Origin of the sequence: Promicromonospora sp. NFX87 (assembly GCF_048564965.1) — a bacterium.
In the GTDB taxonomy this organism is placed as follows: Bacteria; Actinomycetota; Actinomycetes; order Actinomycetales; family Cellulomonadaceae; genus Promicromonospora.
The window spans coordinates 56,977-111,521 of the sequence record NZ_CP183413.1 but is presented as its reverse complement, the minus strand read 5'-3'; the positions used below and the strand labels follow the sequence as shown (position 1 = coordinate 111,521).

Below are 54,545 nucleotides of genomic sequence, written 5' to 3'. Positions count from 1 at the left end.
CGTGATCAGCAGGAAGGCGATGGTGCCGATCGCCGAGAAGAACAGCGTGGTCGCGGGGTCGAACGTCGTGATGGTCGGCACCAGGAACGTGGCGCCGAACATCGCAACGATGTGCTGCAGACCGATCCCGATGGTGCGCGGCCAGCTCAGCCGCTCGTCCGGGGCGACCACCTCACCAGGGGTGATGCGGGCGCCGTCGCCGTGCAGCTTCCAGCGGAGTCGCATGTCTTCGTCCTTGATCTCGCAACGGGGGTGTCGCGCGGATCCTAGCGGCAGGTACTGCGGTACTCACCGATCAGCGTGTCCGGGACAGGGGGCGGGCAGAGGAACCGCGTGTACCGCTCGTCGTCGTCCACGTAGCGCTTGAGCCAGGACAGGCTGTACCTGGCGATGGTCGTGCTGTCGGCCGTGGGCACGGAGTGCGAGGCGTCACGGAGCTCCAGGTACGCCTTGTCGCCGTCCGCCGGCAGCGACTCGTAGAACCGTTCGGAGTGCGACCGCACCGGCGCGATGCTGTCGTCCTCGGCGCCGATGATGAGGGTCGGCGTGGTGACCTCGGGGAAGGACTTGTCGGTGTTCCACGGCGTCAGCGGGATCGCCGCCTGCATCGCCGGGTGGTCCTTGGCGGCCTCCAGGCTGCCGCCGCCGCCCATCGAGTGGCCCATCACGGCGAGCCGGCCGGGGTCGATCCGGTCCGCGAGCTCGGTGCGCTGCAGGTGGTCCAGCGCGGCGAGCAGCTGGTCGCCACGCCGGTCGGGCGAGTCGGACAGGCGGAGCGTGTCGATGGTGATCACCACGAAACCCTGCGACGCGAGCCGCGGCCCCAGCCAGGCGATGGCGGCCTGCGAGGACCGGTAGCCCGGCGACACCGCCACCGCTCCGAAGGTGCCCTCGGAGGTGTCGACGGGGAAGTACACCGTGCCGCCGCCGAAGCCCTCGGCGGCGGCACGGGTGACGACCGCTGTCCCGATCTCGAACGTGCCCCGGGCCGCCTCGATGCTCTCCACGGTCGGGTCGGGCCCGCGCTGATAGCTGTCGTCGGCGACCGCGGAGGGCAGTGCCACGAGGGTTCCTGCGACGAGCGTGGTCGCCGCGAGAGCGGCTCGGACGGCACGAGAAAAGCTCTGCATGGAGTTCTCCGATGTGTGTCGCGGCAAGCACGGCCGACACGACCATAAGAAGAATCTCTCCGCCCGGCCCGCGCTAGCCGTAATTTCGCGCCAGGAACGGGACGGCGCGCGTCAGCCGAGCTGCGGGCGCACCTCGCGCGCGATCAGGTCGAGGTGGTCCAGGTCGGCCAGGTCCAGGATCTGGAGGTACACCCGCTGGACCCCCGCTGCCTCCAGGGCCTTGAGCCGGTCCACGACCTCGGTGACCGTCCCGGCGATGCCGTGCTCGCGCAGCTCCGCGGGCTCTCGGCCGATCGCCGCCGCACGCCTGGTGAACTCGGCCTCGTCCTGGCCGACGGCAGCGACCAGCGCGACGGACTGGACCAGCGACCCGGGCGCGCGCCCGGCGTCGGCCAGCGCCTTGTTGATGACCTCGATGCGCGGGCCGATCGCGTCGATCTCCGGGAAGGACTGGTTGTACTCGTCGCCGTACCGCGCCGCGAGGGCCGGTGTCCGGCGCGGGCCGCCGCCACCGATGAGCACGGGGATCCTGGACTGCAGGGGCTTCGGCAGGGCCGGCGAGTCGACGATCTCGTAGTGCTCGCCAGAGAACGAGAACTTCTCCCCCACCGGGGTGCCCCACAGGCCGGTGATGACGGCGAGCTGCTCCTCGAGGATGCCGAACCGCTTGTCGGGGAACGGGATGCCGTACGCCTTGTGCTCGGCCCCGAACCAGCCGGTGCCGAGGCCGAGCTCCACGCGGCCGCCGGACATCTGGTCCACCTGCGCCACCTGGATGGCGAGGACGCCGGGGTGGCGGAACGTCGCCGAGGACACCAGCGTGCCGAGCCGCACGGTGGACGTGTCGCGGGCGAGGCCCGCGAGCGTGATCCAGGAGTCGGTGGGGCCGGGCAGGCCGTCGCCGTCGCCCATGGCGAGGTAGTGGTCGGACCGGAAGAACGCGCTGAACCCGAGGCGCTCGGTCGCCTGGGCGACAGCGAGCTGGTCGTCGTACGTCGCGCCCTGCTGGGGCTCGGTGAAGATACGCAGGTCAAGATTCATGGCCTCAACCTTGCCACGCTCTACCGACGTCGGCTGCGAGCGACCGACGCGTTCAGTCGAAGGCGGGGTCCGTCGTGCGGGAGCGCTTGATCTCGTAGAAGTACGGGTACCGCGCGAGCGTCACGGAGGCGTCGAACAGGGCTGCCGCCTCCTCGCCGCGCGGGACGCGCGTGAGCACCGGGCCGAAGAACGCGACGCCGTCGACGTGGATCGTGGGCGTGCCGACGTCGTCGCCGACGGGCTTCATGCCGGACTCGTGGGAGGCGGCGAGCGCCGCGTCGTGGTCGGTGGACGTCGCGGCCCCGGCGAGGTCGGCGGGCAGGCCGGCCTCGGCGAGCGCCTCGACCGCCACGGCGTCGAAGTCCTTGTTCTGCTGGTTGTGGATCCGGGTGCCCGCCGCGGTGTAGAACGCGGAGAACGCCTCGGGTCCGTGGTCGGCCTGGACCGCCGCGGCGATGCGGCCGATGCCGCGCGACCGCTCGATGCGCGCCCGGTACCCGTCGTCGATGTCCCTGTCCTTGTTCAGCAGGTAGAGGCTCATCAGCTTGAAGGTCAGGTCGACGTCGCGGAGCTGCGCCACCTCGAGCGCCCAGCGCGACGTGATCCAGGCGAAGGGGCACATGGGGTCGACGTAGACGTCCACGACGGGCTTGGCAGCGTTCTCGGTCACGCCCGCAGACTACGCTCACTGCGTGACCGGGATCCGTTGGGCGAGTCTCGCCACCGTCGTCGGCGGTGGGGTGATCTTTCTGGTGTGCCTTGTCGGAGTTGTACTGGGTCATCCGTGGTCGGCGGTACCCGGTGGCCTCGGCCTCCTGATGGCCGTGCGCGAGGTGCGCTACCTGCACAGACTGCGGTCCGGCAAGATCTCGAGCCCGGAAAACTAGCGCCTTGACCACCATGTATCGCTCAAGGATCTTTCCCGCGTCCCGAAAGGTACGCGGTAGCCTGCCTGGCATGACCGCCGTCCGTACCCATACGCATGCGCAGGCAGTAGACGTCGCGGTGGACCTGTTCACCCGGCAGGGGTACGAGGGGACCACCGTCGAGGAGATCGCCGACGCCGCTAAGGTCAGCCGGGCCACGTTCTTCCGCCGGTACCGCTCGAAGGAGGACGTGGTCTTCGCCGACCACGAGCTCCTGCTCGAGGAGGTGGTGGTGATGCTCGCCGCCACCCGCCCCGACGCCCGTACCAGTGAGGAGTCCGGGCACGACCTCGGCCGTGCCTGGGACCCCGAGATCGACCCGTACCTCGAGGTGTGCCGCGCGGCACGCATGGTGTTCGACCACCACGTGGGCCAGCGCGAGACGTCGCTCGCCCGGTACGCCCTGCTGCAGCAGGTCCCTGCCCTGCGCGACCGTGAGCTCATCACCACGCACCGCTACGAGCGGGCGTTCACGCACTACCTGCGCGACACGCTGCCGCCGGAGCGGTCGACGTCCACGGCGTCGATCGCGTTCGCCGCGTCCGTCGTCGCCGTGCACAACGCGATCCTGCGGCGCTGGCTGCGCACGCCCTCGCTCGAGCTGCGGCCCGAGCTCGAGGAGGCGTTCGCCGACCTGCGGCGGGCCGCCGTCCTCGGCGCAGGCGGCCACGCTCCGGCGGCGGGCGGGGCGCCGTCCGGCCGCCGGGTGGTCGTGACCGTCGTCTCGGGCGGGGCCGGGCCGGACGAGGTGGCTCGCGCGGTCCGGGAAGCGCTCGCCTAGCACGCGCCAGGCACTTCCGGGCGGGAATGGGGTCGTGGCATCCTGTGTTCCGCTAGCAAGCAGTTCAGTAGTTCAAGTGCAGCAGATGCACACGTGCTCCGGGGTCGGTGAAATTCCGAGCCGGCGGTGACAGTCCGCGACCCGTGTCGCTCCCTCGGGAGAGGCTCGGTTGACCTGGTGGAACTCCAGGACCGACGGTTAAAGTCCGGATGGGAGGAAGCACGTGCGGCGCGCGCCGTCACCCCTCGGGGTGCCCTCTCGCGTCGTCGTCGGTGTCCTTGTGGCGCGCCGACCCTCACCCCGGAGTCCCCGTGTGCGGACCTTCGGAGAGGGAAGAGACATGGACTGGTTCCGCGCCGCCTATGACGCGACGTTCCTGGTTGCCGACCAGCAGATCTACTGGCGCGAGGTCATCGGCAACCTGTTCGGGCTGGCGTCGGCGCTCGGCGGCCTGCGCCGCAAGGTGTGGGCCTGGCCCGTCGGCATCGTGGGCAACATCCTGCTCTTCACGGTGTTCATGGGCTCCTGGTTCGGCGACGCGACGCGAGCGGACATGCTGGGCCAGGCGGGCCGGCAGATCATGTTCATCGCCGTGTCGATCTACGGCTGGTACCGCTGGCGCCAGACCCAGCGGATGGGCGGCGTCGGCACGGTGGCCGTGCACCCCCGCTGGGCGTCCTGGCAGGCCCGCGTGGGCCTGGTGACCGGCATGTTCGCCGGCACGCTGCTCCTGACCCCGCTCTTCCGGGCCCTCGGCTCGTACGAGCCGGTCTGGGCCGACGCCTGGATCTTCATGGGCTCCGTGCTCGCGACCTACGGCATGGCCAAGGGCTGGGTCGAGTTCTGGCTGATCTGGGTGGCCGTCGACCTGGTCGGCGTCCCGCTGCTGTTCTCGGCCGGGTACTGGGCGACCGCGCTGATGTACGTGATCTACGGCCTGTTCACCCTCTTCGGGTTCTTCGCGTGGTGGCGCATCAGCCGCCGCGAGAGCGCGGATCCGGACGAGGCAGCGGTCACCGCCTCGTGAGGGCGTAGCGTCGGGCTCCGTGACCTCACGGGACCGCACGGCCAGGATCGGGATCGTCGGCTCGGGCTTCCGGGCCCGGACCATGCTGCGGGTGCTGAACGCGCTGCCCGACCGCTTCGAGGTCGTCGGCGTGGCCACCCGCAACGCGGCGGACCGCGCGGAGCTGGCGTCCCGCGGCCTCCCCGCCGCGGGCCTGCCCGGGCTCCCGGCGCCCGCCTACGCCTCGGTGCCCGAGCTGCTCGCCGGCGGCCGGCCCGACGTCGTCCTGCTGACCCTGCCCGCCGGCGCGGCCCAGCCGGTGATCCGCGACCTCGCCGCGGCGGGCGTCCCCGTCCTGACGGAGACGCCCGCCGCCGGCACCGTCGAGGAGCTGACGGCCCTGCAGCGGCTCGTGGACGACGGCGCGTGCGTGCACGTCGCCGAGCAGTACCACCTGGAACCGCTGGTCGGGGCGCAGCTCGCGGTCGCCGGCTCGGGACTGCTGGGCGCCGTGACGGACGCGCACGTCGCCGTGGCGCACGACTACCACGGCCTCAGCGTGCTGCGCCGGGCCCTGGGCATCACGTTCGAGGACGCGGTGATCACGGCCCGGCGCGATGCGCGCCGGGTGCTGCCGAGCCCCAGCCGCGCGGGTGATCCCGAGGACCTGGACCTCGTCGACACGGTGCACGCGACCGCGTGGCTGGACTTCGGCGGCCGGCTCGGCACCTACGAGTTCGACGACATCCAGTACCGCTCCTGGGTCCGCTCCCCCGCGCTGCTGGTCCGCGGTGAGCGCGGCGAGCTGCGCGACGACGTCGTGCGGCACGTCGGCGCCGACGGGCTCCCCCGGCGTTCCACGCTGGAGCGGGTGGCCGCGGGCGGGGCCGGCAGCCACGAGGGCCTGTACCTCCGGGGCTACACGCTCGACGGCGGCTGGCTGTACCGCAATGAGTTCCGGCCGGCCCGCCTGCCCGACGACGAGCTGTCGATCGCGCGCATCGTCGCCGACATGGCCGACCACGTGCTGCACGGGACGCCGTCGCCCTACTCCGTGGCCGAGGCCGCGCAGGACCAGTACCTCCAGCTCCAGGTGCGGTTAGCCGCGGCGTCGAGCGAACGCGTGCGGACCACACCGCAGCCGTGGGCCCACGGGCGGGCCTGCCGCCATGCCGGGCCTGCTCAAAGTGAGACCTAGTATCGTTTGACCTGAGATCCAGTACCGGAGCACCATGGAACCATGACTCAGACCCCAGGTGTGACGGCGCCCGACTACGACGTCTCACAACCGCTCGACATCGACTTCGCCGGTGCCTTCGCGGACGTGACGGAGGAGGAGCGGGCACACCAGCTCGCCGTCCGCCGGTTCGTGCAGGACGAGGTCCTGCCGGTCATCGACGGCTACTGGGAGCGGTACGAGGTCCCGCTGGACCTGGTCAAGCGCATGGCCGAGCTGGACTTCCTGCGCGACGGCGTGGACGTGCCCGGCTACCCGAAGATCTCCAAGATGGCCGAGGGCCTGGCCGCGATGGAGATGTCGCGCGGCGACGGCTCGGTCTCCACCATCTGCGGTGTGCAGGGCGGCCTCGCGCTGCGCTCGATAGTGATGCTCGGCTCCGACGAGCAGATCGAGAAGTACGCCGGCCCCATGGCCCGCGGCGAGATCCTCGGTGCCTTCGCGCTGACCGAGCCCACGCACGGCTCGGACTCGGTGGGTCTGGAGACCTCCGCCGTGCCGGAGACCCGGGACGGCGTCGAGGGCTACGTCATCAACGGCGAGAAGAAGTGGATCGGCCTGGGCTCGATCGGCGACATCTCCGTCGTGTGGGCACGTGGCGAGGACGGCCAGGTGCACGGCTACATCGTGCCGCAGGACGCCCCCGGCTACGCGGCGACGACCATCGAGGGCAAGGTCTCGCTGCGCGCCATCCACCAGGCGCACATCGTCCTGACGGACGTGTTCGTCCCGGCCGGGAACCTCCTGCCCAAGTCCCGCACCTTCAAGGACACGGGCCGGGTCCTGTTCGCGACCCGGCTCGGCGTCGCCTGGCAGGCCGTCGGCCAGGCCGTCGCGTGCTACGAGTCGGCAGTGGCCTACTCGAAGCAGCGGACGCAGTTCGGCCGCCCGCTGGCCGCGAGCCAGATGGTGCAGGAGCGTCTCACCACGATGCTGTCGGTCCTCACGCAGATCCAGCTGCTCGTGAAGCAGATGACGCGGCTCGACGAGGCCGGGCAGCTCACGGGCCCGCAGGCCTCGCTCGCCAAGTACACCTGCACGCGGGGAGCCCGCGAGATCGCGGCGATCGCCCGCGACCTGCTCGGGGGCAACGGCATCCTGCTGGAGAACCGCGTGGCCCGGCACTTCACCGACATCGAGGCCCTGCACACCTACGAGGGCACCGAGAGCGTGCAGGCGCTGATCATCGGTCGCGACATCACGGGCACCAGCGCGTTCGCCTGATCGCTCCGCCGTTGGTCGAGCTCGTCGAGACCGGTCTCGACGAGCTCGACCAGCGAGGCAGGGGTAGGGGAAACCCCACCCTCGTGCCGTGGGACGGCAGCATGTCGCGGGGCCGCGCGTCGGCCTAGTGTCATGCACATGACCAGCGATGACGGCCCGATGCCGCCCCAGCCCCGCACCCTCGAGGACCGCGTCGCGCCCGCTCTCGTCTCGGCCCCCGCGTTCTTCCGGGCGCCGTACGACGCCGCCACCTGGCGCGCCTTCGCCGCCCTCGCCGTCGGCTGGACCTGGCACCTGACGGGCGGGGTGGTCCTGTGGGTCCTCGTCGTGGTGTCCGCGGGCCTCGTCCCGGCGCTCGGCGTCGGGGTGCCGCTCCTCGCCGTAGCCCTGATCGGCGCGCGGTGGTTCGGCAAGGTCGAGCGCGCCCGCCTCGCCGCCCAGACCGGGATCACGATCCCCGCCCCGCCTCCGCTCCACGTCCCCGCCCGGCGCAGACTCGGGTCCACGCTGTGGGCGCCGGTCCGCGACAACCGCGCGTGGGCCGCCACCCTCTACGCCTTCCTCGCGACGCTGGTCAGCACCGTGTTCTTCGCGGCCGCCGCGGCGCTGTTCGGCGGGGCCGCCGCCGCGCTCGTGTTCGCGCTGCTCGGCAGGGACAGCGCCCTCGCGAGCTGGTCAGGCCTGCCGTGGCCCGCCGTCGTCGTCGGTGCGCTCGCCGGCGTCGTCCTGCTCGTGTGGGCCGCTGCCGCCCTCGCGCAGTACGGGTCGTTCCTCGTCCTGCGCCTCGCGAGGTTCCTGCTCGGACCGTCCGCCGCGGACATCGCCCACGCCCGAGCCGCCGTCGCCGAGCAGGAGACGCGCCTCGCCGAGGCGTCCGCGCACACCGCCCGCGAGCGGGCTGCGGTCCTCACCGAGTCGCGCACCGCGGTCGTCTCGGCGGCCGACACCGAACGCCGTCGCATCGAACGCGACCTGCACGACGGCGCCCAGCAGCGCCTCGTCGCCCTCGGCGTCGAGCTCGGTGTCGCCCGCCGGCTGGCCGACAAGAATCCTGAGCACGCGGTCGCGGCCCTGGAGCTCGCGCACCGCGAGATCAAGGAGACGCTCGCCGAGCTGCGCGACCTGGTGCGCGGCATCCACCCCGCGGTCCTCTCCGACCGCGGGCTCGACGCCGCGCTCTCCGCCCTCGCGGGGCGCAGCCCGGTGCCCGTCCGCGTCGAGGTCACCGGTGACCTGTCGCCCGCGAGCGCCGCCGCGCAGGCCGCCGCCTACTTCGTGGTCGCCGAGGCCCTGACCAACGTCGCCAAGCACGCCGGGGCGGACTCCGTCCGGGTAGTGGCGACCCTCGTACCCGACGACGACCCGGTGCGCCTGCGCATCACCGTGCACGACGACGGCCGGGGCGGCGCCGAGCTGTCCCACGGCAGCGGCCTCGAAGGCCTGCGCGGCCGGGTCATGGCCCTCGACGGCACGTTCGAGCTCGACAGCCCGCCCGGTGCGGGCACCCGCCTGACCGTGGAGGTCCCGTGCGCATCGTGATCGCTGAGGACTCCGTCCTCCTCCTGGACGGCCTCACGCGGCTGCTCGCCGCCGAGGGGCACACCGTGACGGGGCACGGCACGGCGGACGAGCTCGTCCGCGCGCTCTCCACCCCCGACGTCGAGCTGCCGGACCTGATCGTCACGGACGTCCGGATGCCGCCGTCGCACACCGACGAAGGGCTGCGCGCCGCCGTCCACCTGCGCAGCCTGCACCCGCGGCTGCCGGTCCTCGTGCTGTCGCAGTACGTGGAGCAGAGCTACGCGACCGAGCTGTTCGCGCGCGGCGCCCGCGGCCTGGGCTACGTGCTCAAGGACCGCGTCGCCGACGTCGACGAGTTCCTCGACGCGGTGGCCCGGGTGTCGGGCGGCGGCACCGTCGTCGACCCCGAGGTGGTCACCCAGATCATCGCGCGGCACCCCGGCTCCGACCTCGACGTCCTGACCCGGCGGGAGCGCGAGGTGCTCGCACTCATGGCCGAGGGCCGCTCCAACGCCGCCATCGCGGACCGCCTCGTCGTGGGGCTGGCCGCGGTGGAGAAGCACGTCACCAACATCCTGAACAAGCTCGGCCTCCCGCCGGCCGCCGACGACCACCGCCGTGTGCTCGCCGTGCTGCGCTGGCTCGACCAGAACGGATCCCGCTCATGAACCAGCCCTATCCCCAGGACGCCCCGGTCCTCGTCGACGCACCGGAGCCGCCGCAGCGCGGCGCCACCGGCCGCGTCCTGGCGGCCGCGGGTATCGCTCTCGCCGCCGTGGCGATCGTCCTCGGCGCACTGTTCCTGACCGACCTGACGATGTCGGAGACCCGCACCACCCACCGGTCCTACGACGCCGTGGACAGCGTCGAGCTCGTGGCCGACGGCGACGTCACGGTCACCGCCGCCGAGGGCGACATCGAGGTCGACGTCATAGCCCACAGCGGCCTGCGGGAGCCGACGTACTCGGCCGACGAGTCCGCGAGCCGGCTCGAGCTGACGCACCGGTGCGGGTGGTTCATCCCCCTCCCGCGCTGCTCGGGTGAGCTCGACGTCGCGCTGCCGGCCGGCACCGAGGTCGTGATCCGCACGGAGAACGGCGACATCGTGGCGACCGGCCTGGCCGGCGACCTGTCCCTGGACACGAGCAACGGCGACGTCGAGACCGCCGGGCTCACCGGCCCGCTGGACGCCCGCTCCAGCAACGGCGACATCGACGTCAGCGACTCCCGGGCCGACGTGGACGCCTCGACGTCGAACGGCGAGATCTCGGTCGCCGATGTGGACGGCACGGTCACCGCCGACAGCAGCAACGGCGAGATCACGATCGACTCGGTGACCGGCGACGCCTCCGCGGACACCAGCAACGGCTCGGTGGAGATCTCCGGGGTCGACGGCGACGTCCGCGGCGTGTCCAGCAACGGCGAGGTCACGGTCATCGGCGGCGACGAGCCCGTTGCCCTGACGATCGACACGTCGAACGGCGACCAGATCATCGAGGGAGCCACCGACCCGAACGCCGAGCGCACTGTCGAGATCCGCAGCTCGAACGGCGACGTGGCCTACCTCGAGAGGTAGCCGCGGACGGGTCCCTCATCCAGCACGTGCAAGGATGTGGCCGTGCCGAGCGCGTCAGACATTTCGCCAACGCCCCAGCCAGCCCCCAAGGCCGTGGGCAAGGACATCCTGCGGTCCGCCAACCATGTGCTCACCTCGTGGCCGGCCCTGTGGATCGGGTTCGTGCTGGCCCACGCCTGGATCATCCTGCAGGCGTGGGTCTTCGAGCCGCAGATCCTCGGCGACGTGGGCCTGTACGAGTGGTGGGTCCGCAACGGCATGAACACCGGGTCGTGGCCGGTCTTCGACTACGACTGGGTCTACCCGCTCGGCGCTCTCGCGCCCATGGTGATCCCCGCGCTGTTCACCGACTCCACGCACGACTACGACTGGGTGTGGATGAGCCTCGTCACCGTCGCGAACGCCGGCGCGGTGCTGGTGCTCGGCCGGGCCCGCCCGCGCGGACGGGTCGCCGTCTGGTTCTGGCTGGCCTTCCTCGTGGCGCTCGGGCCGATCTGGATCGGCCGGCTCGACGGCCTGCTCGCGCCGATCATCCTCGTGGCGCTGCTCGTCGCAGCCCGGCGTCCGGCGCTGGCGATGGCGCTGGCCACCATCGGCGCCTGGATCAAGATCGCCCCGGGTGCGGTGGCCCTCGCGCTGGCCGCGACGGCGACGAGCGCCAAGAGGTTCGTCCGGAACGTGGTGCTGCCGGGCGCCGCGGTGTGCGCGGTGGTCGTCGGCGTCGCCGTCGCGGGCGGCGCGCAGGACAACGTCCTCGACGTGTTCGGGGAGCAGGGCGACCGCCAGCTGCAGGTCGAGGCGGTCGGCGCGACGCCGTTCACGGTGGCACGGCTCTGGGACCCGTCGATCCGGGTCGAGTACGACAACGTCATCTACACGTACGAGGTGCAGGGCGCGCAGGCCGACGCCGTCGCGCAGGCGCTCGACGTCGCGCTCCCCGTCGCCGCGCTGCTGATCGCGGCGCTCGTCTGGTGGGCGGCGCGACGCCGGCCCGACCGCGTCGGCGACGTGCTGCTGATCGGCGCCACGGCGGAGCTGCTGGCCCTCATCGTCTTCAACAAGGTCGGCTCCCCGCAGTTCATCGCGTGGATCGGGCCGCCCATCGCCGCGGCGATCGCGCTCGGTACCCGCAGCCAGGGCACCCGCCGCACCTGGTTCCTGCCCGCTCTCGGTACCATCCTGGTCGCCAGGCTCACCATGGAGATCTACCCGCTCCAGTACGGCGAGTTCCTGGGCGGGTTCCCGCTGGCCACGACCATCGGGGCCCTGCGCAACGTGCTTCTCGTGGCGCTGATGCTCGGGGCGATCGTCCGGCTGGTTCAGGTCGCCTGGTCGCGCCGGGCGGTCTCCAGAACGAGCTGAGGTGCCTTCGAGGGAGTTCGTCGTGCCAGTTGCGTGATGGCTCGGTTACGGTCGGGAACGTGACATCGTCTGTAGCGGTTACCGTCTCGACGCCACCCGTTCCTCGACTCGCCGCACTAAAGACTCCGTCCGGACATCGACGACCGGCAGGTTCGTAACGTGCGAGTAGCCATCGTTGCGGAGAGTTTTCTCCCGCAGGTCAACGGGGTCACGAATTCCGTCCTGCGGGTTCTCGAGCACCTGCATGAGCGGGGGGACCAGGCAATGGTCCTCGCGCCCGATGCCGACGCCTCGATCGGTCATGTCCCTCCCTTCGTCAGCGGCGCCCCGGTCGTCGAGCTCGGTTCCATCGGCTTTCCCGGGTACCCGGACGTGCGGGTCGTCGTCGGCAAGAAGTGGCGCACCGAGCGCACGCTGGCGACGTTCGCGCCCGACGTCGTCCACCTCGCGTCGCCGTTCATCCTCGGGTGGCGCGGCATCCTGGCCGCCGAGCGCCTGCGGCTGCCGAGCGTCGCCGTCTACCAGACCGAGGTGCCCGGCTATGCGGCGCGCTACGGTCTGGGCGGTTTCGAGCCGCTGCTGTGGAAGCGGGTGAAGGACATCCACGACCGCGCGACGATGACGCTCGCGCCGTCCACCGCGACCATGCGGCAGCTCGAGGACCACGGCATCCCCAACCTGCGGCTCTGGGGCCGCGGGGTCGACACCGAGGTGTTCCACCCGCGGTTCCGCGACGAGGCGTGGCGCCGCAAGGTCGGCGCCGGCCGCGAGATCCTCGTGGGCTACGTGGGCAGGCTCGCCGCCGAGAAGCAGGTCGAGGCGCTGCGGGTGGTGCAGAACCTGCCGGGCGTACGGCTGGTGATCGTCGGGGACGGGCCCGAGCGGGAGCACCTGCAGCAGGTTCTCCCCGAGGCCCACTTCACGGGCCTGCTGCGCGGGGCAGAGCTGTCGCGGGCGATGGCCGGCCTCGACGTGTTCGTGCACCCGGGCGAGCTCGAGACGTTCGGCCAGACGCTGCAGGAGGCGCACGCCAGCGGGGTCCCGGTCGTGGCGCCCGCCGCGGGCGGTCCGCTGGACATCGTGCGGCACTCCCACGACGGCTGGCTGTACCCTCCAGGTGACCACGAGGCGCTCCGCGCCCGCGTCGTCGACCTGGTGGGCGACGAACGCAAGCGGCGCGCCTTCGGCACGTCGGCTCGCGAACGTGCCGAGGGCCGGACGTGGCACGACATCTGCTCCGAGCTCATGGGCCACTACGAGGATGCGGTCCGGGTGCACGCGAGAGCCGGCTCAGCGGAGGTCTGACTTGCGAATCGTCCACGTCGCGAACTTCTACAGCCCCCGTTCCGGGGGTATCCGAACCGCTATGCACGCCATGGCCGGGCAGTACCTGTCCCGGGGGCACGAACCCGTGCTCGTCGTGCCGGGCAAGCGGGACGGCGTATCGCTCGTGGACGGCGTCCGGGTGGTCACCCTCGCCGCGCCGCGCGTGCCGTTCTCCGGCGGCTACCGGGCGGTGGTGCAGCCGGGCAAGATGCGGGGCCTGCTCGAGACCCTCGCGCCCGACCGGCTCGAGGTGAGCGACCGCACCACTCTCGCGGGGCTGGGCGACTGGGCCCGCGAGGCCGGTGTCCCGTCGCTGATGATGCTGCACGAGCGGGTCGACGGGGTGCTGCGCTCCTGGATCCCCGGTGCCGCGGCGGGCGGCCGGGCGGCCACGTTCGGGGCGGCCGCGGCGCCGGCCCTGGCCGACCGGTACAACCTCGCCACGCTCACCCGGTTCGACCGGCTGGTGGCCACCACCCACTTCGCGGCCGGCGAGGTGGAACGCCTGGCCGACCGCAACCGGTCCGTGGTGCTCCCGCCGCTCTACCGCGTGCCCCTCGGCGTCGACCTCGAACGGTTCCGGCCCGACCGGTACTCCGACGAGGCCCGCGCGCTGTACGCACCGCCCGGCACCGCGCTCGTCGTCCTCGCGAGCCGCCAGTCCACGGAGAAGCGCCCGGACCTCGCGATCGACGCCGCCGCGCAGCTCGTGCGGGACGGCCGGCCCGTGCGGCTCGTCGTCGCGGGTGCCGGACCGCTCCTGCCGAAGATGCGACGCCGGGCGGAGGCCGCCGGGCTCCCGCACCGGTTCCTGTCGTTCGTCCCGGACCGCGACCGGCTCGCGACCCTACTGACCTGCGCCGACGTCGTCATCGCGCCCGGGCCGATCGAGACGTTCGGGCTCGCGGCGCTCGAGGCGCTGGCGTCCGGGACTCCCGTCGTCTGCAGCTCGTCGAGCGCCCTGCCCGAGGTGGTCGGTTCCGCCGGTGCCGCCGCACCGCCGGACGCCGCCGCGCTCGCCCTCGCGCTGCACGAGGTGCTGGACCGCGACGTGGACGAACGGCGCAAGGCCGCCCGGGCGCGCGCGGAGCTGTTCCCGTGGAGCGCCACCGGCGACGCGATGCTCCAGCTCCACTCCCGCAGGGCGTTCGACCTGACACCGGACCCGATCAGCACGGACCCCGTGGGGCAGCGGTGAGATGACGCCGCCGGCGGGACGTGAGCGCGGCTTCCGACTCGTCGCCCTCGGCGACTCGATCACCGTGGGCGTCGGCGACACGGTCGGTGCCGACGCCGTCCACGGCCCCGGCTGGGCAGCACATCTCGCCACCGTGCTCGGCGCGGAGACGTTCACCAACCTCGCCACCGAGGGCGCCCGCTCCCGCGACGTCGTCGGCACGCAGCTCGACGCCGCCCTGGCGCTCCGGCCGCACCTCGCCACCGTCCTGGTGGGCGGGAACGACGTGCTCCGCAGCGACTTCGACGCCCGCCACACGCTGGCTGACCTGCACCGGTCCGTCGGCGAGCTGTGCCAGGCCGGTACCGACGTCGTGCTCGTGCTGCTGCCGGCCATCGGCCTGTTCGAGCTCGGCCCGCGGATCGTGCGGCGTGTGATGCGGCGCCGGGTGGCGTCGATCAACGCGGCGGTGGAGGAGGTGGCTCGGGCGGTGCACTCCGGCGGGCTGACGGTGGGCGGACCTGCCGACGCTCCGACTTCGGTCGGTTGCACTCCGGACACTTTGACTTCGGTCGGTTGCACTGAGATCGGTCAATCAAACGACCGATCTCAGTGCAAGGGACCGATCTCGAATCCGAGACCGAGCAAGGGACCGAACTCAGCACGCGGGCGGCTCGTCGTCGTGGACGCCGTGCAGGCGATCGCGCCCGCCGGGCACCGGGCCTGGCACGTCGACCGGGTGCACCCCTCAGCAGCCGGGCACCGACGCCTCGCGCTGAGCGCCGCGATGGTGCTGGCTGATCTCGACGCCCGATACGCGGTCACGACGAGGATCCCGGTCGACACCAGCGCTTCGGCCACGGCGCCCGCCGTCGGACAGGCGATAGCCAGGGCGAGGATCGACGCCCTCGCTGCACGCCTGCCCGAGGCGCCCGACCCGCCGTCCGTATGGCAGCGCCTGGCCTGGCTCGTCAAGGCCGGGCTGCCCTGGTGCCTGCGCCGGGGCCGGGACTTCCTGCCCGGACTGCTCCGCGCCGTCGTGCACGACCTGCGGGCGGAACGGGCATTCACACCCGGCGGCATGGTGACGAGCCTCGCCGACTCGGGCCTGGACCCCCGCCGCCGGATCGGCAGGAGCTGACCAGGCCCAACTCTGTCCCGCGGCCGCGGAAGAACTCAGCCCGGAGCCGCGCTGCCCACCTCAGGCATGCGGTGCGGCCTCACTCCCCGAGCCACCCCGCGGCCGCATGGCGTCGATGATCCGGGTCCAGTTGTCGCCCCCGTGACCGTTGTCGCGGACCCAGGTGTAGTACGCCTGGACCGCCGCGGGCAGGGCCGTGTCGACGCCGACGGCCGCGCTCGCGGCGACCACGTGGTCCGCCGTCGCGCCCATCATGGTGGCCGTGCTCAGGTCCCCGGGGTGCTCGCCGGCGTCGATCTGCGCGCCCGGGCTGCCGCCGACCGCCAGCATCTCCCCCACGCCGACCAGCGTGAGCATCAGCTCCTCCAGCGCTGCCGTCGCGGTGACCCCGCTGGACTCCAGCAGCGCCGTGGCGTGCATGAGCGACGCGAGCGAGGTCAGGAACACGTCGAGGTTGGCCAGGTACATGAGCTGCGCCAGCCCCAGGTCCTCCCCGAGGTAGCGCGGCCTGCCGATCGCCGCGAGCGTCTCCCGGTGGGCCTCCATCAGGTCGCTCGGTCCGCTGTAGTAGACGTACGCCGCCTCGGTGCCGACCATCGGTGCCGGCGTCATGACGCCGCCGGTCAGGAAGCGGGCGCCGTGCTCCTCGGCCCAGGCGGCACTCTCGCGGGTGCGGTCCGGCGAGTCCGAGCTGAGGTTCACGATCGTCCGGCCCGCGAGCGCCTCCGCCGCGGGGCCCAGGATGTCGTGCATCGCCTGGTAGTCGGTGAGGCTCAGGATGACGAGCTTGCTCGCCGCGAGGGCGTCTGCGGGGGTGGCGGCAAGGGTGGCGCCGGCCGCGACGACGTCGGCGGCCCGGCTCGGGGTCCGGTTCCAGACGGTGACCGGGTGCCCCGCGCGCAGCAGGGCGTGGACCATCGCCTGACCCATCGGGCCGAGGCCGATCAGGGTGACTGGTGCGTTCATCGGTGGGCCTCCGTGAGCTCGGCGCTGCTGTGGGCGTGTTCTGTGCGGTCGGCGCGGTCGGCCCGGAGGCTCTCGTAGATCCTGGCGAAGGCCTCGGCGCCGTGGCCCTGGGCGATCTGCTTGCTGATCAGCTCCTGTACCGCCGCGACGGGTGCTGGGTCGACGCCCTGCTCCTCGCTCGCGCGCACGATGTGGCTGAGGTCGGAGAAGTCCAGGCTCTGCTGACCGGCGACGGTGTAGTCGCCGCCGTCGATCACGCGGGCGTCGGAGGCGAAGCCGAACGTCATCGCGCTGAGGAACGGCGTAGCGCGTGCCGCGAAGTCGGTGGCGCTCATACCCGCGGAACCGGCCATCGCTGCGCCGTGGAGGAACCCGGCGAACATCGTGTACATGCCCGAGAGCAGCGCCAGGTCGAACAGCGAGGCCAGGCCCGCGTCCTCGCCGTCGTAGGTGCTCGTCGCCCACCGGTCGACCACCGGCCGGACGGCGTCGAAGACCTCCCGGGTGCCGCTGTACAGGATGGACGCCTCCGGGGCACCGATCATGTGCGGGGTCGCCATGATCGCGCCGTCGAGGTAGTCGACGCCGTGCCCGGCCGCCCATGCGGCCAGCTCACGCGCCTCGTTCGGCGTCGTGGTCGTCAGGTTCACCAGCGTGCGCCCCCGCAGCTCGGCGACGACCGGGTCGAGGGTCTCGTGCACCGACGCGTGGTCGAACAGGCAGGCGATGATCAGCTCGTTGGCCGTGACGGCCACGCCGATGGCCGACGCCGCGTCCGCGCCCCGCTCGCTCAGGCCGGCAGCGCGGGCGGGGGTGCGGTTCCAGACGGTCACTGCGTGGCCGGCGTCGAGCAGGGTGGTGGCAAGAGCGCTGCCCATCGCGCCCAGGCCCAGCACCGTGACGCCGGTGGCTCGGGGTTCGGTCATCGAAGATCTCCTCGCTAGGTCGGTACGTGACCATGCTCGGCGAGGGACGTACGATCGTGGAAGTACCCACTATTTACTGGGGTACTTACCAATTGGTGCGTACCCCGTCCCACACCCTCACGAGGAGTGCCCGATGGCGATGTCACCGCGTAACGGCCCCTACATCTGCGGCATCGACGCGGCGCTCGACGTCGTCAGCGGCAAGTGGAAGGGCCTGATCCTCTGGGAGCTCGACGAGCACGGCGTGCGCCGGTTCGCCGAGCTGCGGCGCGGCCTGCCCGGCGTCAGCGAGAAGATGCTCACGCAGCACCTGCGCGAGATGGAGGCGGACGGGCTGGTCCGCCGTCAGGTCTACGCGGAGGTGCCGCCGCGCGTCGAGTACTCCCTCACCGAGCACGGCCGGGCGCTCAATGCCGCCCTCGCCCCGCTCGGGGACTGGGGCGTGGAGCGGATCCGGCGGGAGCGGTCGGACCTGGTCGAGCACGCCGACGCCGCGGCGCTGCCGCGGCCGTGACCTGCGGGGTTCAGGCCAACGGCAGCAGCCCGCGCTCGGCGAACACCTTCCGCGCGACGCCGACGGCGTTCAGCGCCCGCGGGAACCCGCAGTAGACGGAGCTGTGCAGGAAGACCTCGATGATCTGCTCCGGGGTGAGCCCGACGTTGAGCGAAGCGCCGACGTGCACCTCGAGCTGCGCCTCGCTGCCGCCGAGGGCGGTGAGGATCCCGAGGGTCACGAGCTGCCGCTGCTTGGGCTTCAGCCCGGGCCGGGCGTAGATGTCCCCGTAACCCCACGCGACGATCTGGTGCCCGAGCTCGGGGGCGATGTCTGCCAGAGAGTCGATGACGTTGTGGCCGGGATCGTCATGGACGGAGTCGAGGACCTTCTTGCCGGACGCGAATCGTTCCGCACGCACCGCATCGTTCTTGGTCATCGTCCTTCTCTCTCTGAGCTGCCGGCACGGGTGACGTGGGCTCGGTTGTTGATGCAGGAGCATGCGCTGGTGGGCGCGGCCCCAGTCCAGCCCATGACCAGGCCCTAGCGCAAGATGTCTGTGCAGGTCAACGGGGCTTTCTTTCACCCGCTCACGCGCAGGCGACGTCGGGCCAGAGCTGTTGCTGTCCCGAGGTGTGGCAGTCGACCTAGGCTTGCTGTGTGACCGCATACGTACCCTTTGCCCCCCTGCCTCTCGATCAGGAGGACGTCCGGTACGAGTACGGTCCTGACTCGGCGCGCAGGCCAGGCGTGCCGCACGGCTTCACCGTCGAGCTGCCCTGGGAGAGCGCCGCATACCCCGGGACCACGCGGAAGGTCTGGATCCACGTGCCCGCCGCGTACAACCCGGCCGAGCCCGCCGGGATCGCCGTCTTCCAGGACGGCTGGTGGTACCTCGACCCCGACGGCGAGGTCCGGGGCGGGATAGTCCTGGACAACCTCGTCCACAGCGGCGACATCCCCGTCACGATCGGCGTGTTCGTCGACCCGGGGGTCTTCGCGGACATCGAGGATCCCGACCGGCGCAAGAACCGCAACGCCGAGTACGACGCCTTCAACGGCTGGTACGGCGCCTTCCTCCTCGAGGAGATCGTCCCGGAGGTCCGACGGCGGTTCGCGATCACCGACGACCCGGAGCGCTGGAGCATCGTGGGCGGGAGCAGCGGCGGGAACTGCGCCCTGACCGTGGCCTGGCACTACCCGGACCGGTTTCGCCGGGTCGCGGGCTTCCTGTCCAGCTTCACGCAGCTGCCGGGCGGCAACAACTATCCGGCGCTGATCCACATGATGCCCCGCAAGCCCCTCCGGATCTTCATGCAGGCCGGGCACCGGGACCTGCGCTGGAACCAGCCCGACAACAACTGGCTCGCGGAGAACCTGCGGGTCGCCGCGGCCCTGGCCGAGGCCGATTACGACTTCCGGCTCGTGCTCGGCGACGGCGGGCACAACCCCAACCACACCGGGGTCCTGCTGCCGGACGCGCTGCGGTGGCTGGGGCGTCCGGCTGCGGCCGGTTGACCACAGCCTGTGGATAACGTTCCGAGTCGACGCCGTCGCCGGGGAACAGGAGTCCGGGCCTGTCGCCGCGGTGTCGGACGGCGAGAGTCGGACGGCGGGGTTACCTGGCGGCCGACTCAGCCCAGCGCGGCAACGAGGTAGCCCTGGACGACTGGCGCGAAGCCGCGGGGCACGTAGCTGCCGAGGTCTGTTGGCGCGACCCACGCGATCTCCTGGACCTCGTCGGGTTCAGCGACGTGGGCTGTTCCGCTCTGCACGCGGCAGGCCACGTAGCCGATGAGCCGGCTGGTATCCGGGTGCACGCGCTCCCCCAGTGTCGCGACGGCCGCGACCACGAGGCCCGTCTCCTCCGCCGTCTCGCGCACCGCGGCCTCTGCGAAGGTCTCACCAGGTTCGACGGCGCCAGCGGGGAGCTGCCACGACAGCGAGCCTTCAGAGACCCGCCGCTGGATCAGGAGGAGACGACCGTCCTGGACGATGACTGCTGCGGCGATCGCGGGTTTCCCGGCTGCGGTGACCTCGGGCATCTGCGAACTATCGGGGTCTACGGCACGATCGGCGTTCCCTGGGATCGCCTTCTCCGACATGTCCGCAACCCTACGAGGGGTCCGGTCGAGCAGCAGGGAGTATTGACCGCGTGACCCTGACGATCCGATCCCGCCGCGAGGAAGACCTGCCGAGTCTCGCCAGCACTCTCGTCAGCGTGCATGCCGTCGACGGATACCCGGTGGAAGGCGTCGCCGACCCCAAGGCCTGGCTACGCCACCCTCGCGAGATACAGAGCTGGACCGCCGCGCAGGACGGCGAGCCCATCGGGCAGGTCACGCTCGCTCGGGCCCAACCCGAGGACGACGCCGCCGTGGCCTGGCACGAGTACACCGGCGGGGACGTCGATCGACTGGCCGTCCTCGCGAGACTCTTCGTCGCTCCTGGCCACCGAGGCAGCAGTGCCGGACGGCTCCTCATGGAGACCGCGCGGGACTTCGCACGGTCGCGCCGGCTCGCGGTCGCGCTCGACGTCATGCTCAAGGATCGCGGCGCGATCAGGCTCTACGAACGGCTCGGGGCCGAGCGGATCAGCGACATCGATCATCGGTACGGCGACGGCCTGACAGAGGCCGGCGTCGTCTACGTGATCTGAAGTCAGGCGGTCGGCCGCTAACCTGCCTCCGTGCCCGGACCCGACGCGTCGTCCACAGGCCCTGTGGATCTCATAACCCTCCGCGAAGCGCTGGAGGCGTCGTGGAGTGCGAGGACCTCGTACGGCGGTGTGTGGGAGGAAGGCAATCCTGCTCTCGGCCAGTGCTACCCGACGGCGCGCGTGGTGCAGCACTTCCTGCCCCGGAGCGAGATCGTCAAGGGAAACGTGTGGACCGGCGTCCGGCACGAGATCCATTTCTGGTGCGAGCTCGAGGCCGGGGACGCAACGGTCGCGATCGACCTGACCTGGCAGCAGTTCCCGCCCGGATCCGTCGTGACGGCGCGGGAGACCCTGGACCGGAACGACTTCGGAGACAGCCCGGCCACCGTAGCCAGGTGCGACCTCTTGCTGGCGGACGTCGTGGCGCGCCTCCATCGGGCCGTCCGGTAGCGCCGGTCACCCGCCGAGCGGGACCTCGCGGATCACGTCCCACTCGTACATCCGCTGGTCCCGGTGCATGCGGATCAGCGAGACCTTCGTGTACGTCGCGGTCGACGGCGCTGCCGGCTCCGCTCGGTCAAGGGCCTCGCGGATCGGTGCGGCGTCGGCGTCGGCATTGCCGTACGCAACTGAGACGTGAGCGCGGAACCCGTCCTCGGACTCCGGGCACTCGCCGAGTGCGTCGGTGATACCCGCCCGGATGGCCCGGCGAACCCCGACGAACGCCTCGGGATCGTCTGGCGTCAGGACCACGGCTTCGCTCGTGATGTCGGCGCGCTGGTACGACGTCGTGATCGGGGCGAGCGCGCGCAACCGGTCGGCCACTCGAAGGGTCACGAAGTCGAGGGCCGCGATGTTGATGTCCTCGACGTGGCCGACACCCTGCATGGTCATGTGCAGCCACTCGTCCGGGATCGGGTCGAGGGTCTCGATCGTGCTCAGGGCGGTGCGGTACCGCTGCGCGAGGTCGTGCACCTCTGGCTGGTCGTCCTGCGTGATGTGCCAGGCGTAGAACCTGGTCCCGACCCGCCAGCCTGGACGCCACCACCAGTGGTCGGTCATGGCTTGGTGGTCGGCGTTGTGCGCGCTGTCGTCAGTCATCAGATATCGGACTCCCGTGCGATGAAATCAGGCCCGACCAGCATGCCGTAAGTAGACGCACATATCGTCTGACGTCGCGGGTGATCCTGGCCCTACGCTGGCGCCCATGACCGAGAGCTCAGGCACCGGCGTCGAGGCGCTGCTTCATGAAGACATCGTCCCGCTCGCCGCCAGCACGTTCGTGGCGGTGTTCACCGGTGTCGGGCTGGGCCGCGATCAAGCTCGGAACCGGATCGACAAGGAGCTCGCCCGTCGGTTCGGGAAGCCCCGCGGATCCGACAACTACTACGCCTTCCAGGCCGTCGTTCATCAGATGGTCCTGGTCTGGGAGCAGGCACGGATTGCTTCGCGGACACCGCCGGGACCCCTCCGCCTGCTGCCCGACGGCGCCCGGCTGCTCGCCGCCTCGAACCCCGTCGACGAGTTGCGGGCACTGCTCGCGCGATGAAGACCTGGCCAGAGGTACCCGCCCGGGCCGACGTCGAAGCGGTGGTCCGCGCCTACTTCGAACTGCTCCGGGTGGGGCAGGTCGACGACGCCGCACAGCTGGTCGACCACACGCCCGTCCCGCACGTGGTCAGGTCGCTCTGGAAGGGGTCGGTGGGGACGACCCTCAGCGAGGAACTCGGCGACGGTCTTCCCGCCGACGCATGGACCACCGACCGGTCCTGGCTCGGCGAGCTCGAACTCGGGGACGTCAGCTGGGGCGACAGCAACCATTTCTATGTCGAGATCGTCTACCGCGGTCAGGTGAGCGAGCTGTTGCTGGGCTTCTGGGTCAAGCCTGTGGATGACGGCTGGGCAGTCTCGGGGCCGTCGACGCTCTGGTAGGGAAGGCCTGCGTGGTCCGTCCAGTCACGTGGCGTCTCTGCTCGTCACGGTGTTCCTCGCCGACGGGTTGGACACCATGAACGCGCTCCAGGCCGGCCTGGTGCGTGCGAACCGGCACGGGGCTCGCCCGTGGAGCGCCTTCGACCCGCCGCCGGCGCGCTCGGTGGCGGCCACGGTGACTATCGAGGACACCTCGCTCGACGGCACCCTTCCCGCAGCCGGGTACGAGCAGCGGATGCTCGGCTGGGCGCGCTCGGTCGAGACTGCGTACGCCCTCACCTGACGGACGGCGGTGTCAGGGAAGCGCCGTCGCCTCAAGGGCACGGAGAATGCCGATCAGGTGGTTCAGCTCGTGCCATAGGGCGGGGGCAGGTCCACTACTACCGAGGTATTCGCGCATGGTCTGGATGTCGTCGTCGAGGTCACCGGCCGTGAGCACGACAGTGTCGGGGTCCATGTTGTGAAGCTGTTGGGCTGGCACCTGCCAGTAGAGCCCGCCGTCGACTTCGACCCGATCACCTAGCGACGCTGCGGTTTCATCGAGGGCTCGATTGATCGCTCGGCGTAGGTCGTCGATGACGAGTGTCGTGGGACGGTACACAGCAGCCAGAGTGGCACAGCTGGTTACCCGTGCCGAAGAACGTGACGGTGCATCCGGAGCGGTCATCCCCCAGCCATTCCCCTCAGGATCACGACGATCCCGGCGAAGAGCACGCTGAGCACTCCGAGAATGAACAAGCCGGGCACCACCCATGCGGCAATGATGAAGAATGCCCGCCCCTTCCGTGGCTGCGGGCTCAGCCCCATCGAACCGTCATCAATGAACTGGTGGTAGGGCGGCGCATAAAAGACCTCAAGGGTCTGGCCTGGTACGACGTCGATGTCGATGGTGGCGTGCCCATATCTGCGCATCCACTGGGAGTGCGCCCGGAGGTGATGACGTCCCGACATGATCGGGATCTGTCGAGTGCCAGCTATTGGCACCGGTGCGAGATAGCCATCGATGGTGAGCGTCGGCGCGATCAGGTTCGAGGTCATGATGTTGCCCTGGACCGTGAAGCTCAGCACAGCATCAGGAGCGAACACGGGCAACGGGGGCGAAGTCGGCTGGCTCACCCGGCGAGCGTAGTAACGCCGCTTCGCCTACGACAGGCTCGGTCTGCGATCTCACCCGTTCTGATCCGGGCGGGCCCCGCTTAGCCGTTGTGCCCGGCATGACGAAGGCCCCCAGATCCGCATGATTCTGCGGTTGGGGGCCTTCAGGTGCGGTAGCGGTGGGATTTGAACCCACGGTGGACTTTCACCCACACACGCTTTCGAGGCGTGCTCCTTAGGCCGCTCGGACACGCTACCTTTGCCCGCCGCTACAGGAGCGGGCCGTAGCAGGATACCTGGTCGAGGCCGGGTTCCACGAATCGACTCCGGCGCCCCGAGCACACAGTGAGGAGCGTCTCCCCCAGCCCACGACTGTCCGACGACCAGAACCGCCAGATCCTCCGGACGCGTCGCATCATCCGGCGACCCGGACCCGACCGTAGAGTAGCCTCATGGCGACGACCGCTGACGCAGAACCCCTTTCCGACACTGCGGCAGACGCTGCGGCAGACGCCACGGGCGACCCCTCAGACGCCAAGGCGGGCGACCTCGTCGAGCGCACGGCAGCCTCGATCCGCACCTGGATCATCACGGGCAAGGCCCGCCCGGGTGAGCGCCTCTCGGAGAAGGCAGTCGCCGAGACCCTCGCCGTCTCGCGCAACACGCTCCGCGAGGCCTTCCGGGTGCTCACCCACGAGAACCTGCTCGTCCGACGCCCGCATGCCGGCGTCATGGTCGCCGTCCCTACGCTGGCATCGATCCTCGACATCTATCGCGTGCGCCGCATGATCGAGGGCCAGGCGCTGCGCGGCGCACTGCCCGGGCACCCGGCGACCGAGATCATGCGCAAGGCCGTCGAGAGCGCGGAACGGGCCCGCGACGAGAAGGACTGGCGCACGGCCGGCACGGCCAACATGGAGTTCCACCGAGGGATCGTCGCGCTCTGTGACAGCGAGCACCTCGACCGGCTCTACGCCACCGTCTCCGCCGAGCTGCGCCTCGCGTTCGGCCTGCTCGCCAACCCGGAGTACCTGCACGCCCCCTACGTGGCCCGCAACGCGCGCATCCTGGAGATGACCCTCGCCGGGGAGAGCGCGGCAGCCGCCGCAGAGCTCGACGAGTACCTCGTCCAGTCGGAGCGGACGGTCGCTGCCGCGTACTCCCGGCGCACCCCGGGCGACCCTGCCTGACGAGGCGACCAGCAAGCACCGCTCACCGCACCGGCAGCACCGCCAGCAGCTCCTCGAGCTGCGCTCTCGTGTTGGCGACATAACCGCCCCGCAGCCGCATCGCCGCGTCCCACACCTCACGCTCCCCCGACGTCTGCCGCTCCAGCACGCTCATGTTCTCGGTGAGGTCCAGCCGCCGGTTGAAGCCCTGGACCGTGTCGCGCCAGCGGTGCAGTGCGGTCACCAGCACGGTGTCCCGACGCCGGTCGAGCGCCCCCGAGACGAGCGCGGCGTCGACGGCGGAGACCGCGAGCCGCGCGAAGACGGCTCGCGGCCGGTCGTCCGTCGTCCGCGCGAACTCGTTGTCGGCGAGCACCGCCCGGTTGCGCTCCAGCTCGCGCCGGACCGCCGCGAGCACCTGGGCGTGCCGTTCCGCCTCGCTGCTCAGCCGCTCCACGATCAGCCCCGTCATACCCGCGATGAGGGTCAGCGAGTTGACCGCCGGCTCCCAGCGCGGCTCTCCGGGAAGCGCGAACCACAGCACGCCCAGCACGAAGGCGGTGGCCAGCAGCATGTAGGTGACCGTCGCGACGGTGGCGCGCGCGACGGTCACGTGCCGCTCGACCAGCCAGCCCGGGCCGGGCACGGTCAGGCCCAGATCGTGAACGGCCGGTCGTCCACCCGCGGCTCCGCCACGTCAGGCGGGCCGACGACGTAGACCCGGTCCCCCGGACCCAGGACGCCGAGGATGCGCTCGAGAGCAGCCGCCGCGTCGTCGTCGTCCGTGACGGCAAGGTCCAGGTGCAGGTGCAGGACGCCCGCACCCACCCGCGCCCTGCGCCGGAGCAGAGGCACCGCGCGGACCAGCAGGCCGAGCCGATGCCCCACGGGCTGCTGCACTGTCGGTTCGGCCATGTCGGTGATCCTCCGGCGTGAGCGGGCAGATATCGCTGCACAGCCAGGCTAGCGGTGTCCGACATAAGTATCTAGGTTGTTCAACAACTTTCCGCCGACCGGCCGCACCGCAACGACGTCCGCCAAGCATGCCCAGGCGACTCCCAGCCGGTTCCAGGCTTAGCCCAGCCCCGCCACAGGGCACCCCCGGGTCCATGCGTTTACCTGCAGTTCATCACCACGCAAACCCCGGAGAACCGATGAACCAGTTCGTGCTCTACGCGGTCGACCTCGTCGCCGTCACCATCCTCACCTTCGCCCTGTACTTTCCACGGCACCGGCGGCGCGACCTCGTCGTCGCCTATCTCGGCGTCAACGTGGGCGTGCTCGCGGTCGCCGCGACGCTCTCCGCGAGCGCCGTCGCAGCAGGCCTGGGGCTGGGACTCTTCGGCGTGCTGTCGATCATCCGGCTGCGTTCGACCGAGCTGTCGCAGCACGAGGTCGCCTACTACTTCGCATCGCTCGCGCTGGGTCTGCTCGGCGGGCTCGGGACGAGCACGGGCTGGCTCGGGATCGCGGGCAGCACGCTGATCCTGCTGGTCATGGCCCTTGCCGATCACCCGCGGCTGTTCGCGCGGCACCACAGCCAGCTGGTCGTGCTGGATCGCGCGATCGCGGACCAGGAGGAGCTGGTGGCGCACCTGGAGCAGCTCCTGGGCGCGCGGGTCAATGCCCTCTCCGTGCAGCGCCTGGATCTCGTGAACGACTCCACGTGGGTGGACGTCCGCTACTCGGAGGCGCGTCGCCTGCCCATCGTGACGGACGACGGCACGGGCGCCCCCACCACCGTGCACGAGGGGACGGCGGGCGCCGGCCGCTCGGAGCTGGTGACAGCCCGATGATCGACACGCTCGATCCCATCGGCCTCGACGAGCTCAACGACACCGCCGCGCTGCAGACGCGCCGCGACCGCAAGTACGTCCTGACCCCGGACGAGCTGGCCGGCCTGCTGTCCGCACTCCCGTCGGCGCGGGTCCTCGAGATCGACGGCGCCCGCTCGTTCGCCTACGACTCGACCTACTTCGACACTCCGGAGCTCGACGCCTATCGCCTGGCGGCGACGCGCCGTCGTCGTCGGTTCAAGGTCCGCACACGGACGTACGTCGACTCCGGGACGTGCTTCGTCGAGGTGAAGACCCGCGCGGGCCGCGGCACCACGGTCAAGGAGCGGCAGCCGCACGACGACGCCGGCCACCTCGGCGGGGCGCGCACCTTTGTCTCGGCCCGTCTGGCCGACGCCGGTGCCCCGTCCGCGCCGGTGCTCACCCCGGCCCTGCGGTCGAGGTACCACCGCACCACGCTCCTGCTCGACGACGCCCGGGTCACCCTCGACACCGGCCTGGTCTGGGAGCTGCTCGCCACCAACGGCGTCGGCCCCGATGAACCACGCGGGGCCGCGATCGGGGACCGCGTCGTGGTCGAGACCAAGACCGCCGCCGGCTCCGGGCCGTCGTCGGTGGACCGCCTGCTCTGGCGGGCGGGGCACCGCCCCGACCGCATCTCGAAGTACGCGACCGGGCTGGCCGTGCTCGTGCCGGACCTGCCCGACGCACCCTGGCGGCGCCTCGTCCGGCGTCGTCTCGACATCTGCCCCGCCCCCTGCACAACCCAGCTAACCAGCGAGAGGACCCCCTCATGACAATCCGCCGACCCAACCGCTTCCTGACCGCCACGCTGACCGGAGCCCTCGTGATCGGCGCGCTCGCCGGCTGCGGCACGGCCGCGGCCACGCCCACCGACGCCGCCTCACCGGTCACGATCTCGGACGTCGCCACCTCTGTCGACGACGCCCTCGCCGACAACGAGGACTACACGGAGCTCGCCGCCCTCGCGGACGAGAGCTGGGACACCACGAGCGAGACCACCATCGCGCTCGACGGCGACGGCGCGACCGTCTCGGGCGACGGCGCCACCGCGGACGGCTCCACGGTGACCATCTCGGCGCCGGGCACCTACCGCATCAGCGGCACCCTGGACGACGGCCAGGTGATCGTCAGCTCGGAGGCCGGCGGCCTGGTCCGGCTCGTGCTCGACGGCGCCGACATCACCAGCTCCACCGGCTCCGCCATCGCGGTCACCCAGGCGGACGACGTCTCGGTGGTCCTGGCAGACGGTTCGTCGAACAGCCTCACCGACGCCTCGACGTACGAGGACACCAGCGAGGACGCCCCGAACGCGGCACTCTTCTCGTCGGACGCGATGGTGATCTCCGGTACCGGCGCACTGAACGTGACGGGCCGCTCCAACGACGGCATCGCCTCGAAGGACGGCCTCGTGATCGCGAGCGGCGACCTCACCGTCACCGCGGTGGACGACGGCGTGCGCGGCAAGGACTTCCTGGTCGTCACGGGAGGCGCCCTCGACGTCGACGCGACCGGCGACGGCCTGAAGGCGGACAACGAGGACGGCGCCAACGACGACGGCGAGACCGTGGGCTACGCGGCGCTCCTCGGCGGGGAGATCACCGTCGCGGCCGGCGACGACGGCGTGCACGCCGAGAGCGACCTCCTGGTGGGCGATGCGACGGTCACCGTGTCCGAGTCGGTGGAAGGCCTGGAGGCGGCGCACATCCTTGTCACGGCCGGCACCGTCGACGTCACGTCGTCGGACGACGGCTTCAACGCGGCGGGCGGCACGATCACGGCGGCGACCGCGGAGACCACAGCGGATACCGGGGCGGAGGGCGAGCCCCCGGCGTCGGACACCATGCCGGAGGGCGGGCCGCCCCAGGGCGGCGGCGGCATGCCCGGCGAGGCCGCGGGCGACTTCTCGCTGGCGATCACCGGCGGCACCGTGACGGTCGACGCCGGCGGTGACGGCCTGGACTCGAACGGCACGCTGACGGTCTCGGGCGGTGACGTCACGGTCTTCGGCCCGACGGACGGCGGCAACGGCACGCTCGACAGCGCCGGCGCGATCACCGTCAACGGCGGCACGCTGCTCGCGGTCGGGTCCTCGGGCATGCTGCAGACGCCGGGCGACGGTTCGGAGGGCTGGGTGGCCGCGGCCTTCGACACCCTGAGCGCCGGTACGGACCTGGTGGTGGTCGACTCGTCGGGCAGCACGGTCGCCGAGGTGACGCTCACCAAGGACGTGCAGGCGCTGGTCCTTGCGTCGTCGGCCGTGACGAGCGGCGAGGAGTACACGATCCAGGCGGACGGCACGGAGATAGCGACGGCCACGGCGGGCGACACCCCGGAAGGCACCGGAATGGCCGCCCGCCCCTGACAGGCAACGCTGAGTGCTGGGTATTTGCGCGTTCTGACCGTCAGAACGCGCAAATACCCAGCACTCAACGGGTTCAGTAGACGTACGGCCAGCCCGCCGAGTCGTAGCCGAGCAGGTTGATGCCCAGGCGGGACGCCCCGCTGTCCGTGTAGTAGTGGTAGAAGAACGCGTCGGCGTCGTTGTCGGCGATGACCGCCTGGTGGCCGGGCCCGTGGATGCTCCCGTGGCCCGCCAGGATCTCCGTCCCGCCGCCAGAGTTCATCGCGGTCCCCGCGCGGTCGACGTAGGGACCGGTGACCGACGTCGAGCGGCCCACCATCACGCGGTAGGTGCTGCTGGCCCCCTGGCAGCAGGCGTCGAACGAGACGAACAGGTAGTAGTAGCCGCCTCTGTAGTGGATGGTCGGCGCCTCGATGGCGCCGCCGCCGCGGCCGGCGATGCTGTGGAACTCGGTCCCGGACCGCTTGCCCGTCGCGGCGTCGAGCCTGATCATCTTCAGGCCCGACCAGAACGAGCCGAGGCTCAGGTACCAGCGGCCGGACTGGTCGATGACGAGGTTGGGGTCGATGGCGTTCCAGTTGTCCGACGTCCGCGACTCGACGACGAGGCCCTGGTTGGTCCACGAGCCCTGCGCACCGGTGGTGCTCGTGGCGAGGAAGATCGCCGAACGGTTGGAGCCGAACGTCGAGGCCGAGTAGTACATGTAGTAGCGGCCGTTGACGTACGTGATGTCCGGCGCCCAGACGTGGTTGCTGTTGTTCGTGTACGCGTGCGCCCACGGGACGCCGTTCGGGAACGCGGCCCCGGCGTCGTTCCACCGGGTGCGGTCGGTGGACGTCTTCAGGGTGATCCCGTTGCCCGTGTGGGCGAGCAGGTAGCCGCCCGACGGCGTCTTGGCGACCTCCGGGTCGTGCACGCCGGTGCTCCCGGTGACGGTTCCCGGGTTGGGATAGGCCGCCACCACGCTGGGTGCCGCCATCGACGCGGCGGGGCTGATCGCGAGCCCCGCTGCGACAAGCAGCGCGACGGCCACCTGTCGGCGTCGGGATCTACCGGCTGATCGTGTTCGGAACTGGTGCATCTTTGCCTCCGTCCGGAAGGTGCCGGCCGCGACGGGGCCCGATTGTGAGCGCTCACAATCCGGGGCCGGACCGTCGTCGCTCCGGCTTCTACAAGGTTGTAGAACAGTGTGGGGCGGGTGAATTGGTGCGTCAAGGGGCAGCCCGACCAGAGTTTCCGGCAGCCCGGGCGGGCACCTCGAAGCGGTGGGCGAAACACGCTGTCACATCTGGCATCGTGCGCGGTAGCCTTCCGACACCGCCGAGGGAGGACACCGATGCCCGCGCCCACGCTCTTCGACTACTCGGACCACAGTCCGTACTCGAACCCCGGAAATCACGCAGGACTCTTCACCGAGCTGAGCACCGCTCCAGCCGACCTGCACAAGTTCGTCTGCTCCGCCGTCGTGCACTACCGGGCCGGTGGCCCGCAGCTGACCGAGGCCCAGAAGTCCGACCCGGACCGTCGCTGGCTGACCTCGATCCTGGACGCCGCCGAGATGCGCGCCCCGCTCGACGGGCCCCGCACACACGCCCAGCAGGTGGCCGGCTGCTGCCGTGACCACACGCTGCTCGCGCTCGGCGTGCTGCGCACGCACGGCGTCCCCGCGCGGTCCCGCATCGGCTTCGCCACGTACCTCAGGCCCGGCTGGAACGCCGACCACGTGGTGGGCGAGCGCTGGGACGGCACCCGCTGGGTGCGGTTCGACCCGGAGCTCAGCCAGGAGGACTTCGACTTCGACGTCCACGACATGCCGACCGGCCCGGACTCTCCGTTCCCGACGGCGGCCGAGTCGTGGCTGGCGATCCGGGCCGGCACCGCCGACGCCGCCACGTACGGCGTGGACCGGGACCTGCCGGGGTTGAGCGGCCGGGACTTCGTGCGCGACTACGTGCTGCTCGAGGTGGCGCACCGGCACCGCGACGAGCTGCTGCTCTGGGACCTGTGGGGATCGCGGCTCCGGAGCCCGGTGGTCCGCGAGGCGGGGAACGGTCGCGCGGAGACCTGGGTCCAGGAGACCGGGATGCCGGGCGCCGACGTGTCCGACGCCGAGCTGGACGCCGTCGCCGACGAGCTCGCGTACCTGCTCGTCGCCGCTGACGCCGGAGACCAGGAGGCCGCCGACCAGCTCGCCGAGCTCTACCGCGAGGACGTGCGGCTGCACCCGGGCGAGCGCGTGCTCACGCTCTCCCCCACGGGCCACCACGGCATCACGGACCTCTCGGCCCACTGACGCCCCCGCCCTCTGCCGAGATAGAACTGTGGCGAGATAGAACTGTGGCGAAGTAGGGCGGATTCAACTGGTGGTCGCAACACCCCTTGATGATCGGGGTGTTCGATGAAGTCTTGGAGTCGTCTACCCGTGCCGCGGGAGCACCGGCGGGCCTTCTGGTCTGAGTTACGCGCTCATGGTCGGATCCCGGTAGCCGCTGAGGCTGCCGGGATCACGACCTGGTCAGCGCAGGCCTGGATCCGTAAGGCTGGCGGGATGCCCGACGTGTCCCTGACCAAGCCCACGGGCCGGTTGCTGTCCTTCGCCGAACGCGAGGAGATCGCGCTGCAACGCGCTGAGGGTGCCAGCGCCCGTCAGATCGCGAGGGTGCTGGGGCGGGCGCCGTCGACCATCACCCGGGAGCTGGCCGCGGGCACGCATCCCGACGTTCGCCGCTACAAGGCCTCGGTCGCGCACCGCCGGGCCGAGCAACGCCTGGCCCGGCCCAAGCCCGGCAAGCTGGCCACCCATCCGGCCCTGGCCGCCTGGATCGGTGAGCGTCTGGCAGGGCACGAGCCGGGCACGGGTAAGGCCCGCTCGTGGAGCCCGCAGCAGATCTCCCGCCACCTGCGTGTCAAGTTCCCCGATGATGAGAACATGCGCATCAGCCACGAAGCGATCTACCAGTCGCTCTACGTCCTGGGCCGCGGTGGGCTGCGCAAAGAGCTGCATACCGCGTTGCGGTCGGGGCGCGCGGTCCGCCGCCCGCAGGCAGTGACCCGTGCTCAACGCGCCGGTGGTGCCCACGTGCTACCACCCGAGGTCATGATCTCGGAGCGTCCCGAGGAGATCGAGGACCGGGCCGTGCCCGGGCACTGGGAAGGCGACCTGATCACCGGCACCCGGAACAGTTCAGCGATCGGAACCCTGGTCGAACGTCAGACGCGGTACCTGATGCTGCTGCACCTGCCCGACGGGCACGGCGCGCAGCAGGTCGCCACCGCGATGCGCGAACAGATCACCCGCCTGCCGGCTCACCTGCGCCGCTCGTTGACCTGGGACCAGGGCCGGGAGATGACCCCGTTCGCGGGCATCCAGATCGTCGAGGACCTGGATCTGTGGTTCTGCGACCCGCACTCGCCCTGGCAACGCGGCACGAACGAGAACACCAACGGCCTGCTGCGCCAGTACTTCCCCAAGGGCACCGATCTGAGAGTCCACACAGCCCAGGACCTCGCGGACGTCGCCCTCGTGATGAACGGACGACCCCGCAAGGTCCTGGACTGGCACACACCCTACGAAGCAATGAGCAAGCTACTGTCAGCGGACACGACCGGTGTTGCGACCACCGATTGAATCCGCCCTACTTCGCCCTGGTTCTACTTCGGCGGAGGGTCAGAGGCGGGTCGCCAGCTCCTGCAGGACGTCGCTCGTGCCCGCCTCGATCTTCACCGTCGCGTACTTGTCGCCGCGGGTGATGCCGCGGTTCACGATCACCACGGGCTTGCCCTCGCCCGCCGCGTGCCGCACGAACCGGAGCCCGCTCATCACGGTCAGGGACGAGCCCGCGACGAGCAGCGCGTCGGCTGAGTCCACCATCGCGAACGCGCGGTCCACCCGCTCGCGCGGCACGTTCTCGCCGAAGTAGACGATCTCCGGCTTGAGCACCCCGCCGCAGAACTCGCAGGGCGCCGGCCGGAAGTGGGCGGTCGACTCGATGACGGCGTCGGCGTCGGGCGCGATCTCGATGTCCGCGACGTCACCGACCGACTCGAGGAAGTCCGGGTTGAGGGCGTCGAGGCGCTCGGCCAGGTGCGTGCGCGAGATGACCCGGCCGCAGGACAGACAGATCACCCGGTCGTAGCGTCCGTGCAGGTCGATGACGTTGCGCGAGCCCGCGTCCTCGTGCAGCAGATCCACGTTCTGGGTGATGATCCCGGCGAGGAGGTCGCGCTCCTCCAGCCGGACGAGCGCCTTGTGCCCGGCGTTCGGCACCGTCCGGTTCACGTGCTTCCAGCCCACGTGGTTACGGGCCCAGTAGTGACGGCGGAACTCCTCGTCGCCCACGAACTGCTGGTAGGTCATCGGGTTGCGGGGCGGGGAGTCGGGGCCGCGGTAGTCGGGGATGCCTGAGTCGGTCGACACCCCGGCGCCCGTGAGCGCGGTGAACCGGAGGCCGGCGAGCACCTCGACGGCGTCGTCCACCGTGGTGCGGGCGACCTCGACGGGCTCCGGCTGCCAGGTGGTGGGTCGGGCTTGAGGGAACACGCTTACGAGGGTATGCCGGGAGAGGTCCGGCGGCGCCGCCATGTGTTCCATTTCGCACCGGGCTCAACCACGCCGGGCCTCGAAGAACTCGCGGAGCAGCGCCCCGCACTCCCCCTCGCGCACGCCGCCGAGCACCTCCACCTCGTGCAGCGCGCGCTGGTCCCGCACGAGGTCCCAGACGGAGCCGGTGGCGCCCGCCTTCGGGTCCCAGGCGCCCAGCACCAGGCGTCGCACCCTGGCCTGGACGAGCGCGCCCGCGCACATCGGGCACGGTTCGAGCGTCACCACCAGAGTGCACCCGGTCAGGCGCCACTCGCCGCGCGTCGCTGCGGCGGCCCGCATCGCGAGCACCTCGGCATGGGCGGTCGGGTCCCCCGTCGCCTCCCGCTCGTTGTGCCCGACGCCGATGACCCGCCCCGCCTCGTCGAGCACCAGGGCGCCCACCGGCACGTCGCCGGTGTCGAGAGCACGACGCGCCTCGTCGAGCGCGGTGCCCATCCAGCTCTCCCAGTGCGCGCGGCGCTCGGCGACGCTCATCGCGCTCAGGCCCTCCGACGTGTCAGACACAGAAGTCACCATAGTGACCCACACGTCTGACAACCCGGTGTGGCCGACGCGCGGTGTGGGCCTGGCAACGTTCCGGGCCTCCACGCGGTCCTGGCGGGCAACTGCCCGGTAGCGTGGGGCCCATGCGCCTCCACGTCGTCGATCACCCGCTGGTCGCCCACAAGCTGACCGTCCTGCGGGACGAGACAACTGCCTCGCCCACCTTCCGCCTGCTCGTCGACGAGCTCGTGACGCTCCTGGCCTACGAGGCCACGCGCGACATCGCCACCGAGCCGCACGAGGTCAGGACCCCGGTCGCGACCATGACGGGCACCCGCCTCGCGTCGCCGCCGCCGCTCGTGGTGCCGATCCTGCGCGCCGGTCTGGGCATGCTCGACGGCATGAGCCGTCTGCTCCCGACGGCGGAGGTCGGGTTCCTCGGCCTCGTGCGCGACGAGGAGACGTTCAAGGCCGTCACGTACGCGAACCGCCTGCCCGACGACCTCACCGGCCGGCACGTGTTCCTGATCGACCCGATGCTCGCCACCGGCGGCACCCTGGTCGCCGCCATCGACTACGTGCTGGAGCGCGGCGCCCGCGAGGTGACGGCGGTCTGCCTGCTGGCAGCCCCCGAGGGCATCCAGCTCCTCGAGGAGCACGTGGGCGACCGCGCGAACCTGACCGTCGTCGTGGCCGCGGTGGACGAGCGGCTCAACGAGAAGGCCTACATCGTGCCCGGCCTGGGCGACGCGGGCGACCGCCTGTACGGCATCGTCTGACGGTCGGGCCGCTCGGGCCCTGACGGCTCAGGCGTTACGCCTGGTCGGCGGGCTGTTCGAGGCAGGTGTCGAAGCCCTGCCACGGCCACTGGTTCTCGGTGCTCGGGACGTCCGACGTCTCGTCCCTGCCCAGGGCGGTCGGGTTCGCGTCCAGGGCCGGTTCGCACTCGGCACCGATGCAGTTCTTGCCCTGGACGCCGTACGACCACTCCACCTCGTGGGTCTTGCCCTCGAGCTGACGGTAGAGCCGCACGGTGACCGAGCCCTCGGTGCTGATGGGGGTCTGCCGGGTGAGCGTGAGGGTCGTGGGCTGCCCGGCGGGTACCGCCTGGTCGGACCCGATGTCGTTGCTGCTCTCGCGGACCAGCATGCCCATCCAGTCGCGGCCGGTCCGGTTGTCCACGGTCGCCATGAGCTGCACCTGCGAGTCGGCGGAGCAGTGCGTCTCGGTGCCGACCGACACGGCGTCGCTGGGCCACGTGAGCTCGGCGCACGACTCGAACGAGACGTTCGTCGTGTCCAGCACCTTGCCCCCGGCCGTGATCTCGGAGGTCTCGGTGCCCCAGACGACCGGGTACTCGATCACCTGGGTCTGCCCGGCCTCCACGGTCCTGGTCACATCGCCCACGTGGAAGCGCACGGGCAGTGTCGACCTCGTGTTGTCGGCGGTGAAGGCGTACTTCTGCACCGAGCGGTCCTGCTCGGCGTCGAACTCGCAGGCTCCCGCGATCACGGGCCTGTCGCCCAGCGCCGGGGCGATGGTCGCGGCGTCGTAGTGCGCCGTCGGGTTGTCCTTGGACACGACCGCCTGGGCAGGCGCGTCGCCGTCCTCGTCCTTGCCCTCCCGTGAGAGGCGGAAGACCGCCTCACCCTCGGGCACCACGGCGCTACCGGTGTCGACGGTGAGTGTCTGGGTTCCGCCCGGCGTCACGGGGAGGGACACCGACTTCAGGGAGGTGCCGTCGACCGAGACCACCATGTCGACCGTCATGGTCTCGTCCGAGGTGTTGGTCACCTTGCCCTCGACCGCGACGGTGCCGCCGGTGTTGATCGTCTGTGCGCTCACCTCGGTCGACCACTGCGGCGTGTAGCAGTCCGCCGCCGCGTGGTCGCCGGCCGGCACGGGTGTCTTGTAGGTCCGGCCGTCCACGTCGGTGGCCAGGACGAAGACCGCCTGGCCCGCCGGAAGCCGCAGGCCGTCGTGCGCCGTCAGCTCGATGGACTCCCCGGGTGCGAGGCTCTTGCCCGTGGAAGCGCTGGTCCCGGCGGCCTGGAGGGCCACCCGCACCGTCCGCTGGGTCGTGTTGGTGTACGCGCCGGTCACCACGGCGTCGGCGGTGCCGGCTCCACCCTCGGCGAGGCAGGAGGCAGCGACCTCACCCACACCGTCGGCGGCATTCGCCCAGGCGGACGTCACGGTCACCGTCGCGGTGGTGGAGTACGCGTAGCCCCCGGTGACGATCGGGCGGATGTTCGCGACGCCGAGCTCCGTGGCCTCCGCCGACGAGGCGTCGACCACGGACGTGACGTTCAGCGCCACGGCGCGGGCATCACCGGGCTCGACGGCGGTTGCCGCGTCGGTTCCCGCGCGCGGGGCGCAGAACCAGGCGGTCGACGACTCCGTACCCGTGCAGGACAGTTCCGGCTGCGACTCGGCGGGCCTGACGCCCTCGGGCAGCGACACCACGACACCCCAGTCCGCGGGCACCGTGCGGTCGCCGGTGCTGTTGACGCGGATCGGCAGCGCGGCGGTCCCCGGGCTGCCCAGCGAGACGTTGTCGGTCGACGCGGACAGCTCCGGACCGAACGGCGCTACCGTGCGGTCCGCGAGATCGATGGTCACGTGGTCGAGACCGTCGGCCCACACCTCGGCACCGATGGAGTAGTCGCCACCGGCGTTGGCCCGGACGGGCACCTCGACCTGGTGCGCCTGTCCCGGTGCGACCTCACCGAGCGTGCAGAGCAGCACGTTCGCCTGCTCGGTCGGGTTGCAGGCGATCGGGCCGGCGTTCGGGAGCGGTCCCACCGTCGCAGGCGCGCTGGGCGAGGCACTCGGCTCGGCCTGCGTCTCGCCCTCGGGCGTGCTCTCGGGCTCCGTGCCGTCCGCGCTGTTCTCGCCCGAGCCGGCGTCGGGCGTCGGGGTCCCGGCGTCGTCGGTGCCTTCGGTCGGCTCCGTGGTGTCCCGGACCAGCCGTCCGCCCACACCCGTGCCGAACGGTCCTTCGTCCGGCGTCATGGTCAGACCAGGGGGAAGCGTGAGTTCCAGCTGCGTACCTGTCGCGGCGACCTCGCCCGCGTTCGTGATGATGAAGCCCAGGATCTGGTGCTCGCGCGGAGCCAGCGGGGTCGAGGCGTCGGTGTAGTCGACGCGGAGAACTGCTTGCGTCGCCGGGTCCGGCTCGAGGTTCGTGTCGGACGGCGAAACCGGCTTGCCGTTGATCTCCTCGGCGCCGGGCAGCCCACGGCCGTCCTCGGTGCTGATCACCTTGTCCGCGGCCACCGGCTCGGGGTCGCCGGGTCCCGCGATCTGCAGCGCCGCGACCATGCCGACGGCGGCCACGGCGATCGCGCCGGCCGCCACGCTGCCGCCCGTCGCGGCGGCGAACGCACTGGCGGTGGCGGAGACCGCGGACGACACCGCACCCGAGAACGTTCCGGTCGAGGCGGCGCCGACGGTCGCCGTCGCCGCGGGCGCGGTTCCGGCAGCGGCACCCGCGCCCGCACCGGCCTTGGCCGCGACGAAGATCCCACCGATCGGCGCACCGGCGCCGACGAGAGCCAGCCCGCCCGCACCGAGCACGAGCGGGGCGATGACCGTCTTCATGCCGTGCGCGACGTCGTGCAGCTCGAGCACCAGGGCGCTGCAGGTGCCGCAGGTCGCCAGGTGGTCGGCGATCTTCGTGGTCTCCCGCTTGGACAGGCTGTCCCGCACGTACCCGCCGAGCAGCGGGTTCACGGAGCGGCACGTGTCCGAAGGGGCATGCGTGAGGTGCTGCTGCAGGTAGCCGGCGCGCAGTGCCTCCTTGGCCCGGTAGAGCAGGGCGGAGACACCGTTGGGGCTGAGCCCCAGCACGGGCGCCACCTGCGCGGGCTTCAGGTCGTCGACCAGGACGTACCAGAGCACCTCGCGCCAGCGCTCGGGGAGGTCGAAGTAGGCCTTGGAGACGACGCTGCGCTCGAAGCCGGCGAGCGCGGGGTCCTCGTCGGAGGCGACCCGGCCGACCACGGACTCGATCTCGTCGTCGGTGCTGGGGCGCGTACGTGCGGCGCCGCGGGACACGTCGAACGCTCGGTGGCGGACCACCGTGTACAGGTAGGGACGGAACCCTGCGTCGGGGCCTGCGCCGCGACGAAGCATCTCGAAAAGCTTGCTGAAGGCGTCCGCGACGACATCGTCGGCGTCGGCGGGCGAGACGTACTGCCGCGCGAGCGCTCGCGCGGCCCCCGCGTGGCGCTCGTAGAGCACGCCAAAGGCTTCACGGTCACCCGACCTGACCTGCAGGATCAGTTCCGCGTCACTCGGGGTTCCCCCCGTGCTGCTCTCGGCTTGCTTCACGTCTACCCAGACTCTCGGCTGTGTCCTGTCCAAGACTATAGAGCCCCGTCGGCGTTTTAGGGGTGGAAAAAACATTTCTGGCATCAGGTTCGGGTGAAGTGCGGTACACCACCGCCGAAGGTGCGTCATGATGTATCCCCGTGAGGGTCCCTTCATCATGAGTGAGTCACAGCAGGAGGCGCGGGTGCGTGTGCATGACCTGCGTGAGCGGTGGCGCGCTACGAGTCTGGCGTCGGTCTGGATCCGGCCGAACGACTGGGAGCACCCGGCCGCTGAAGCGCTGGCAGAGGCATTGGCTGAGGGCCGCGGAGTGATAGCACCCGCGGAGCGTCTTGGTGCCGCTCGGGCCGCCGTCGGCGCCGGGATCACCGAGGCGCTGGACGACGTCGCCTGCCTGTACGCCGCTTTCGGCCGCCCCACCGACGTCGGCGCGCTGCGTGCCGCGGCGATCGGCTGGGTCGGAGAGCGCGAGCGGGTCCCCTACCAGGTGGCCACGCACGACCCGTCAACAGGCCTGCCGACCGGTGAGTACCTGGGCGAGCGACTGCGCGAGACCTACGGCACCGCGCAACGCGTCGGCTCCACCGCCGGAACCACCCACTGCCTGCTCGTGCTGGACGTCGGCCTCGACAGCCTCGACACCTGGCAGCGGCTCGCGCGCTCGGCGGCGATCGGCCGCACCCTGCACCAGGTCTTCGGTGAGGGCCACCCGATGGCCGCTGTCGGCGACGGCACCTTCGTGGTGCTGTGCGAGCGCGGCCCCGCCACCGCGGAGCTCGGTCAGTCGCTGCGCCGCGTGGTGGAGCGCAACGCCGAGGTGCTCGGCCTCACCACCGAGGTGCGCAGGCCGACCCGGGTGTGGGTGGAGCGCCTGCCGGGGACGCACGACGACGCGCTGCTCCTCCTGGACCACCTGGCTCGCTGAGCCGCTGAGCCGCTGAGCCGCGGACGTCGAACCGCGGACGTCGAACGAACAAGCGAGAGCGCCCGCTCACCGTCGAGCGGGCGCTCTGCCTCGTTCTTGCCCCGGCGCTTGCTACAGGGCCGGTCCGCGCTCCTGGAAGGTGAGGCAGTCGGCGTGCCCCGGCTGCTCGGGCCCAGCACCCACGCGGATCGACGCGGCGCCGCACTCCAGGTGGTCGTTGTGCACGCACTCACCGCGCTGGCAGGCACCGACGTGCGCGATGACCTTGTCGAGGCCGCCCTTGGTGCTCAGCGGGATGAACGTCGCGCACGAGGCGTCACCCTCGTGACCTGCGATGGTGACGGCCCCGGCGTGGCAGCCGTGGTCGTGGTTGTAGCCGCAGCCGTCGATCGAGCACTCGGCGACCTCGGGCATTTCCATCAGCGTGCTCATGACTCACTCCTCGTTGGTCCGCGCTTGAACTTCCGGAATATCTCGATCATATTCCGGAAATGCAGAACGTGTAGAGCAAGGAATGCCTTACCTATCTCTTTCGGCGCATTCTCGATTAACGAAAGAATTGCGTTACCGAAATTGGCCGGTGGCCGGGAGCGCTCAGTCCTCGCGCCGAGGTGACGGCCGCCAGAGCACCACTGCTCCACCGCCGACGCCGCGATGCTCGAGGTCGACGCGCATCGCCGCGCTCCGGACCCGCTGGCCACGCTGCACGACGACGACGTCGCCGGCGGCCGGACCCGCGGCGAACACGCGCCCCTCCTCCTGGACCCGCATCAGCAGGTCACCGAGGCGTTCCTCCAGGACCGAGACGTGCGCCTCGAGGGCGAGGATGCGCTTGATCCCGGCCAGGTTGATGCCCTCGACCTGCGCGAGCCGCTGTACCTGCAGAAGACGCGCCACGTCCCGGCGCGAGTAGCGGCGGCCACGGCCACGAGTTCGCCGGGGTACCACCAGGCCGAGCCGGTCGTACTGGCGCAGGGTCTGCGGGTGCATGCCGGCCAGCTCCGCTGCCTTGGAGACGGTGAGCACGGGTGCGTCGTCGTCGAGCATGTGCCCCTCCCTGTCTCGTTCGCTCGGAACTGCGTGCGGGCAGGTTAACCGACCGCGGCGCGGTGGGGACCGTGCCCCACCGCGCTTGCGGTCATTCCGTCGCCCGCTCGACCAGACCGGCGCGTACGTCCTCGCCGTCGCTCTCCGCGGCGAACGTCTCGATCGCCTGCCTGGCCTTCTTGCTGAGCTTCTGCGGCACGACCACCTGGACGCTGACGAGCAGGTCGCCGTTCGCGGTCGCCGTGTGCACGCCGCGCCCCTTGACGCGCAGCGACCGTCCCGACGGGGTGCCCGCAGGCACCTTCAGCCGCACGGTGGTGCCGTCGAGGGTCGGTACCTCCAGCGTGGTCCCGAGTGCGGCCTCGGCGAACGTGACGGGCACGGTCATGCGCAGGTCGAGCCCGTCCAGCGTCCAGACGGGATGCGGCGCCACGTGCACCGTGACCACCAGGTCACCCGCGGGGCCACCGGCGACGCCCGGCTTGCCCTTGCCGCGCAGCCGGATCTTCTTGCCGTCGTTGATCCCCGCGGGGATCCGGGCGGTGATGGTGCGGCCGTTGACGTCCAGCTCGGCGGTAGTGCCCTCCACTGCCGCACGGAACGGCAGCGTGACCTGCGCGACGACGTCGGCACCCTTGGTCGGCGCACCGAACCCCGTCGGGCCGGTCGAACCGTAGGCGGACCGGCCCCCGGCGCCGAACATCGAGCCGAGGATGTCCTCGAAGCCCGGGGATGCGCCACCGCCCTGCGAATAGCGGACCCGTGGCCCACCCCGGCCGGCGGGGCCCTGCCCGCCGCCGAACATGGCGCCCATGATGTCCTCGAAGCCGCCCGCCCCGGCACCGCCGGGCCCGGCGGAGAAGCGAGCGCCACCGGCCATCGCACGCACCGCGTCGTACTGCCGGCGCTGCTCCGGGTCGGACAGCACCGAGTACGCCTCGCCGATCTCCTTGAACCTGGTCTCGGCGGACGCGTTGCCCTGGTTCTGGTCGGGATGGTGCTGCCGCGCCAGCTTGCGATAGGCCTTCTTGATGGCCGCGTCGTCGGCGTCCTTGGGTACGCCCAGCACGGCGTAGAAGTCCTTCTCCATCCAGTCCTGACCGGTCATGGCACCTCCTTCCGCGTCGATATCGGTGGTCGGGCTTGCCGAGACCTTGGTCTCGGCAAGCCCGACCACCGAGAAGTCACTCCGGTCCGACGACGCCCACGCGTGCCGCCCGGACCACCTTCTCGCCGATCTTGTACCCGGGCTCCACCACGAGGTTCACCGTGGAGGCTGTCGCGTCAGCGTCGGTCGAGTGCATGAGCGCCTCGTGCAGGTTGGGGTCGAACTCCTCCCCCACCTTGCCGAACCGCTCGACGCCGAACTTCTGCAGGCTCTGGTCGAGCTTCTCCGCGATCGCCGCCATGGTTCCGCTCAGCTCGCCGTGCTGCTTCGCGCGCTCGACGTCGTCGAGCACGGGCAGCAGTGCGGCCAGCACGTCCTGCACGCCCCGGTTCCGCGCGGCCTCCTGGTCGCGCAGCGCCCGGTTGCGGTAGTTCGTGAAGCTGGCCCGCTCGCGCTGCAGCGCGTCCAGGTGCTCCGCGGCCTCAGCCTTCGCCTTGAGGACCTCGGAGGCCTCGGCCGCCTCACCGGACGGCTCGAAGTCGAGCCCTTCCAGCGGGTCGGCGTCGGTCTCGGCAGACTCTGCGGCCGGGGCGGTCTCGTCGTCCGAGGCAGCCTCGTCCGACGGTTCGGCCGGACGGCTCTGCTCGCCGGAGTTGTTCACCTTGCGCTTGTCCGTGAAGTGGAAGGGGTGCTCCTCCGAGCCCTCGGGCTCAGGGGTTCCCTGCGGGTTCTCTTCGGTCACTTGCGCTCTTCCTCGTCGTCCACGATCTCGGCGTCGACGACGTCCTCGTCAGCGGCGGACCGGTCGTTCGCCTGCGGTGCGCCGTCGGCGCTCTGCGGCGCCGCCTGCTCGGACGCGTACAGCGCCTCGCCGATCTTCTGCGAGGAGGCACCAAGCTTCTCGTACGAGGTCTTGACGGCCTCCGCGTCCTCGCCCTCGAGCGCGGACTTGACTGCGGCGATGTCCGCCTCGACCTCGGTGACGACCTCTGCGGGGAGCTTGTCGCGGTTGTCCGCGATCTGCTTCTCCATGGAGTACGCGAAGGCCTCGGCCTGGTTGCGGGTGTCCGCCTCCTCGCGACGCTTCTTGTCCTCCTCGGCGTGCAGCTCCGCGTCCTTGACCATGCGGTCGATGTCGTCCTTGGGCAGGGCCGAACCGCCGGTGATCTTCATCGACTGCTCCATGCCCGTGCCGCGGTCCTTGGCGGACACGTGCACGATGCCGTTGGCGTCGATGTCGAACGTGACCTCGATCTGCGGGACGCCACGCGGGGCGGGTGCGATACCGGTGAGCTCGAAGACACCCAGCGGCTTGTTGTCGCGCGTGAACTCGCGCTCGCCCTGGAACACCTGGATCGCCACGGACGGCTGGTTGTCGTCAGCGGTGGAGAAGACCTCGCTGCGCTTGGTCGGGATGGCCGTGTTGCGCTCGATGAGCTTGGTCATCACGCCACCCTTGGTCTCGATACCGAGGGACAGCGGGGTGACGTCGATCAGCAGGACGTCCTTGCGGTCGCCGGTGATGACGCCGGCCTGCAGGGCGGCGCCGACGGCGACGACCTCGTCCGGGTTGACGCCCTTGTTGGGCTCGCGGCCGCCGGTGAGCTCCTTGATGACCTCGCTCACGGCGGGCATGCGGGTGGAGCCACCCACGAGCACGACGTGGTCGATGTCCGAGACGGAGATGCCCGCGTCGCGGATCACGGCGTGGAACGGCGCCTTGGTCCGGTCGATGAGGTCCTGCGTCATCTGCTGGAACTGAGCGCGCGTGAGCTTCTCGTCCAGGTGGATGGGGCCGTTCTCGCTCATCGACAGGTACTGCATCGAGATGTTGGTGCTCGTCGAGGACGAGAGCTCCTTCTTGGCCTGCTCGGACGCCTCGCGGAGCCGCTGCAGCGCGATCTTGTCCTTCGACAGGTCGACGCCCGAGGAGTTCTTCACCTGCTTGATGAGGTACTCCACGACGCGCTGGTCCCAGTCGTCGCCACCGAGGCGGTTGTCACCGGAGGTGGCGCGCACCTGGATGGTCGAGAAGTCGTCCTCGTCCTTGCCCACCTCGAGCAGGGAGACGTCGAACGTGCCACCGCCGAGGTCGAAGACGAGGATGAGCTCGTCCTCCTTGCCCTTGTCCAGGCCGTAGGCGAGGGCGGCCGCGGTGGGCTCGTTGACGATGCGCTTGACGTCGAGGCCGGCGATCTGGCCGGCGTCCTTCGTGGCCTGGCGCTCGGCGTCGTTGAAGTACGCCGGGACCGTGATCACAGCCTCCGTGACGGGCTCACCGAGGTACTCCTCGGCGTCGCGCTTGAGCTTGCCCAGGATGCGGGCCGAGATCTCCTGCGGCGTGTACTTCTTGTCGTCGATGCTCACCGTCCAGTCGGTGCCCATGTGGCGCTTGACCGACGAGATGGTGCGGTCGACGTTGGTGACCGCCTGACGCTTGGCGACCTCACCGACCAGCACCTCGCCGGTCTTGGAGAACGCGACCACCGACGGGGTGGTCCGCGAGCCCTCCGCGTTGGCGATGACGGTGGGCTCTCCACCCTCGAGGACGGTCACCACCGAGTTCGTGGTGCCGAGGTCGATACCTACTGAGCGTGCCATGTGACTGCCTTCCTCCGACAGATTGAGTCTTCTGCACTCAACTTAAGCCGGAGCTCGCGTGGAAGCAAGCCCGCACCCGCAAAGTTGAGTCCACTTCGCTCAACCTCGTTCGGAGCCGGAAAGTTCCCGGTCCGGCACCTCCGGGCGCAGAACCACGCTGACCTGCGCAGACGCGGACCCCGAGGGCGCAGGATTATGGTGGCGCCATGCCCTTCGAGATCGCCCTGACCGACGACGTCACACTCCGAGAGCTGACCAAGGACGACGCAGCGGCGATCGCCCGCGCCTACGGACGCAACCGCGAGCACCTCGCCCCCTGGGAGCCCGCCCGGCCCGACGCGTTCTACACGGAGGAGTGGCACAAGGAGCACCTCTGGGCGCAGGTGCTGGAGAACTCCACCGGCCGGGCCCTGTACACCGTGCTCGAGGTGGACGGCGAGATAGTGGCCAGGCTGAACCTCACCGACATCGTCCACGGCGCCTTCGAGAACGGGCACGTCGGCTACTGGCTGGACGCCCGGTTCACCGGCCGGGGCCTGATGACCCGCGCCATCGAGGCGCTGGCGGAGCACGCCCGGGACGAGCTGGGCCTGCACCGCCTGCAGGCCGCGACGCTCCCCCACAACGAGGCGTCCCAGGCAGTGCTGACCCGTGCCGGCTTCGAGCAGATCGGCTTCGCGCCGGGATATCTGAGGATCGCCGGGCAGTGGCAGGCCCACGTCCTGTTCCAGCTGCTGCTGCACGCGAACTGACTGCCACGCGGTGCGACACGCCGTCGTCGGCCGTGTTTCGCCCCTGTCAACAGGCGCGACGCCCTGACCTGCGGTACACAAGGGTGCACGACCGAGGCCGCAGGGGTGGGGGCATCGGACGCGTACCCCGCGGGCCTGCCCGCGGGTGCCTGATGCCCGGGACCCCGGGCCTCTACGGGGGGAGACCACCATGGCAAGCATCCACGGAAGCTCGTTGTCGATAGCGCTCCTGACAGCCTTGCTCGATCCCGAGGAGGACGGTCTCAGGTCACCGCACGTCCAGGACCTCCTGCAGGAGGCGCTCGAGACCCGCGAGGACGCGCGCGACGTGATCGTCGCGCTGCTCGCCTCGTCCGGCTCGATGCTGCGGCAGATCAGCTACCACAACGAGCAGGAGCCGCTCGAGTCCCTGCAGAAGGTGGCCCTGGGCTTCCAGCGCAAGGTCGTGCAGCTGCCCAGCTGAGTCAGCGCGCGGTCCGCGCCGCGACCGACTCGGCGTCCCGCAGCAGGCGGAGCGTGTTACCGCTGGTCAGCTTGCCAAGGTCGGCATCGGACCAGCCGTTGTCCGCGAGCGCCGAGAGCAGGCGGGGGTAGCCCGTCACGTCCTCCAGCCCTTCGGGGAGGGTGGGGGTCCCGTCGTAGTCGCCGCCGAGTCCCACGTGGTCGACGCCGGCGACCTCGCGGACGTGCTCGACGTGTGCGACGACGTCGGCCAGCGTGGTGCGGGGCTGCGGGTGCCGGGTCCGCCACTCGGCGATGAAGGGCTCGAAGGCCCCGAGGTCGGTGTTCTTGATGCCCTGGGCCGCAGCTGCCTCCGCGCCGGTCGCCCGCCACTCGGCGACGGCGGGTGACACGAACTGCGGCACGAACGTGACCATGCAGACGCCGCCGTTGGTCGCGAGGGCGGCCAGGACGTCGTCGGGCACGTTACGGGGGACGTCGCAGACGGCGCGGGCGCTGGAGTGGCTGAACACGACCGGGGCCGAGGTGACCCGCAGGGCGTGGCGCATGGTGCCGGCGGAGGTGTGCGAGAGGTCCACGAGCATGCCGAGGCGGTTCATCTCGCGCACGACGTCCTCGCCGAACGGCGAGAGCCCGCCCAGCACCTCGTCGTCGGTGGCCGAGTCGGCCCAGGGCACGTTGTCGTTGTGCGTGAGGGTCATGTAGCGCACCCCGAGCGCGTGGAGCATGCGCAGGACGGCGAGCGACTCGTCGATGGAGTGCCCGCCCTCCGCGCCCATGAGCGAGGCGATGCGCCCGTCCGCCCACGCCTGCTCGACGTCGGCGGCGGTCAGGGCGAGCCGGAGCGTGTCCGGGTACCGCTCGACCATGCGGTGCACGCAGTCGATCTGTTCGAGCGTCGCCGTGACCGCCGCCCCGCCCTGGAGCTGGGCGGGCACGTAGACGGACCAGAACTGGGCGCCGACGCCGCCCTCGCGCAGCCGCGGCAGGTCGGTGTGGGTGGTGGTGAGCCGCTGCGCGATGTCGACGGCGGAGAGGTCGTAGGCCGACTGTTCGCGCAGCTCCCACGGGAGGTCGTTGTGACCGTCCCAGACGGGGTTCTTCCCGAGGAGGGCGGCGATGCGGTCGGCGGTGGTCTCGGCCGTTGTCATGGGGCGACGCTATCGCGCGCCCCCCAGGAGCCAGGAGCTCAGTCGATCCACTGCCAGCTGCAGCCGGCGGTCGCGAACCCGGCCAGGTGCCCCGAGCCGCCCAGGTGGATGCTGGTGGGCTCGGTCACCACACCGCGGCTGACCACGGCCGGTTCGCCGTAGAAGCCCTCGTAGAAGGTGTAGGTGCACGGCTCGCCGGCGACGGCCGGACCGGTCGTGGAGTACGTGCCGGGCTCGAGGTGGTCGCGGATGACGTAGACGCCGTTCGCGGCCGTCGAGTGGCTCGTCCTGACCATCCCTGGGTAGTACTTGATCCAGACGCCGCACTGGTGGTTCGTGTACACGGTGTGGTCGATGGGAAGAACCGTGAACATGCGCTGGCCCGATCCCGCGTCCTGGGCGAGCACGGTCCCGTCCTGTCGCCGGCGCTCCCAGACGCACACGCCGGCGGGGCCCGACTGCGCGATGTAGGTCGTCGCGACCACGCCGTCCGGTTCCTCCCCCACGTAGATCGGCTCGCCGATATCGTCGGCCTTCCACCGCACGGCCGACGCCAGCACCTCGGCGGTCGCCGCGCTGCGCCGTACCGCGGTGCCCCAGCCCGCCCGGTAGGTGCGCACGGTCACGGTGATCTTCTTCTTGTAGTCGCTGCCCGTCAGCGTGTATCTCGACGTCGTGGCCCCGGAGATCGCCCGTCCGGCGGCATACCACTGGAACGAGAACGACGACGGCGTGGGCGACCAGGTGCCGCGGATCGCCGTGAGCGTGGAACCCACACGCACGGTGCCGGAGATGACCGGGTCCGGAGACCTCGAGTACGCGCCCCCGACCCGCACGTCCGCGGACGGCGGGATCAGCTTTCCCAGGAACCCGGGCTTCGTCAGGTACATCCGGACCGAGATGAGGTGACCTCTCCACTCGGGCCTGACGGTCAGCGTGGTCCGGACCGCGCCCCGGATGCGCTCGCCGTCGAGCCACCACCGGTACTCGACGGAGTCGGGCTCGGGCACGGCCGTCGGCCGGAAGACGGTCAGCGTGGCGCCGGGCGTCGCGACGCCGAGGATCCTCGGGAGCGCCTGGGAGAACCTCCCGTACTCGACGGGCTCCGAGGGCCCGCTGGTCCGGCTCACGGAGGTGTAGCCCTCCCGGGAACCATCGAGCCGGACGGTGAGCCTCTTGCCGACCTGCGCCGCGGTCGGCGAATAGACGAACCCGGTCGCGCCGCTGATCGGCACGTCGTCCGCGTACCACTGGTAGGTGAAGGTGGTGCCGGAGGTCCACGTGCCCGCGTGCGCCTTGAGCGTCCCGCCCACCCGGACCCAGTCGGTGTTCGTCGGGTTGATTCTCGGGGTGGACGACTCCAGGGGGACGTCGGAGATCTCACGTGTGGCCGTGGTCGCGGTAGTCGGGCTGCCGCCGTCGGCATTCCCGTCGGGGCCGGGCGCGGCGACGGCGACCGCGGGCGTCACGAGGAGGGTCAGAGCAGCGGCCGAGGCCAGCGCTCTGGAGAGACATCGTACGAGTGGGTGCATGACTACTCCTGGGGCTGGTGCGCCCAGGGTGCCCAGGCGCGCTGGGCCTGCATCTGGCAGGACTCTTGTCAAGAAACGTAGCCCTCCCAGCCGTTCGGATTCCCCGGAATCACCCAGGGTTGTTCCGGCGTGCACCAGCGGCAGTGGCCATGAGGGCGGCGCTACTGCGCCCCGCGGACGCCGGAGCGCCGGGCGCGCGAGGTCTTCCCGCACGTCCGGCGCTCTGACGACGGCTCAGCCGATCCGCTTCCAGCTGCAGCCGGCCGTCTCGAAACCGACTGCGGCCGACGGCATCGTGATGGTCGTGGCCTCCGTTATGGTGCCCTGGCCGATCACCGCGTCCTGGCCGTAGAAGCCCTTGTAGAACGTGTACGCGCACGACGCGCCGGCGTCCGCCGGACCGGAGGTGGAGTACACACCGCGTTCGAGGTGGTCGTCGAGGGCGTAGACGCCGTTCGCGGCCGTCTCGTCGCTCGGTGTGACCATCTCGGGGTAGTACCTGATCCAGACGCCGCAGCTCTCGCTCGCAAAGGCGGTGTCATCGGTGTCGATCACCTTGAACAGGCGCTGGCCCGATCCCACGCTGGAGCCGAGCACCTCGGTGGGAGACCGGCGCTCCCAGGTGCATTCGGCCGAGCGCGCCTGCGCGATGTAGATCGTCGCGAGCAGGCCGTCCGGCGGCCCCACCGGCCGGGCCTGCTCGTCGTCGCCCACCCACCGCCTGGCCGGCGCCAGCACCTCGCTGGTCGCCGCGCTGCGCCGCAGCACCGTGCCGTAGCCCGCCCGGTAGGAGCGCGCGGTCACGGTGATCTTCTTGCCGTAGTCCCTGGGCTTCAGCGTGTACGACGAGCTCGTGCCCCCGAGGATCCGGTGACCGTCCGCGTACCACTGGAACGAGAACGACGTCGGCGTGGGCGACCAGGTGCCGCGCGCGACCTTGAGCGAGGAGCCCACGCGCAGGGTGCCGGAGATCGTCGGGTTCGGGGACCTCGTGTACGCGCCCCCGACCCGCGCAGCCGGGGACGTGACTCTATAGACGGTGTAACCGACCTTGTCGACCTCCGCGCTGACCGTGATCTCGTGGCCCCTCCAGGCGGACCTCATGGTCAGCTCGCTCCGGTTCGCGCCCCGGATGGAACGCCCGTCGAGCCTCCACCGGTAGCGGACGTTGACGGTCGAGGGAATTGACGCGGGCCCGACTGCGGTCAGCGTGGCGCCGGGCGTCGCGCTGCCGACGATCACCGGCAGCCCCACGGAGATGAGCCCCGGATAGATGAGGGTCGAGCTCGCGCTGGTCCGGCTCACCGGGGTGTAGCCCTCCCGGGAGCCGTCGAGCCGGACAGTGAGCCTCAGGCCACGGTGCTCCCAGGTCGGCGTGAAGGTGGACTCCGTCGCGCCGCTGATCGCCTCGCCGTCCGCGAACCACTGATAGGTGAACTGGGTACCCGACGTCCACGAGCCCGCAAGTGCTCGCAGGGTGGCACCCACCCGGAGGGGGAGGGCGGTGCCGCTGATCGTCGGTATCGACGACTCCAGGGGAACGTCGGCGGCCTCGCGCGTCTCCGCGCTGGACACGGTGGTCGGGCTGCCGCCTTCGGCATGACCGGCGGGCGCGGCGACGGCGACCGCGGGTGTCACGAGGAGGGTCAGAGCGGCGGCCGAGGCCAGGGCTCTGGAGAGACGTCGTGCGAGTGGATGCATGGCTACTCCCGGGGCTGGAGCGCCCAGAATGCCCAGGCGCGCTGGGCCCTGCATTTGGCAGGACTCACTGGTAGAGACGCTCGGCAAGCACGAAACGATGTGTCAAGACCGTAGACCGCGCCTTCGATCAAAGTCACCGAAGGTCCGAGGAGATCACCCGGAGGCTCGACTACCCGGCGAAGCGGTCGACGAGATCCGCGAGGAGAGGCGCGGCAGCGAAGTACAGCGCGAGGCCCGCAGGGAACACGATGCTTCCGACCGCGACGAGCAGTCCCTTCCCGCGTTGCGGCACGAGGCCGATCGATCCCTTCGCGAGACCGTGGTGCGGGGGCGCGTAGTAGATGTCAGTCACCTTGTCGGGCTCGACGTCCACGAGCAGCTCGACCTCGCCGTGCTGCCGGAGCCACGTGGAGTATGCGATCACGAACTGTGGCCCGCAGCGCACCCGGAGCTCTCGCGTGCCGGAGTGCCTGATGTCGACGGTGTGCCCGTCGATGTGGACCGTGGCGTCCCTGGGACCGATGCTCGCGCTGACGTGCACCCGTACAAGGCAGTCGTACGCGCGGCCCTCACTCATGCCCGGTGAAGATGCCGTCGTCAAAGTTGGATCCGATCGTGGTAGAGGCAGGCAAGGTCCCCGAAAGTCCGAGGAGATCACCCGGTGACACCCAGGGTCAGAAACGGGGAGCCGCGCCGAGACAGACTCGGCGCGACTCCCCGGACCTGAGGCGAACTTTCGGTCAGCCGATGCGCTTCCAGCTGCAGCCGGCCGTCTCGAAACCGGCCGCGGACGACGGCATCGTGATGGTGTGGGCCGACGACACCTCACCCTGGCTCAGGACGCCTTCGGCGCCCTCGAAGCCCTTGTAGAAGGTGTAGCGGCACGAGGTCGCGGCGTTCGTCGGCCCCGTCGTGGAGTACACGCCGCGCTCGAGGTGGTCGCCGAGGGCGTAGACGCCGTTCGCGGCCGTCGAGGCGCTCGTCCTGACCATCCCGGGGTAGTACTTGATCCAGGTGCCACAGCTCTCGCTCGCGAAGACGCTGTCATCGGTGCCCACCACCCTGAGCAGTCGCTGGCCCGATCCGAGGTTGTAGGCGAGCACGTCGTTGGGCGACTGGCGCGCCCACTCGCAGTCGGCCGAGCCCGCCTGTGCGATGTAGGTCGTCGCAGGCACGCTGTCCGGCCCGACCAACCAGGCGAACTCGTCGTCGCCCGCCCACCGCACGGCCGACGCCAGCACCTCGCCGGTCGCCGCGCTGCGCCGCAGCACCGTGCCGTAGCCCGCCCGGTAGGAGCGCGCGGACACGGTGATCTTCTTGCCGTAGTCGGTGCCCGTCAGCGTGTACGACGAACTCGTCGCCCCGGAGATCCGCTGTCCGTCCGCGTACCACTGGAACGAGAACGACGACGGCGTGGGCGACCAGGTGCCGAGCGTGACCTTGAGCGTGGAGCCCACGCGCGTGGTGCCGGAGATCGTCGGGTTCGGGGACCTCGTGTACGCGCCCCCGACCGTTGCGCCCGCGGACGTGACGGTCTTGACGACGTACCCGGACTTCGCCACGGTCGCGCTGACCGTGATGTCGTGGCCCCTCCACTCGGACCGCATGGTCAGCTCGCTCCGCGTCGCGCCCCTGATGGACCGCCCGTCGAGCCGCCACCGGTAGGAGACGGAGACGTCCGAGGGAGCGGCTGCAGGCCGCGAGACGGTCAGCGTGGCACCCGGCGCCGCGCTGCCGAGGATCACCGGCGGCCCCTGGGAGATGGCCCCCACGGCGACGGCGGACGTGGCCCCGCTGAGCCGGCTGGCCGCGGTGTACCCGGCGCGGGAACCGAAGATCCGGACCGTGAGCGCCTTGCCGCGCTGCGCGGCGGTGGGCGTGAAGGCGAACCCGCTCGCGCCGCTGATGACGGTCCCGTCGGCGTACCACCGGTAGGTGAACTGGGTACCCGGCGTCCACGAGCCGGCGAGCGCGCGGAGGGTCGAACCCACGCGGACGGTGCCGTCGATCTTCGGTGTCGACGCCGTCAGGGTGCCGATCGTGATCTCGGGCGTCTCGACGCTGGTCGTGGAGGTCGGCGTCTGACCGGCGGCAGAGCCGGTGACGGTGACAGACAGCTTGGCGCCGAGGTCGGCGTCGTCCGGCGTGTACGTCGCCTTCGTCGCTCCACCGATCATGTCGCCGTCCCGGCGCCACTGGTAGGTGAACGCAGCGACGGGGCTCCAGGGAGCGACCGAGGCGGTCAGGGGCGCGCCCACCCGGTACTCGCCGGAGATGGTCGGCACGGTCGTCGTGAACGTTGACTCCTGCGCCAGCTCGTAGGCCGCCAGGACGTCGAGCTTGCCCTCGCCCCAGACGTTGTTGTCGTCGGCGGTACCGCCGCACGACGTGTCGTTCACGTCGTGCGCCGTCCCGTCGAGGATGGCGCGGGTCGCCTGCACCTTGCCGACCAGCTCGGGCTCGGCGTCCCACAGCAGCGCCACGGCGCCTGCGACGTGCGGGGCGGCCATCGACGTGCCGTTCAGGGGGTCCGAATCGCTGCCCGGCTGGCCCGATCCGTCGTCCGGCACGGTCGACAGGACGTAGACACCCGGTGCCGCGATGTCCGGCTTGACCGTGCCGCTCTGTCCCGGGCCACGCGAGGAGAAGTCGGCGATTGCCCCGCTCTGGGCGAACGCGCCGACCGAGTACGAGTTCTGCCGAGAGCCAGGGCTACCCGACGACTGGCAGTCAAGCACGCCGAGGTTTCCGTTGGCGAAGGTGGCGAAGATGCCTGCAGCCTCCCAGGCCGCGGCGATGTCCTCCATGAACGGGTCCGTCGAGGCGACCGTGCTACCCCACGAGTTGTTCACCACGTGGGGCCGCTTCGTCGTGTCCGGGACCGGGTTGGCCGAGCCCTGGTCGTACGGGGCAAGGATCCACTCGCCGGAGCCGATCAGGTCCTCGTCGGTCCACGCGCCGCCACCGCCGGCGGCGGCGATCCACTCGGCATCGGGTGCGACGCCGACGGCACGGTCCACGCCGTTCTCGTCCTGCACCGTGCCGCCGACCATGGTGCCCATGGTGTGCGTGCCGTGGCCGTCCACGTCGTGGGGGTCGAGCCGCCCGTCGACCGAGAAGTAGTTGTAGGCGTCAGGATCGGCCGCACCCGCGCCGCGGTACTGCCCGGACAGTGCGGGGTGGCTGCCGTCGACTCCGGTGTCGATGTTGGCCACCACGATGCCCTCGCCGGTGAAACCCTTGCTCCACAGGTCGTCAGCGTTGATCGCCGAGATACCCCATGTGGGCCCCGCCGCTGCCGCCGCAGCGTCGTTCTCGGCGTCCGTCATCTCCACCGGCTCCGGCGCCGCGTAGTGCGTCCTCGGACGCACCTCCAGCACCTGCATGTCCGCCGCGAGGTCGGTCGCCAGGTCCAGCGAGCCGTCCTCGACGAGGATCGCGTTGGTGGCCCAGTGGGAGGTGTACTTGGTTCCGGCCGCCTCCAGCTCCGCTACGGCGTCCTTCTGGGACGCCTCGGCGGCAGCGAGGAGCGTCTCGTAGACGTAGTCGCCGCGCTCGGACCAGCTCGTGATGCCCTCAGCCTTCGACAGGTCCGGCTTCTCGGCGAACCGCAGCCAGAAGTCGGTGGTCCCGTCGGAGGCAAAAGCCCGGTTGGCCCCGGCGGTGAACTTGTCCGCCGGGTCGACGACGCGGGGCGCCCGCTGGGGGTCGGACGAGCCGACCGGCCGTGGGCTGGGGTCGGGCGCGGCGACCGCCGCGCTCGGTACTGCCAGGAGTGCCAGGACAGTGGCCGCGGCCAGAGTTCTGGTACGACGTCGCGTGCGAGGGTGCATGGGTTCTCCAGGCTGGGGCGCGCCGGGATACCGGGCGCAACTGGACCTGCGCGGGGCAGGGGTGTGCCGTGAAGATACCGTCCGAGATCAGGCAAAAACGGCGAAAATGCCGGAACTCACCCGGGTGATTTCCGGGTTCAGATCCGGCCGCGCAGCCTGTCGATATCGCGCCGCTCGCGCTTGGTGGGCCGCCCCGCCCCGCGGTCGCGCAGCCCGACGGCCTCGCGCTCGACGCGCGTCGGCAGGGCCGGGCTGTGGTCCAGGTACGCCTTGGCCGCTATCGGGGCGCCCACCCGCTTGAGCAGCAGCTCCACGACCTCGACATCCCGGTCCCGGAGCGGGTCGCGCCACGTCACGCGGTCGCCGACGGCCACGGACGCCGACGCCTTGGCGACCTTGCCGTTGATGCGGACGCGCCCGCTGCGGCAGAGGTCGGCCGCGACCGACCGGCTCTTGGTCAGCCGCACCGCCCACAACCACACATCGATGCGCATCGGCCCATCCTCTCACCGCCCCACTCCGTTGAGTGCTGTCAGGTTGTGGTTCGGACCCAGCGGGGGTCGGAGGTCGTTACCTCGTGGAGGGCGCCCGTGATCGTCAGCAGCTGGCGAGCCGCCGGCGGGGCGGCGGCGCCGTCCGGGGTGGGGGCGTCGTCCGGCAGGTCGTTCGGCTCGTTCAGGTCGGCGATGCCCTCGGCCACCACTCTGACAACGCTGTCGGCCGCATGCGCGCCCACCCACACCTCGACGTCGCCTGGTTCGACGACCCGCGTCATGGTGCGGTCGGTGAACGCGAAGCGGGTCGTCGGCACGTCGAACGTGACGGTCGTGGACTCGCCCGGCTCGAGCGTGACGCGGTGGTAGCCGAGCAGCTGCGCCGTCGGCCGTGCGACAGAGGCCAGCACGTCGCGCCCATACAGCTGCACGACGTCTGACCCCGCCACCCCACCGGTGTTCGTGACCGTCACGACGGCGCTGAACGTGCCGCCCGCTGCCACCACCCGGTCCACGGAGACCAGCTCGCGCGCGAACGTCGTGTACGACAGGCCGAACCCGAAGGAGCGCGGCGGCGTCGAGTCGGTGGACGTCACCTCGGACGCGCCACCGAGGATCGGGTGCAGGTACGAGTAGGGCTGCGCGCCG

58 protein-coding genes, 1 tRNA gene and 1 riboswitch (2 of these 60 only partly in view) are annotated in these 54,545 nt (G+C 71.0%); of the genes, 29 read left to right on the top strand and 30 right to left on the bottom strand.

Going from position 1 to position 54,545, the window contains the following annotated elements:
- From ACNYC2_RS00540 to ACNYC2_RS00525, 4 genes are all read right to left on the bottom strand, one after another.
- Positions 1-225, bottom strand: partial view of a uracil-xanthine permease family protein gene (locus tag ACNYC2_RS00540; protein ID WP_419705195.1) — the 5' portion only. It extends 1,038 nt beyond the left edge of the window; only the first 225 of its 1,263 coding nucleotides appear in the window; the start codon lies at positions 223-225; its stop codon lies beyond the left edge, outside the window.
- 41 nt (positions 226-266) lie between these two features.
- Positions 267-1,130, bottom strand: a complete 864-nt coding sequence (locus tag ACNYC2_RS00535; RefSeq protein WP_419705194.1) for a serine aminopeptidase domain-containing protein — start codon at positions 1,128-1,130, stop codon at positions 267-269.
- Between the two features lie 111 nt (positions 1,131-1,241).
- A complete protein-coding gene (locus ACNYC2_RS00530) occupies positions 1,242-2,171 on the bottom strand; it encodes an LLM class F420-dependent oxidoreductase (RefSeq protein ID WP_419705193.1) in 930 nt (309 codons plus the stop codon).
- 52 nt (positions 2,172-2,223) lie between these two features.
- Complete coding sequence (locus ACNYC2_RS00525) at positions 2,224-2,841, bottom strand: disulfide bond formation protein DsbA (RefSeq protein ID WP_419705192.1); 618 nt, start codon at positions 2,839-2,841, stop codon at positions 2,224-2,226.
- 22 nt (positions 2,842-2,863) lie between these two features.
- On the opposite strand from ACNYC2_RS00525, the gene ACNYC2_RS00520 reads away from it, so the two are divergent.
- From ACNYC2_RS00520 to ACNYC2_RS00465, 12 genes are all read left to right on the top strand, one after another.
- Positions 2,864-3,058, top strand: coding sequence for a hypothetical protein (locus tag ACNYC2_RS00520; protein ID WP_377139937.1), 195 nt, complete (start codon positions 2,864-2,866; stop codon positions 3,056-3,058).
- A 70-nt stretch (positions 3,059-3,128) separates the two neighbouring features.
- Positions 3,129-3,878 (top strand): helix-turn-helix domain-containing protein, encoded by a 750-nt coding sequence (locus ACNYC2_RS00515; protein ID WP_419705191.1) that lies wholly within the window; start codon positions 3,129-3,131, stop codon positions 3,876-3,878.
- Positions 3,879-3,967: 89 nt separating this feature from the next.
- Positions 3,968-4,105, top strand: a riboswitch (FMN riboswitch).
- Positions 4,106-4,218: 113 nt separating this feature from the next.
- Positions 4,219-4,905 (top strand): nicotinamide riboside transporter PnuC, encoded by a 687-nt coding sequence (gene pnuC / locus ACNYC2_RS00510; protein ID WP_419705190.1) that lies wholly within the window; start codon positions 4,219-4,221, stop codon positions 4,903-4,905.
- 19 nt (positions 4,906-4,924) lie between these two features.
- A complete protein-coding gene (locus ACNYC2_RS00505; RefSeq protein WP_419705189.1) occupies positions 4,925-6,082 on the top strand; it encodes a Gfo/Idh/MocA family protein in 1,158 nt (385 codons plus the stop codon).
- 42 nt (positions 6,083-6,124) lie between these two features.
- On the top strand, positions 6,125-7,345 hold the full coding sequence (locus ACNYC2_RS00500; RefSeq protein WP_419705188.1) for an acyl-CoA dehydrogenase family protein: 1,221 nt from the start codon (positions 6,125-6,127) through the stop codon (positions 7,343-7,345).
- Positions 7,346-7,483: 138 nt separating this feature from the next.
- Entirely contained in the window at positions 7,484-8,884 is a 1,401-nt protein-coding gene (locus ACNYC2_RS00495) for a histidine kinase (protein WP_419705187.1), read from the top strand.
- On the top strand, positions 8,872-9,534 hold the full coding sequence (locus ACNYC2_RS00490; protein ID WP_419705186.1) for a response regulator: 663 nt from the start codon (positions 8,872-8,874) through the stop codon (positions 9,532-9,534). Before ACNYC2_RS00495 ends, ACNYC2_RS00490 begins: the two co-directional genes overlap by 13 nt.
- Entirely contained in the window at positions 9,531-10,442 is a 912-nt protein-coding gene (locus ACNYC2_RS00485) for a DUF4097 family beta strand repeat-containing protein (RefSeq protein WP_419705185.1), read from the top strand. The genes ACNYC2_RS00490 and ACNYC2_RS00485 overlap by 4 nt, the downstream gene beginning before the upstream one ends.
- A gap of 42 nt (positions 10,443-10,484) precedes the next feature.
- Positions 10,485-11,804 (top strand): hypothetical protein, encoded by a 1,320-nt coding sequence (locus ACNYC2_RS00480; RefSeq protein ID WP_419705184.1) that lies wholly within the window; start codon positions 10,485-10,487, stop codon positions 11,802-11,804.
- 159 nt (positions 11,805-11,963) lie between these two features.
- Positions 11,964-13,109 (top strand): glycosyltransferase family 4 protein, encoded by a 1,146-nt coding sequence (locus ACNYC2_RS00475; protein WP_419705183.1) that lies wholly within the window; start codon positions 11,964-11,966, stop codon positions 13,107-13,109.
- A 1-nt stretch (position 13,110) separates the two neighbouring features.
- Positions 13,111-14,328 carry a glycosyltransferase gene (locus tag ACNYC2_RS00470; RefSeq protein ID WP_419705182.1) on the top strand — a complete coding sequence of 406 codons (1,218 nt, stop codon included), beginning with the start codon at positions 13,111-13,113 and terminating at the stop codon, positions 14,326-14,328.
- A gap of 1 nt (position 14,329) precedes the next feature.
- A complete protein-coding gene (locus ACNYC2_RS00465; protein WP_419705181.1) occupies positions 14,330-15,448 on the top strand; it encodes a GDSL-type esterase/lipase family protein in 1,119 nt (372 codons plus the stop codon).
- Positions 15,449-15,508: 60 nt separating this feature from the next.
- Here the strand turns inward: ACNYC2_RS00465 and ACNYC2_RS00460 are convergent, their stop codons facing one another.
- Together ACNYC2_RS00460 and ACNYC2_RS00455 are read right to left on the bottom strand one after the other, a co-directional pair.
- The gene (locus ACNYC2_RS00460; protein WP_419705180.1) at positions 15,509-16,414 is read right to left on the bottom strand and encodes an NAD(P)-dependent oxidoreductase; all 906 of its coding nucleotides are present in this window, start codon (positions 16,412-16,414) and stop codon (positions 15,509-15,511) included.
- The gene (locus ACNYC2_RS00455) at positions 16,411-17,340 is read right to left on the bottom strand and encodes an NAD(P)-dependent oxidoreductase (protein WP_419705179.1); all 930 of its coding nucleotides are present in this window, start codon (positions 17,338-17,340) and stop codon (positions 16,411-16,413) included. The genes ACNYC2_RS00460 and ACNYC2_RS00455 overlap by 4 nt, the downstream gene beginning before the upstream one ends.
- Positions 17,341-17,473: 133 nt before the next feature.
- Here ACNYC2_RS00455 and ACNYC2_RS00450 point away from each other — a divergent pair, with 133 nt between their 5' ends.
- Positions 17,474-17,854, top strand: coding sequence for a winged helix-turn-helix transcriptional regulator (locus tag ACNYC2_RS00450; protein ID WP_419705178.1), 381 nt, complete (start codon positions 17,474-17,476; stop codon positions 17,852-17,854).
- A gap of 10 nt (positions 17,855-17,864) precedes the next feature.
- On the opposite strand, the gene ACNYC2_RS00445 is transcribed toward ACNYC2_RS00450, so the two are convergent.
- Entirely contained in the window at positions 17,865-18,272 is a 408-nt protein-coding gene (locus tag ACNYC2_RS00445) for a carboxymuconolactone decarboxylase family protein (RefSeq protein ID WP_419705177.1), read from the bottom strand.
- A 221-nt stretch (positions 18,273-18,493) separates the two neighbouring features.
- Between ACNYC2_RS00445 and ACNYC2_RS00440 the strand changes: the two genes are divergently transcribed.
- Entirely contained in the window at positions 18,494-19,351 is an 858-nt protein-coding gene (locus tag ACNYC2_RS00440; RefSeq protein ID WP_419705176.1) for an alpha/beta hydrolase, read from the top strand.
- Positions 19,352-19,467: 116 nt separating this feature from the next.
- On the opposite strand, the gene ACNYC2_RS00435 is transcribed toward ACNYC2_RS00440, so the two are convergent.
- A complete protein-coding gene (locus tag ACNYC2_RS00435) occupies positions 19,468-19,878 on the bottom strand; it encodes an NUDIX hydrolase (RefSeq protein WP_419705175.1) in 411 nt (136 codons plus the stop codon).
- Between the two features lie 110 nt (positions 19,879-19,988).
- Between ACNYC2_RS00435 and ACNYC2_RS00430 the strand changes: the two genes are divergently transcribed.
- Complete coding sequence (locus tag ACNYC2_RS00430) at positions 19,989-20,492, top strand: GNAT family N-acetyltransferase (RefSeq protein ID WP_419705174.1); 504 nt, start codon at positions 19,989-19,991, stop codon at positions 20,490-20,492.
- A gap of 63 nt (positions 20,493-20,555) precedes the next feature.
- Entirely contained in the window at positions 20,556-20,942 is a 387-nt protein-coding gene (locus ACNYC2_RS00425; RefSeq protein ID WP_419705173.1) for a YunG family protein, read from the top strand.
- Positions 20,943-20,948: 6 nt separating this feature from the next.
- Here ACNYC2_RS00425 and ACNYC2_RS00420 read toward each other — a convergent pair whose 3' ends face one another.
- Complete coding sequence (locus ACNYC2_RS00420) at positions 20,949-21,593, bottom strand: 2'-5' RNA ligase family protein (RefSeq protein WP_419705172.1); 645 nt, start codon at positions 21,591-21,593, stop codon at positions 20,949-20,951.
- Between the two features lie 106 nt (positions 21,594-21,699).
- On the opposite strand from ACNYC2_RS00420, the gene ACNYC2_RS00415 reads away from it, so the two are divergent.
- From ACNYC2_RS00415 to ACNYC2_RS00405, 3 genes are read left to right on the top strand one after another with little or no spacing between them, the layout of a single operon-like run.
- Entirely contained in the window at positions 21,700-22,041 is a 342-nt protein-coding gene (locus ACNYC2_RS00415) for a hypothetical protein (RefSeq protein WP_419705171.1), read from the top strand.
- Positions 22,038-22,424 carry a hypothetical protein gene (locus ACNYC2_RS00410; RefSeq protein WP_419705170.1) on the top strand — a complete coding sequence of 129 codons (387 nt, stop codon included), beginning with the start codon at positions 22,038-22,040 and terminating at the stop codon, positions 22,422-22,424. The genes ACNYC2_RS00415 and ACNYC2_RS00410 overlap by 4 nt, the downstream gene beginning before the upstream one ends.
- A 28-nt stretch (positions 22,425-22,452) precedes the next feature.
- Positions 22,453-22,707 carry a hypothetical protein gene (locus tag ACNYC2_RS00405; protein WP_419705169.1) on the top strand — a complete coding sequence of 85 codons (255 nt, stop codon included), beginning with the start codon at positions 22,453-22,455 and terminating at the stop codon, positions 22,705-22,707.
- Positions 22,708-22,719: 12 nt separating this feature from the next.
- Here the strand turns inward: ACNYC2_RS00405 and ACNYC2_RS00400 are convergent, their stop codons facing one another.
- From ACNYC2_RS00400 to ACNYC2_RS00390, 3 genes are all read right to left on the bottom strand, one after another.
- Complete coding sequence (locus tag ACNYC2_RS00400) at positions 22,720-22,881, bottom strand: hypothetical protein (RefSeq protein ID WP_419705168.1); 162 nt, start codon at positions 22,879-22,881, stop codon at positions 22,720-22,722.
- Between the two features lie 206 nt (positions 22,882-23,087).
- A complete protein-coding gene (locus tag ACNYC2_RS00395; RefSeq protein WP_419705167.1) occupies positions 23,088-23,540 on the bottom strand; it encodes a hypothetical protein in 453 nt (150 codons plus the stop codon).
- Between the two features lie 150 nt (positions 23,541-23,690).
- Positions 23,691-23,777: transfer RNA gene (locus ACNYC2_RS00390), tRNA-Ser, on the bottom strand.
- A gap of 194 nt (positions 23,778-23,971) precedes the next feature.
- Here ACNYC2_RS00390 and ACNYC2_RS00385 point away from each other — a divergent pair.
- Positions 23,972-24,709 carry a GntR family transcriptional regulator gene (locus ACNYC2_RS00385; protein WP_419705166.1) on the top strand — a complete coding sequence of 246 codons (738 nt, stop codon included), beginning with the start codon at positions 23,972-23,974 and terminating at the stop codon, positions 24,707-24,709.
- A gap of 22 nt (positions 24,710-24,731) precedes the next feature.
- On the opposite strand, the gene ACNYC2_RS00380 is transcribed toward ACNYC2_RS00385, so the two are convergent.
- A complete protein-coding gene (locus ACNYC2_RS00380) occupies positions 24,732-25,334 on the bottom strand; it encodes a hypothetical protein (RefSeq protein ID WP_419705165.1) in 603 nt (200 codons plus the stop codon).
- Between the two features lie 2 nt (positions 25,335-25,336).
- A complete protein-coding gene (locus ACNYC2_RS00375) occupies positions 25,337-25,603 on the bottom strand; it encodes a hypothetical protein (protein ID WP_419705164.1) in 267 nt (88 codons plus the stop codon).
- Positions 25,604-25,842: 239 nt separating this feature from the next.
- Between ACNYC2_RS00375 and ACNYC2_RS00370 the strand changes: the two genes are divergently transcribed.
- Genes ACNYC2_RS00370 through ACNYC2_RS00360 form a run of 3 tightly spaced genes read left to right on the top strand, consistent with a single transcriptional unit; the run spans position 25,843 to position 28,870 of the window.
- Complete coding sequence (locus ACNYC2_RS00370) at positions 25,843-26,484, top strand: DUF4956 domain-containing protein (RefSeq protein WP_419705163.1); 642 nt, start codon at positions 25,843-25,845, stop codon at positions 26,482-26,484.
- The gene (locus ACNYC2_RS00365) at positions 26,481-27,281 is read left to right on the top strand and encodes a polyphosphate polymerase domain-containing protein (protein ID WP_419705162.1); all 801 of its coding nucleotides are present in this window, start codon (positions 26,481-26,483) and stop codon (positions 27,279-27,281) included. The genes ACNYC2_RS00370 and ACNYC2_RS00365 overlap by 4 nt, the downstream gene beginning before the upstream one ends.
- Positions 27,278-28,870 (top strand): carbohydrate-binding domain-containing protein, encoded by a 1,593-nt coding sequence (locus ACNYC2_RS00360; RefSeq protein WP_419705161.1) that lies wholly within the window; start codon positions 27,278-27,280, stop codon positions 28,868-28,870. Before ACNYC2_RS00365 ends, ACNYC2_RS00360 begins: the two co-directional genes overlap by 4 nt.
- A gap of 73 nt (positions 28,871-28,943) precedes the next feature.
- Here ACNYC2_RS00360 and ACNYC2_RS00355 read toward each other — a convergent pair whose 3' ends face one another.
- Positions 28,944-29,951, bottom strand: a complete 1,008-nt coding sequence (locus ACNYC2_RS00355; RefSeq protein WP_419705160.1) for an arabinan endo-1,5-alpha-L-arabinosidase — start codon at positions 29,949-29,951, stop codon at positions 28,944-28,946.
- 255 nt (positions 29,952-30,206) lie between these two features.
- Between ACNYC2_RS00355 and ACNYC2_RS00350 the strand changes: the two genes are divergently transcribed.
- Both ACNYC2_RS00350 and ACNYC2_RS00345 read left to right on the top strand, forming a co-directional pair.
- Positions 30,207-31,163, top strand: coding sequence for a transglutaminase-like domain-containing protein (locus ACNYC2_RS00350; protein WP_419705159.1), 957 nt, complete (start codon positions 30,207-30,209; stop codon positions 31,161-31,163).
- Between the two features lie 255 nt (positions 31,164-31,418).
- Positions 31,419-32,498 carry an IS30 family transposase gene (locus ACNYC2_RS00345; RefSeq protein ID WP_419705158.1) on the top strand — a complete coding sequence of 360 codons (1,080 nt, stop codon included), beginning with the start codon at positions 31,419-31,421 and terminating at the stop codon, positions 32,496-32,498.
- Between the two features lie 39 nt (positions 32,499-32,537).
- Here the strand turns inward: ACNYC2_RS00345 and ACNYC2_RS00340 are convergent, their stop codons facing one another.
- Both ACNYC2_RS00340 and ACNYC2_RS00335 read right to left on the bottom strand, forming a co-directional pair.
- Positions 32,538-33,452, bottom strand: coding sequence for a Sir2 family NAD-dependent protein deacetylase (locus ACNYC2_RS00340; protein WP_419705157.1), 915 nt, complete (start codon positions 33,450-33,452; stop codon positions 32,538-32,540).
- 21 nt (positions 33,453-33,473) lie between these two features.
- Complete coding sequence (locus ACNYC2_RS00335) at positions 33,474-33,908, bottom strand: nucleoside deaminase (RefSeq protein ID WP_419707748.1); 435 nt, start codon at positions 33,906-33,908, stop codon at positions 33,474-33,476.
- 191 nt (positions 33,909-34,099) lie between these two features.
- Between ACNYC2_RS00335 and upp the strand changes: the two genes are divergently transcribed.
- Positions 34,100-34,735 carry a uracil phosphoribosyltransferase gene (gene upp / locus ACNYC2_RS00330; RefSeq protein WP_357511527.1) on the top strand — a complete coding sequence of 212 codons (636 nt, stop codon included), beginning with the start codon at positions 34,100-34,102 and terminating at the stop codon, positions 34,733-34,735.
- A gap of 34 nt (positions 34,736-34,769) precedes the next feature.
- On the opposite strand, the gene ACNYC2_RS00325 is transcribed toward upp, so the two are convergent.
- Positions 34,770-38,201 carry a sigma-70 family RNA polymerase sigma factor gene (locus ACNYC2_RS00325; protein ID WP_419705156.1) on the bottom strand — a complete coding sequence of 1,144 codons (3,432 nt, stop codon included), beginning with the start codon at positions 38,199-38,201 and terminating at the stop codon, positions 34,770-34,772.
- A 247-nt stretch (positions 38,202-38,448) separates the two neighbouring features.
- On the opposite strand from ACNYC2_RS00325, the gene ACNYC2_RS00320 reads away from it, so the two are divergent.
- Positions 38,449-39,216, top strand: coding sequence for a hypothetical protein (locus tag ACNYC2_RS00320; RefSeq protein WP_419705155.1), 768 nt, complete (start codon positions 38,449-38,451; stop codon positions 39,214-39,216).
- 111 nt (positions 39,217-39,327) lie between these two features.
- Here the strand turns inward: ACNYC2_RS00320 and ACNYC2_RS00315 are convergent, their stop codons facing one another.
- From ACNYC2_RS00315 to dnaK, 5 genes are all read right to left on the bottom strand, one after another.
- The gene (locus ACNYC2_RS00315) at positions 39,328-39,648 is read right to left on the bottom strand and encodes a DUF1540 domain-containing protein (protein WP_419705154.1); all 321 of its coding nucleotides are present in this window, start codon (positions 39,646-39,648) and stop codon (positions 39,328-39,330) included.
- A 162-nt stretch (positions 39,649-39,810) separates the two neighbouring features.
- On the bottom strand, positions 39,811-40,263 hold the full coding sequence (locus tag ACNYC2_RS00310) for a heat shock protein transcriptional repressor HspR (protein WP_419705153.1): 453 nt from the start codon (positions 40,261-40,263) through the stop codon (positions 39,811-39,813).
- A 91-nt stretch (positions 40,264-40,354) separates the two neighbouring features.
- Positions 40,355-41,371, bottom strand: a complete 1,017-nt coding sequence (locus ACNYC2_RS00305; protein ID WP_419705152.1) for a DnaJ C-terminal domain-containing protein — start codon at positions 41,369-41,371, stop codon at positions 40,355-40,357.
- A gap of 76 nt (positions 41,372-41,447) precedes the next feature.
- A complete protein-coding gene (gene grpE, locus ACNYC2_RS00300) occupies positions 41,448-42,113 on the bottom strand; it encodes a nucleotide exchange factor GrpE (protein WP_419705151.1) in 666 nt (221 codons plus the stop codon).
- Positions 42,110-43,972: a molecular chaperone DnaK gene (gene dnaK / locus ACNYC2_RS00295; RefSeq protein WP_377139808.1), complete on the bottom strand. Its 1,863-nt coding sequence runs from the start codon at positions 43,970-43,972 to the stop codon at positions 42,110-42,112. The genes grpE and dnaK overlap by 4 nt, the downstream gene beginning before the upstream one ends.
- 206 nt (positions 43,973-44,178) lie before the next feature.
- On the opposite strand from dnaK, the gene ACNYC2_RS00290 reads away from it, so the two are divergent.
- Both ACNYC2_RS00290 and ACNYC2_RS00285 read left to right on the top strand, forming a co-directional pair.
- Positions 44,179-44,724 (top strand): GNAT family N-acetyltransferase, encoded by a 546-nt coding sequence (locus ACNYC2_RS00290; protein ID WP_419705150.1) that lies wholly within the window; start codon positions 44,179-44,181, stop codon positions 44,722-44,724.
- A gap of 190 nt (positions 44,725-44,914) precedes the next feature.
- Positions 44,915-45,187 carry a hypothetical protein gene (locus ACNYC2_RS00285; protein WP_026366117.1) on the top strand — a complete coding sequence of 91 codons (273 nt, stop codon included), beginning with the start codon at positions 44,915-44,917 and terminating at the stop codon, positions 45,185-45,187.
- Between the two features lies 1 nt (position 45,188).
- On the opposite strand, the gene ACNYC2_RS00280 is transcribed toward ACNYC2_RS00285, so the two are convergent.
- From ACNYC2_RS00280 to ACNYC2_RS00250, 7 genes are all read right to left on the bottom strand, one after another.
- On the bottom strand, positions 45,189-46,337 hold the full coding sequence (locus ACNYC2_RS00280) for a dipeptidase (protein WP_419705149.1): 1,149 nt from the start codon (positions 46,335-46,337) through the stop codon (positions 45,189-45,191).
- A 38-nt stretch (positions 46,338-46,375) separates the two neighbouring features.
- On the bottom strand, positions 46,376-47,869 hold the full coding sequence (locus ACNYC2_RS00275; RefSeq protein WP_419705148.1) for a hypothetical protein: 1,494 nt from the start codon (positions 47,867-47,869) through the stop codon (positions 46,376-46,378).
- Between the two features lie 234 nt (positions 47,870-48,103).
- Complete coding sequence (locus ACNYC2_RS00270; protein ID WP_419705147.1) at positions 48,104-49,570, bottom strand: hypothetical protein; 1,467 nt, start codon at positions 49,568-49,570, stop codon at positions 48,104-48,106.
- 169 nt (positions 49,571-49,739) lie between these two features.
- Positions 49,740-50,147, bottom strand: a complete 408-nt coding sequence (locus ACNYC2_RS00265; protein WP_419705146.1) for a hypothetical protein — start codon at positions 50,145-50,147, stop codon at positions 49,740-49,742.
- Positions 50,148-50,310: 163 nt separating this feature from the next.
- Positions 50,311-53,403, bottom strand: a complete 3,093-nt coding sequence (locus ACNYC2_RS00260; RefSeq protein ID WP_419705145.1) for a S8 family serine peptidase — start codon at positions 53,401-53,403, stop codon at positions 50,311-50,313.
- 137 nt (positions 53,404-53,540) lie between these two features.
- Positions 53,541-53,897: an RNA-binding S4 domain-containing protein gene (locus tag ACNYC2_RS00255; protein ID WP_419705144.1), complete on the bottom strand. Its 357-nt coding sequence runs from the start codon at positions 53,895-53,897 to the stop codon at positions 53,541-53,543.
- A 38-nt stretch (positions 53,898-53,935) separates the two neighbouring features.
- Positions 53,936-54,545, bottom strand: the end of a protein-coding gene (locus tag ACNYC2_RS00250) for a beta-glucosidase family protein (RefSeq protein WP_419705143.1). The gene runs 1,844 nt beyond the window's last position; only the last 610 of its 2,454 coding nucleotides appear in the window; its start codon lies off the right edge, out of view; its stop codon occupies positions 53,936-53,938.

What these genes read in the sequence shown, in the direction of transcription:
- ACNYC2_RS00275 (WP_419705148.1), bottom strand. Translation starts at nt 47,869, where the DNA reads ATGCACCCACTCGTACGATGTCTCTCCAGAGCGCTGGCCTCGGCCGCT.
- ACNYC2_RS00500 (WP_419705188.1), top strand. Translation starts at nt 6,125, where the DNA reads ATGACTCAGACCCCAGGTGTGACGGCGCCCGACTACGACGTCTCACAA.
- ACNYC2_RS00530 (WP_419705193.1), bottom strand. Translation starts at nt 2,171, where the DNA reads ATGAATCTTGACCTGCGTATCTTCACCGAGCCCCAGCAGGGCGCGACG.
- ACNYC2_RS00315 (WP_419705154.1), bottom strand. Translation starts at nt 39,648, where the DNA reads ATGAGCACGCTGATGGAAATGCCCGAGGTCGCCGAGTGCTCGATCGAC.
- ACNYC2_RS00350 (WP_419705159.1), top strand. Translation starts at nt 30,207, where the DNA reads ATGCCCGCGCCCACGCTCTTCGACTACTCGGACCACAGTCCGTACTCG.
- ACNYC2_RS00445 (WP_419705177.1), bottom strand. Translation starts at nt 18,272, where the DNA reads ATGACCAAGAACGATGCGGTGCGTGCGGAACGATTCGCGTCCGGCAAG.
- ACNYC2_RS00255 (WP_419705144.1), bottom strand. Translation starts at nt 53,897, where the DNA reads ATGCGCATCGATGTGTGGTTGTGGGCGGTGCGGCTGACCAAGAGCCGG.
- ACNYC2_RS00435 (WP_419705175.1), bottom strand. Translation starts at nt 19,878, where the DNA reads ATGCCCGAGGTCACCGCAGCCGGGAAACCCGCGATCGCCGCAGCAGTC.
- ACNYC2_RS00375 (WP_419705164.1), bottom strand. Translation starts at nt 25,603, where the DNA reads ATGGCCGAACCGACAGTGCAGCAGCCCGTGGGGCATCGGCTCGGCCTG.
- ACNYC2_RS00515 (WP_419705191.1), top strand. Translation starts at nt 3,129, where the DNA reads ATGACCGCCGTCCGTACCCATACGCATGCGCAGGCAGTAGACGTCGCG.
- ACNYC2_RS00410 (WP_419705170.1), top strand. Translation starts at nt 22,038, where the DNA reads ATGAAGACCTGGCCAGAGGTACCCGCCCGGGCCGACGTCGAAGCGGTG.
- ACNYC2_RS00415 (WP_419705171.1), top strand. Translation starts at nt 21,700, where the DNA reads ATGACCGAGAGCTCAGGCACCGGCGTCGAGGCGCTGCTTCATGAAGAC.
- ACNYC2_RS00465 (WP_419705181.1), top strand. Translation starts at nt 14,330, where the DNA reads ATGACGCCGCCGGCGGGACGTGAGCGCGGCTTCCGACTCGTCGCCCTC.
- ACNYC2_RS00305 (WP_419705152.1), bottom strand. Translation starts at nt 41,371, where the DNA reads ATGACCGGTCAGGACTGGATGGAGAAGGACTTCTACGCCGTGCTGGGC.
- ACNYC2_RS00360 (WP_419705161.1), top strand. Translation starts at nt 27,278, where the DNA reads ATGACAATCCGCCGACCCAACCGCTTCCTGACCGCCACGCTGACCGGA.
- ACNYC2_RS00270 (WP_419705147.1), bottom strand. Translation starts at nt 49,570, where the DNA reads ATGCATCCACTCGCACGACGTCTCTCCAGAGCCCTGGCCTCGGCCGCC.
- ACNYC2_RS00340 (WP_419705157.1), bottom strand. Translation starts at nt 33,452, where the DNA reads ATGGCGGCGCCGCCGGACCTCTCCCGGCATACCCTCGTAAGCGTGTTC.
- ACNYC2_RS00320 (WP_419705155.1), top strand. Translation starts at nt 38,449, where the DNA reads ATGAGTGAGTCACAGCAGGAGGCGCGGGTGCGTGTGCATGACCTGCGT.
- ACNYC2_RS00485 (WP_419705185.1), top strand. Translation starts at nt 9,531, where the DNA reads ATGAACCAGCCCTATCCCCAGGACGCCCCGGTCCTCGTCGACGCACCG.
- ACNYC2_RS00280 (WP_419705149.1), bottom strand. Translation starts at nt 46,337, where the DNA reads ATGACAACGGCCGAGACCACCGCCGACCGCATCGCCGCCCTCCTCGGG.
- ACNYC2_RS00450 (WP_419705178.1), top strand. Translation starts at nt 17,474, where the DNA reads ATGGCGATGTCACCGCGTAACGGCCCCTACATCTGCGGCATCGACGCG.
- dnaK (WP_377139808.1), bottom strand. Translation starts at nt 43,972, where the DNA reads ATGGCACGCTCAGTAGGTATCGACCTCGGCACCACGAACTCGGTGGTG.
- ACNYC2_RS00335 (WP_419707748.1), bottom strand. Translation starts at nt 33,908, where the DNA reads ATGGGCACCGCGCTCGACGAGGCGCGTCGTGCTCTCGACACCGGCGAC.
- ACNYC2_RS00310 (WP_419705153.1), bottom strand. Translation starts at nt 40,263, where the DNA reads ATGCTCGACGACGACGCACCCGTGCTCACCGTCTCCAAGGCAGCGGAG.
- ACNYC2_RS00455 (WP_419705179.1), bottom strand. Translation starts at nt 17,340, where the DNA reads ATGACCGAACCCCGAGCCACCGGCGTCACGGTGCTGGGCCTGGGCGCG.
- ACNYC2_RS00260 (WP_419705145.1), bottom strand. Translation starts at nt 53,403, where the DNA reads ATGCACCCTCGCACGCGACGTCGTACCAGAACTCTGGCCGCGGCCACT.
- ACNYC2_RS00420 (WP_419705172.1), bottom strand. Translation starts at nt 21,593, where the DNA reads ATGACTGACGACAGCGCGCACAACGCCGACCACCAAGCCATGACCGAC.
- ACNYC2_RS00290 (WP_419705150.1), top strand. Translation starts at nt 44,179, where the DNA reads ATGCCCTTCGAGATCGCCCTGACCGACGACGTCACACTCCGAGAGCTG.
- ACNYC2_RS00265 (WP_419705146.1), bottom strand. Translation starts at nt 50,147, where the DNA reads ATGAGTGAGGGCCGCGCGTACGACTGCCTTGTACGGGTGCACGTCAGC.
- ACNYC2_RS00460 (WP_419705180.1), bottom strand. Translation starts at nt 16,414, where the DNA reads ATGAACGCACCAGTCACCCTGATCGGCCTCGGCCCGATGGGTCAGGCG.
- ACNYC2_RS00370 (WP_419705163.1), top strand. Translation starts at nt 25,843, where the DNA reads ATGAACCAGTTCGTGCTCTACGCGGTCGACCTCGTCGCCGTCACCATC.
- upp (WP_357511527.1), top strand. Translation starts at nt 34,100, where the DNA reads ATGCGCCTCCACGTCGTCGATCACCCGCTGGTCGCCCACAAGCTGACC.
- ACNYC2_RS00400 (WP_419705168.1), bottom strand. Translation starts at nt 22,881, where the DNA reads ATGGACCCCGACACTGTCGTGCTCACGGCCGGTGACCTCGACGACGAC.
- pnuC (WP_419705190.1), top strand. Translation starts at nt 4,219, where the DNA reads ATGGACTGGTTCCGCGCCGCCTATGACGCGACGTTCCTGGTTGCCGAC.
- ACNYC2_RS00495 (WP_419705187.1), top strand. Translation starts at nt 7,484, where the DNA reads ATGACCAGCGATGACGGCCCGATGCCGCCCCAGCCCCGCACCCTCGAG.
- ACNYC2_RS00355 (WP_419705160.1), bottom strand. Translation starts at nt 29,951, where the DNA reads ATGCACCAGTTCCGAACACGATCAGCCGGTAGATCCCGACGCCGACAG.
- ACNYC2_RS00345 (WP_419705158.1), top strand. Translation starts at nt 31,419, where the DNA reads ATGCCCGACGTGTCCCTGACCAAGCCCACGGGCCGGTTGCTGTCCTTC.
- ACNYC2_RS00365 (WP_419705162.1), top strand. Translation starts at nt 26,481, where the DNA reads ATGATCGACACGCTCGATCCCATCGGCCTCGACGAGCTCAACGACACC.
- ACNYC2_RS00535 (WP_419705194.1), bottom strand. Translation starts at nt 1,130, where the DNA reads ATGCAGAGCTTTTCTCGTGCCGTCCGAGCCGCTCTCGCGGCGACCACG.
- ACNYC2_RS00285 (WP_026366117.1), top strand. Translation starts at nt 44,915, where the DNA reads ATGGCAAGCATCCACGGAAGCTCGTTGTCGATAGCGCTCCTGACAGCC.
- ACNYC2_RS00385 (WP_419705166.1), top strand. Translation starts at nt 23,972, where the DNA reads ATGGCGACGACCGCTGACGCAGAACCCCTTTCCGACACTGCGGCAGAC.